This is a genomic window from Actinoplanes ianthinogenes (assembly GCF_018324205.1).
Taxonomy (GTDB): domain Bacteria; phylum Actinomycetota; class Actinomycetes; order Mycobacteriales; family Micromonosporaceae; genus Actinoplanes; species Actinoplanes ianthinogenes.
In genome coordinates this window covers 8,884,056-8,939,367 of record NZ_AP023356.1, presented here as the reverse complement: position 1 = coordinate 8,939,367, position 55,312 = coordinate 8,884,056, and the positions used below count along the sequence as shown (strand labels likewise).

The following is a 55,312-nucleotide window of genomic DNA, read 5'->3' as shown; positions in this document are numbered from 1 at the left end:
GGACGCGACGGCGCCGCGGGCGCCGCGGCCGTGCGCGCGGCAGGCGGGCGGGTGATCGCGCAGAGCGAGGACACGGCGGAGCAGCCCTCGATGCCCGCCGCGGCGGTGGCGGCGGGCGCGGTGGATCTGGTGCTGCCGCTGTTCGAGATCGGGCCGGTGTTGGTGGACGTCGCTCTCGGCCGGCGGCTGCCGCTTGCGCGCAGTGAGGCGGAGGCGATTCGAGCCACCTTCGGTAACGAGGGCGTGATGGCCGGCCAGGCAGCTGTGCTGGACTGGAGCCGCACGCGCCTCGGACCGGTCAGTGGGTGGTCACCGACGCTGAGATCCGTTCTCCGCGTGATGATGGCCAGCCCCGATCCCGGTTACGTGCTGTGGGGGAAGGACTTCCTGTGGTTCAACAACGACCACGCGCTTCCCTTCCTGCCGGGGCGTGAGGCCGAGGTGCTCGGGCGACCGACGCGCGAGCTGTTCCCGGAGGTCTTCGAGCAGTCTCGCGTCGTTTACGACCAGGTGCTGGCGGGCGCGTCGGCCCGCCACCCGCAGGCCAGCTACACCTACCTCGTCAACGGCCGGATGCGGCAGATCTGGTTCAACCTGACCGACGTCCCCATCTATGAGTTCGATGGGACGGTCGGCGGCATCCTGCGCACGATCACCGACGGCACGGCGGAAGTGCTGTCGGCCCGGCGGCTGGCGGTGCTCGACGCGCTCGCGAGCGCGCCCCGCGCCGGGAGCCGCCGGCAAGCACTCGCCGAGGCGCTGGAGATCATGGCAGGCTCGGCCGACGTCGTCTACGCCATCGCCTATCTCCTCGATGCCCAGGCAACAGGTGCGGGTCTGGTCGGCGCGGTCGGGGTGGAGGAGGGCTCGCCGCTGGCGCCCCGCCACTTGCGGCTGGCGCCAGGTGCTGCTTGGCCACTGGGCCAGTTGACCGAGCCGGTCACGGTCGACGACTTGGCCACGCGCTTTCCTGGACACGTCGTCGCCGCCGACCGGCCGGCACCCGAGATCGCCGTGGTGCACCCCCTCCATGACGAAGCCAATGACCGGGTGGTCGGGGCGCTGGTCTTCGGGGTCGACCGCTACCTGGTCTTCGACGAGGGGTACAGCGGGTTCCTGACTCTCGTCGCTGATGCCGTGGCGGCCCGGATGGCGGACGCGCACGCGCGGCAGCGGGAGCGAGAACGCCTGCAGCGCCTGGCGGACCTGGATCGGGCCAAGACGGAGTTCTTCTCGAACGTCTCGCACGAGTTCCGGACGCCGTTGACGCTGATGCTGGGCCCGCTGGAGGAGCTCGGCCGGGACGGCGACGGTCTCAAGCCGGAGCAGCGGGCCGATATCGACCTGGTGCGCCGGAACGCGCGCCGGCTGCTGCGGCTGGTCGGAACGATGCTGGACTTCTCGCAGATCGAGGCGGGACGCCTGCGGGCGACGTTCGCGCCGGTCGATCTCGCCGAGCGCACCCGGGAGATCGTCGCCCAGTTCGAGAGTGCCGCCCGCCGCGCGGGAGTGAGACTCGATGCCGAGATCGCGCCGCTGCCCGAGCCCGTCTGGGTGGACGCCGAGATGTGGGAGAAGATCGTTTCCAACCTGGTCTCGAACGCGTTGAAGTTCACCTTCGAGGGCGGGGTCCGGGTCACGTTGCGCGCGTTGCCCCAGCACGCCGAGCTCGTCGTCCGTGATACCGGGGTGGGCATTCCCCAGGAGGAGCTGCCGCACGTCTTCAAGCGCTTCCACCGGGTGCGGGACACACGTGCGCGCACGCACGAGGGGGCGGGGATCGGGCTGGCCCTCGTCGATGAGCTGGTGCGCCGCCATCACGGGCGAGTCCGGGTCACCAGCACCGTGGGAGAGGGGACGACGTTCACGATCTGGATACCCTCCAGGCGGCGGCCCGTGGCGTCGGACGCGGCGCCGTCGGCGGACCCGCCGTTGCAGGTCGCGGCCGCGATGGCCGAGGAGGCCTCGAGCTGGGGTGACGCACCCGCGGCGGAGTTGTTCGCCGACGACGGGACGGCCCGGCACGAGCTCGGCGGGTACGCCCCGGCGGCGCACATCCTGGTCGTCGACGACAACCAGGACATGCGTGACTATCTGGCGCGTCTGCTGGCGTCGCACTGGGAGCTGGCGATTGCGGCGGACGGCGCACAGGCCCTTGCCCTCGCGCGCCGCGACCCGCCGGATCTCGTCCTCGCCGACGTGATGATGCCGGGCCTGGACGGCTTCGCGCTGCTGCGCGAGCTGCGCAACGACGCGGGCCTGAGCGGGATCCCGGTCGTGCTGGTCACGGCACGGGCCGGTGAGGAGTCGGCGATCGAGGGCCTGCTGGCCGGCGCGGACGACTACATCGTCAAGCCGTTCTCGGCGCGCGAGCTCGTGGCACGTGTGGCCGGTCAGCTCGAGCTGGCGCGCACGCGGAGAGGCGCGTTCGAGCTGAACGAGTTCCTCGTCAGGTTCTCGGACACCGCCCGCGGCCTGTCCGAACCGGAAGCCGTCGCGGAGACCGCATGCAGGATGATGATCGAACGACTCCAGGCGCGCCGCGCCGCCTGGGTGGAGATCGACCACGAGACACAGGAGTACGTCGCCGACTGCATCGTTCTCGCCGACGGCACACGCGCCGAGCCTTCGCGTTGGCCGCTCGACCCGCACGACCCGTTCGTCTCCGACCATCTCGCCGGGCGATCTGTCGTCTATACCGACAGCACGAATGACCCGCGGATCTCCGCTCGGGTCGTGGACGAGATGGCGAGGCATGGGCTGGGATCGGGCATCGCGGTCCCGATCTACCTCGAGGGCGAGTTCCACGCGGTCCTCTCGGTGAGCGACCCGCAACCGCGGCTCTGGACGACCGAGGAGCTCGCGCTCGTCGAAGCGCTGGCGGGTCGTGCGTGGGCAGAGGCGGAACGCACCCGCGCCGAGGCGGCTCTGCGCGAACGCGACCGGCAAACAGCTGCGGACCTGAAAGCGATCACCGTGCTTTACGAACTCGGCAAGCAATGCGCCGATCCCGCACTCGATTTTTCCACCGGCTTGCAGGCCATCCTCGACACCGCCGTGGCGATGATCGGCGCCGACAAAGGCAATATCCAGGTGTTGGAGCCGGCGTCCGGCACCTTGAAGATCGCGGTTCAGCACGGCTTCGAGGCGCCGTTTCTCGAGTTCTTCGCCGAGGTGAAAGCCAACGATTCCGCGGTATGCGGCCAGGCGTTCGCCACGCGCGGACGGGTCGTCGTCGAAGACGTGCAGCAGAGCGATCTGTTCGCCGGACAACCGTCGCTCGACGTCTTGCTGGCGGCGGGCGTGCGCGCGGTTCAATCCGCGCCGCTCGTCTCCCCGGACGGCCGCGTGTTCGGGATGATTTCGACGCACTTCGGGGCGCCGCACAAGCCGGCCGAACGCGGATTGCGGATGATGGATCTGGTCGTGCGGCAGGCAGCCGATTACCTGGAGCGGCGGGAGGCCGAAGCGGCGCTGCGCGAGAGCGAGGAGCGGCAGGCGTTCCTGCTGAAACTGAGTGACGCGCTCCGGCCGCTCGGCGACCCGGCGGCGGTCCGGACGACTGCTGCCCGCCTGCTCGGAGAGCAACTCGGCGCGAACCGCTGCCTCTACGCCGAGGTCGCCGGTGACGAATGGCTTGTCGAAGATGCCTTCGAGCAGGACGTTCTCCCACTCCCATCCGGCAGGTACGACATCGCGCGATTCGGTCAGTGGATCGTTGACCGCCTCCGGGCCGGCGAGCCGCACGTCTTCGACGACCTGAACTCGGACGAACGATTCGACAGCGCCCAACGCGACGCGCACGCGGCGCTCTCCATCCACGCCTGCGTCGCGGTGCCGCTGGTCAAGGACGGATCGCTCGTCGCCGTCCTGGCCGTACACAGCACGGCCCGCGTCAATGGACTGACCGCGAGATCTCGCTCACCGAGGAGGTAGCCGAGCGCACGTGGGCCGCCGTCGAGCGCGCTCGATCCGAGCGCGCGCTCAGGCAACGCGACCACCGACCCTCGAAGGAATCGCCCTGACAGCTCGGCGCGTCAGACGTCAGCGGGGGCCGGTAGCGAGGCAGGCACTCAGCCGGCAACCGTCGCCGCGCTGGCGGTGACGAATCGGGCGACTCGCTCACGGACGTCGGCGTTCACGTTGACGAAGAGCAGCCGGACGTCGCCCGGTTCGTCGCCGCCGGCGCGTACCTGGCAGGTGAGTCCGACCGGCCCGTCCGGCAGCTCGATCTGCACCTCGATCAGCGCATCACGTTCGAGGTCCTCGAGGAGCTGCATCAACGAGTCCTCGCTCATCTCCTCCAGATCGACCGTCACGTGCGCACCACCCGCGGACAGATCGACCGTCCGGCCCGGGAACAGCTGCCCGGAGGGCAAAAGCACCACGGCCGGCATCTGCACCCGCACCCGCTCGGTCCGCCGCCGCTGAATGCCGCCGGCGACGCCGTCGATGCGCAGGTAGACACCCGGCAGGCCGCCCGCCGGCGGGGCGATCACCGTGCCGTCGATGCTGCATCCGCGGTTGTTCTGGGTCCACAACAACGTGGCGTCGACCCCGACCATCGCGAAACCGGTCAGCCCGAGGTGCAACGTGCCGTCGGCCTGACGGGTGGCCCGGCACGTGCGCGCCGCACCGCCGCCGAGCGACACACTGACCAAAGGCACAGCCCACGGCTGTGGTTGTTCCACCGTCGTACCCATCACCGTGCGGCCCTTCCCTGCGAACTGTCGCGCGAGCTTCCGTAGGAATATCGGCAGCTCGCGGCAGTGGTGAAGGCCCGGACCGACACGCGTGCCGGCGCGGTGCCCGCTCCCCGGGGCCGGCCTAGGGTCGCGATAGCTGCACGTTGTCGCGCATCACCCGGATTCGGACGGTGTAGGTCCCGGCCGCCGAGCCGGCCGATCCCGCCGGCACCATCGCGATCCTCCCCTGGCCGATCGCCACGGCGTCGAAGAGGTGGCTGGACGCCGCCGCGGCGGGATCGTCGAGCCGAAGGATGCCGGAGGGGTACTCGGTGACCCGCCAGGCGCCCGGCAAGTCCGGCGGTGTCACTTCGAGGCGGTCGCCGAAGCGGAGCACGACCTCGCCGTCCGGACTCTCGGGCCCCACTCTCCGAAGATGCGACACGACCGCGGCCCCCTCGCTGGAGACGGTGCGGGGCGGTCCGGCCGTGGCGCACGCCGGCACACCCAGCAGCAAAACGATTATCAAGTACGCCATAGGCGGGCGCCGTTCACTCATACCTGTCGGACGCCCCGGCGGCGCCTGAGTTCCCGTTCAGAGAAGATCCCATTCAGAAATTGTCGGAGCAAAGAGCTGATTGATGAACGATTCTGTCCACCCGTTACCCAAAAGGTCGATGCCGATCAATGCAAAAGGCGACCTAGCCTCGCTGGTGCTGGTAGGAATCGCGATCTTCGAGCAAGGGGGCTTGATGTCATGATGCGATTGCGACGTACCATCACCTTCCTGGCGGCCGGGTCGCTGGTCGCCCTTTCGCTGAATGTGGTGACCGGCTCCACCGCGGCCGCGGCGCCGTTCGGCTACGCGCAGCTCAACACCATCCAGAAACGGCTGGTTTCCGGGTTGCTCGCCGCCGAGCTGGGCGGGGTGCCGACGGCGCGGCAGGCGGCGCCGGCCGGGGCGTTCAGGCGGACCACCGCGACCTGCACCGACCATGTCGGCACCAACGTCAAGGTCAACCAGAACTGCCTGAACATCACCGACCCCGATCTGCAGGGCCGGGCGCAGGCGCAGAACGAGACCTGGGTGGCGGTCGACCCGAACAACGCCAACCACGTGATCGCCAGCTACAACGACTACCGGCGCGGCGACGGCACCTGCGGGGTGTCGTACTCGCAGAACGCCGGCAAGACCTGGGCCGACGCCACCACGCCCAACGGCTTCACCCGCGGCACCGCGTTCGGCGGCGCCCGGCAGTACTGGCAGGCCGGCGGCGATACGTCGGTGGCCTGGGACAGCCGCGGCAACGCGTACCTCTCCTGTCAGGTGTTCCTGCGCGGGCTCGTCGCGTCGGCCAACCCCGACCAGTCGAGTGCGTTCTACGTCTATCGGTCCACCGGCACCAACGGCGCGTCCTTCAACTTCCCGGGTCGCCCGGTGGCCGAGCACAACGACGTCGCAGGCGCCGGCGACTTCCTGCTGGACAAGCAACTGCTGACCGTCGACAACAGCCGGACCAGCCCGTTCCGCGACCGGGTCTACGTGACCTGGACGACGTTCGCCGCCGACGGCACCGGCTACATCTACGAGGCCTATTCGGCCGACTACGGCGAGAGCTTCAGCGCGCCGGTCCTGGTCAGCTCCACCAGCGCGCTCTGTGACAACACGTTCGGCCTGCCGACGCCGCAGGGCACCTGCAACGAGAACCAGTTCTCCCAGCCGTTCACCGCGCCGGACGGCACCCTCTACGTGACGTACGCGAACTTCAACAACGCGGTGGTCGCGCCGGAGAACCGCAACCAGATCCTGCTGTCGAAGTCGACCGACGGCGGGGCCAGCTTCTCGCCGCCGGTACGGGTGGGCTACTACAACGACCTGCCCGACTGCGCCACGTACCAGAACGGCGCCGACCCCGGCCGCGCCTGCGTCCCGGAGAAGGGCCCGTCCGCGAACTCGATCTTCCGGGCGAGCAACTACCCGATCGGCGCGGTGGATCCGACCCACCCGAGCCGGGTCGTGGTGACCTACGGCTCGTACCTCAACCGGAACTCCAACGAGACGACCGGGTGCACCCCGGCAGGTTTCTCGGCGGCCGGGACCAACCTGTACACCGGCGTCAAGACGACCTGCAACAACGACATCGTGCTGTCCGTCTCGACCAACGGAGGGGCGAGCTTCGTGAACACCGAGCCCCGCACCGCACCCGTGGTGACCACGGCCAAGGGCCAGGCCCGCAGCGACCAGTTCTTCCAAGGCGCCGCCTACACGCCCAACGGCGCGCTGGCGGTCAGCTACTACGACCGCCAGTACGGATCGGACAGCAACACCGGCTTCTCCGACATCACCGTGTCGCAGTCACGGAACGCGTCCAGCTTCCGGCACGACCGCGCCACGACCTCCAGCATGCCGCCGCCGACCCAGTTCAACGGCACGTTCTACGGCGACTACGCGGCCGTCGCGGTCACCAACCACACCGCGTACCCGGTCTGGTCGGACACCCGGCCGGTCGACCTGTTCCTCTGCCCCGGCACCGGGACCACCACCACTCCCCCGGCCGTCTGCCAGGCCGGCGCGGCCAACGCCTCGGTCGCCAACGACCAGGACATCTACACCGTCGGCGTACCGATCAGGTAGCACCACGTCGCCAACCCGAAGAGGCGGTGCCAATCATGCAACCACAACCCTCTTTCGTACGCGTACCGTCTGTGTCGCTCACCCGCATCGCCCGGCTGACAGCCCTCGCGGTGCCGGCGGTTGCGGCACTCCTGCTGATGACCGCCGTGCCGGCCGCGGCCAACGTCGCGCTCACCACGGTCAGCACCGACCCGTACACCGATGCCCAGGCGCAGCACCAGAGCGAGGTGGAACCGGACACCTTCGCGTTCGGCACCACCATCGTCTCCGCGTTCCAGGTCGGCCGGGTCTCCGGCGGTGGCGCCTCGAACATCGGGTGGTCGCGCTCCGGCGACGGCGGCGCCACCTGGACCAGGGGTTTCCTGCCCGGTATCACCACCAGCGGCGGCGGCACCTTCGGGCAGGCCAGCGATGCCGCGGTCGCCTTCGACGCCCGGCACAACGTCTGGCTCATCTCCAGCCTGGGCATCAGCGGTTCCACCGTGAACGTGCTCACCAGCCGGTCGACCGACGGCGGGCTGACCTGGGGCAACCCGGTGACCACCGCGACCGGGTCGCTGGACAAGAACTGGATCGTCTGCGACAACACCGCGAGCAGCCCGTTCTTCGGCAACTGCTACACCGAGTACGACATCACCACCGCCGGCGACTCGATCCGGATGAAGACCTCCACCAACGGCGGCGCCACCTGGGGCGCCGCCCTCGCGCCCGGCGGCAGCCACACCGGCCTCGGCGGGCAGCCGGTCGTCCTGCCCAACGGCCACGTCATCGTGCCGTACCTGTCGCTGTCCGACACGATCCGCTCGTTCCGCAGCACCAACGGCGGCGCCTCCTGGAACTCCACGGTCCAGGTCAGCGCGATCAGCCATCACGACCCCAACGGCGGCCTGCGCGAGGAACCGCTGCCCAGCGCCGAGGCCGACGCCGCCGGCACGGTTTACGTCAGCTGGTCGGACTGCCGGTTCCGCAGCGGCTGCCCGAGCAACGACATCGTGGTCGCCAAGTCGACGAGCGAGACGACCTGGGCCGCGCCGACCCGGGTGCCGATCGACGCCACCAGCAGCACGGTCGACCACTTCACGCCGGGGATCGGCGTCGACTCCAGTACCTCGGGTACGTCCGCACGGATCGGGCTGACGTACTACTTCTATCCGACCGCGTCCTGCACCGCGTCCACGTGCGTGCTCGACGCCGGGTTCATCTCGTCCACCAACGGCGGCAGCTCGTGGAGCAGCGCGACTCAGCTGGCCGGCCCGATGAACCTCTCCTGGATCCCGAACACCTCCCAGGGACGCATGTTCGGCGATTACATCTCCACCTCGGTACGCGGCGGCGGCAACGCCTACCCGATCCTGCCGGTCGCCAGTGCGCCCACCGGCAGCACACTGCATCTCGGCATGTCGGTGCCGACCGGCGGCCTCGCGGTCACCGGCGGCACCAACACCGCCGCGGCGGACGTGGCGGCAACCACATCCACCACCCAGCACCGCACCGTTCAAGCAACTGCACGGTGATTCTGATCGAGATCGCCGGCACAGCGCGCTCTGCCGCTGTGCCGGCGATCCTCGAGGCGCCGCGGCGTGTCACAACTCGCGAGGCTGTCCGGTCAACTCGGTGACAAGGCAGTGACAGCGAAAGGTTGTGGTTCGCATGAAGATCGCAGTGCTGGGCGGGACCGGCCTCATCGGCTCCCAGGTCGTCAGGTTGCTCTCCGACCACGGGCACGAGGCGGTGCCGCTGTCGCCGTCGAGCGGCGTCGACCTGCTCAGCGGCCAGGGGCTCGATGACGGTCTGAAGGGTGCCGACGTGGTGGTGAACCTGACCAACTCGCCCACCTTCGACGACAAGTCGCCGGACTTCTTCCGTACGACGATGGACAACATGGTGGCCGCCGCCCAGCGCCAGGGCGTCGGGCACGCGGTGATCCTGTCGATCGTCGGGGTCGACCAGGTGCCCGGCCTGGACTACTACCGGGCCAAGGTGTTGCAGGAGGACATCCTCAAGGCGGGACCGGTGCCGTGGTCGATCGTGCGGGCCACGCAGTTCTTCGAGTTCGTGCCCGCGGTGCTGTCGTGGACCTCCGACGAGCACACCGTGCGCCTGCCCGCGACGCCGGTGCAGCCGCTCGCCTCGGCCGACATCGCCGCCGAGGTGGCGAAGGTCAGCGTCGGCGCGCCGCTGAACGGCTACCGCAACGTCGCCGGCCCGGAGGTGTTCACGCTCGACGAACTCGGCCGGATCGCGCTCGAGGCGAACGGGGACCACCGCCCGGTCGTGGTGGACCCCACGGCGGGCATGTTCGCCGCGGTGCCGGGCGACGCGCTGATCGCCAAGGGCGACGCCCACCTCGCCGCGACCACCTTCGGCGAGTGGCTCGCGGCCAAGAAGTAGGCGATCCAGCGACGGCCCGCACCATCCGGTGCGGGCCGTTTGCCGTCGGGTGTGATCACCCGCGGTGCCAGCCGTGCAGTTTCGCCGGGTTCAGCACCATCCACAGCGTTGTCAGGCGCGTCGCGCCGCATCGGGCGGCGGCCACCACAGCCACGGCCGTGCCGTCCCGGCGGCGCAGCACGAGCCCGGGCCGCCCGTTCACATCCTCGACGCTCAGGTCGGTGCCGGGCCGGCCCAGCACACCGATGAGCAGCAGCGCCACCTCGCCGGCGCCGCGCACCGGACCCGTGGCCGCCGGCACCAGGCCGCCGCCGTCGCAGACGGCCACCGCGTCGGCGGCCAGCAGCGCCTCGACCGTGCCGAGGTCACCGGCGACGCACGCGCCGGCCAGACGGAGCATCGTCTCCATCAGCCACCCCTCATGGCCCGCTCAGCGGACGGCCGCGATCTTGTCCGGGTTCATCAGCCACAGCAGGTGGTCGATGCCGTCCGCCGACGCGGTGAGGGTCAGCACCGCCTTGATGCCGCCGGCGTGCTCCAGCACCGCGGCGGGCCGGCCGTTGAGGGTGACGAACCGGGCCTCGACACCGTCCCACCAGAACGAGGAGAACGCCGCCACGAATTTCGCGACCGGTGTGGCGCCCTCGACCACCCGGCGGGCCGCGTGCTTGGCGCCGTTGCCGTCGGTGATGCTGGCGACGTCGGCCGCGAACAGTTTCTCCAGGCCCGCGAGGTCGCCGGCGCGGGCCGCTGTGATGAACGCGCTCAGCAGCTCGCGCTGGGCCCCGACCTCGACGGGCGCCTTGCGCTGGCTGTTCACGTGCTTGCGGGCCCGGCTCACCAACTGCCGCACGGCGGGCTCGCTGGTCTGCAGGATGACGGCGATCTGAGCGTACGGATAATCGAACGCCTCCCGCAGCACGTAGGCCGCCCGTTCGGTGGGCGTCAGTTTCTCGAGCAGGATCAGCACCGCGAATTCGAGGGCGTCGCCGGTCTCCGCACCCAGGTAGGGGTCGGCTGAGGTGTCGACCGGCTCGGGCAGCCACGGACCGATGTAGGTCTCCCGGCGTACCCGTGCCGATTGCAGGTGGTTGATCGCGAGGCGGGTGGTGGTCGTGGCCAGGAACGCCGCCGGGTTCTGCACGGTGTCACGGTCGTAGTTCTGCCAGCGCAGCCACACGTCCTGCACCAGATCCTCGGCCTCGGCGGCGCTGCCGAGCATCCGATAAGCGATCCCGAACAGGCGCGGGCGCACCTGTGTGAACACGGTCGCGGCCTCGTCCAGGTCACTCAGTTCCATCGTCGTCCCCTCCGGTCGTCCCATCCTCAGACATCGACCGCGCCGATCCTCGCGCGGGCGCCGGTGTCACGACCGATGAGCAGGTCCGTCACCCCGAACGGTGCCGCCAGGGTGGGTGTCCAGTCCGGTTCCAGACTCAGGTAACTGACCGGGTCGGCTCTGAGCAGCCCGATCAGCACCTCCGCGACGATCCGGCCGCCGACCGGGCCCAGCCGGTCACCGCCACCGCGATGCTCGGCCTCTTTGAGGATGTAGAACCACAACGGCGTGCCGTGCGGCCAGTCGTACCCGAGCTCGTCCGCGCTCAGCGGCTGCGCTCCGATGACCGCGGCGACCGCCTCGCCGCTGGACAGGCCGGTGGTCTCGCCCCGGAGCAGGTCGCGAGCCGCCAGCGAGTGGTAGGCGCCGCCGGTGACCTGCGCGGGCAGCCCGATCAGGCCGGCCGCCAGCCGGCCGTCCAGGCGTTTGGCGCGCTGCGCGGCCGGCTGCCCGGGCACGTCGAAGATCTGCGCGAGGTCCAGCCGCCGGTCCGCGGGCAGCGGACCGAAACCGACCAGGTCCGGGAAGAGCGGCACCTGCGGGCCGTTCGCGATCAGACGGTACGCGTACCGGATCTGACCGTGCCCGTATCGGAACGCCGCGTCGGCGAACTCCAGCGGGATGAAGGCCTGCGACGGCGACGACGTGTACCACCGTGCTCCCTCGCTGAGCACCTCCTCGACCAGCTGGGCCCCGACCACCCGGGGCAGGAAGTCGTGCACCACGACCCATTGGTAGTGCCAGGTCAGGCAGATCCGCGCCTGATCGAAGACGTCGGCCGCCGGGACACCTTCGCGGCGCAGCCGGTCGACGATGCGATTGTGCGCGTGCAGCAACGCGACGTGCAGGCTAAGCGAGAACAGGTGGACGTCATTGCGGGGATCACCGATGAGCGCGACACCCTGGTTGTTGCGCGGCACGTCGGCGCCGTCCGCGCTGAGCAGGAACTTGTCCGGGTCCTCGCGGTCGAACAGGAACGGCGAGCCGATCGGGCCGTCCGCATAGACGGTCTCCAGGTTGAGTCTCGGGCTCCGGGCGTTGCGCGGCGCGGCGGCATCGGTGGTCAGCGGCGAACGGTCGGCGGTGATGTCGTGTGCCACCAGCTGACCGAAGAACGGCCATCCGGCGGCCTCGCGGCCGTCGTCATGGCTGCCCGGCGCGGCGAGGACCGCCGCGGCGTCGCAGATCCCGCCGGCGTCCCCGGCCCGCGTCAACTGCTCGGAGGCGACGCCCAGCGGATCGAGCCCGGCGAACATGCGCCCGTACCGGGCCGTCCCGAGCGGGCGGTCGGCGGCGCGTACCAGGCTGAGACAGTGATCAGGTGTCGTCATACCCACTAGGACCGGGCGCCCGGCCGGTCTGTGACAGCATCCCGGGCGATTTTCCTCAGGCGGTCAACGGGCGGCTACCCGCAGCGTGACCAGCGCGACGAGAAGGGCTGCCAGCGACTCGATCGGGACCGGCAGCAGCGGCGTGACGAGCGTGAGGAGCGCCGCACCGGGAAGCAGCAGCCGGTGCCGGCCGCGCTCCTCCGGGCGGATCAGCAGCAACCACAGGGCCAGCAGATAGACCGCCACCGGCACGGCGATCGCGTACCCCGCCAGCCTGCCGGTGACGTCGGCGGGATGGGTCACCCGGTCGACGGCCACGCTCAGACCGGCGCCGGCCGCGGCTGCGGCCGCGAACACGCAGTAGTGCCCGTATCCCCAGGACAGCGATGCTCGCAAGGAGGCGAACCGGCGGCGTACCGGCCGGTCGAAGTACAGCCACCACAGGGCGAACACGATCACCACGGCGGCGACGGCGAGCCGCAGCAGTCCGGCCGGGTGCTGCGCCGTCTTGTCGAGGCCGTCGCGGAACGCGATCGTGGCAGCGGCGACCGCTTCACCCAGGACCATGAGCGTGAACAGGCCGTACCGTTCGGCGATGTGATGCGGGTGATAGGTGGTCGGCCCACCGGGAGCGAGTTCCGCCCACACCGGCACGGCGAGCTCGGCGACGACGAGCAGCAGGAACACGCCGAGCGACCACTCGTGCGGCGCGAGCAGGCTCAGCAGCCAGAGCCCTTGCGCCACGGTCACACCGGTCGCGTACCGCAGCGCCGTCCGGCGGCGGGGCGCGTCGGCCTTCGCGGCGCGCAGCCACTGCGTGACCAGGGCCAGCCGCATCACCACGTAGCCCGCGGTGACGACCTGGTAGTCGCCGTCGGTGAACGCGGGACCGACACCCGCCGCGAGCACCAGCACACCGGCGATCTGCACCATGGTGACCAGCCGGTAGAGGTCGTCGTCGGTGTCGTACGCCGACGCGAACCAGGTGAAGTTCATCCACGCCCACCAGATGGCGAAGAACACCATCAGGTAGCTCCGAAGGCCGTGCGCGACGTGGTGCCCGGCGACGCTTTGGTGCAGCAGCGCGGCCGCCTGCGCGACGGCGACCACGAAACACAGGTCGAAGAAGAGCTCCAGCGGCGTCGCGACCCGGTGCGGCTCGTCGGCGCGGCGCGCTCTCATCGGCCGCAGCCGGCCGGGAACAGTCGAGGTCATGTCATGCAGGACCGGAGAACACCCGGGTTCGTGACACCCGGCGAGCCCGCCGGCTGTCCACTTTGGTATTGACACGCCGCTCGCCACCATATTTAGCTTTCCGTGCTCGTGTCGTGCACTCGCAGTACGCCGCGAAACGGGGAGGACACGCATGCGCGCTCGTGTATCGGGCCGGGCCACCCGCACCGCCGGATTCCGGGCGCTGCCGGTCGTGCTCGCCGTCCTTGTGATGGTCGGCAGCGCCCAGGCCGCGCCCCCGGCGGCCGGGGCCGGAGCGGCCGGGTCGTCCTCGGACCTTGCCGTGGTGCTGCCGAGGATCGACTGCGCGGCCCTCGCCGGGCAGGACCTGTCGGGAACTCCCGGCGCCCCGGCGGTCATCGGGTCCGCGACCGAGACGACCTCGCCGGACGGCTCGGCGGCCTGCGAGGTCAAGGGAACCGTCGCGCCGCAGATCCAGTTCGACGTGTTCCTCCCGACCACGACGTGGCGGCAGCGCTATCTGCAACTCGGGTGCGCATCGCTCTGCGGGTCCATCGACTTCTACGCCGACGCGTCGGACGGGTGCGTGCCGCTGAGCCGTGGCGACTTCGTCCTGGCCACCAACAACCAGGGGCACGTCGGCGTCTCCGGCTTCGACGCGACGTTCGGCGCCGACCCGCAGCTACGGGTCGACTTCGGCTACCGGGCCGACCACGTCGTCGCCCTGGTCACCAAACGGATCATCGCGCTCTACTACGGGCGGGGCCCGCGATACTCCTACTTCGACGGCTGCTCGCAGGGCGGCCACGAGGGGCTGACCGAGGCGCAGCGCTACCCGCACGACTTCGACGGCATCGTCGCCGGCGCCCCGGCGTCGCTGCTCACCTCGCTCATCGTCTGGTCCACGGGCTGGCACGCCACGGCGAACACCGACGCGCGGGGGCGGCCCATCCTGACCGCCGCCAAGCTTCCCGCGCTGCACGCCGCCGTCCTGCGCGAGTGCGACGCGCGGGACGGGCTGGCCGACGGCCAGATCGACGACCCTCGTGCCTGCGCGTTCGATCCGCGGAGTCTGCGCTGCCCGGCGGGCACCGACCGGGCGGACTGCCTCACCGACGTGCAGGCTGAGGCCGTACGCAAGCTTTATGACGGGCCGCGCGATGAGCGGGGCCGGCGGATGTATCCGGGCGGTGAGCCCGTGGGCTCGGAAGCGAACTGGGCCCACTGGGTGACCCCGACCGCCGGCGGTGACCCGGCCGTGGCCGAGCGCAACGCGACGAACGCGCTGAAGTACCTCGCCTACCCGTCCGCCCGGCCGGCGATGACGCTGCACGACCTGCACTTCGACTCGGCGACATTCGCCGAGATCTACCAGCGGGCCGGCATCTACGACGCGAGCGATCCCGACCTGACGGCCTTCCGCGCCGCCGGCGGGAAACTGCTGCTCTGGCACGGCTGGGCCGATCCGGCGATCTCGCCCTACGGGACGATCGCCTACTACCATGCCCTCGTCGAGCGGATGGGCGGGACGGACGCCACGCAGAAGTTCGCCCGCCTGTTCATGCTGCCGGGCGTCGCCCACTGCGGTGACGGCCAGGGACCGGACGCGATCGACGCGCTCACCCCGGCCATGGCCTGGGTCGAGGACGGCGTCGCACCCGACCGGCTCGTCGCCACGAAGCGCCAGGACGACACCGTCGTGCGGACCCGGCCGGTCTACCCCTATCCGGCCGTCGCCCGCTACGACGGGAGCGGCAGCATCGACGACGCGGCCAACTTCGCCCGGACGGCGCCGCCCACGCGGTACCGGGACGACATCGCCTGGCTCGGGTCGTTCCGCTCCGGTTACGAGCAGACCTGCGGCTGGCGCAACGGCCGCTGGATCTGCACCCCAGGACGGTAGGACGGCCGGAAATACGTTTCTCCGATTGCTTGCGCTCCCTAGGATCTCCGGTGTTCAAAGGGGATGACACGTGAGCGATTTCCAGCAGTTCGTAGCGGATGTGACGACCCGTCTGTCCACGATGTCCAAGGGCGAGTTGTACGTGGCCGGCGACGGCCTCGACCGGGACTCCCTCTGGCTCACCTTTCTCGATTCCTTCCCCGCCGGCACCAATCTCCGATTCCGTGAGCGGTCCGAGTACGACTGCTCGACCTGCCGCGGTTTCATCAAGAACTTCGGCACCGTCGTCGAGATTCACGACGGACAGATCCGCACCCTATGGTCCGGGGTGTCCGCAGCCGACCCGGTCTTCTCCGTGGTCGCCGCCGCAATGGACGCATTCGTCAGGACGCTGCCGTTGTCCACCGTCTTCCGGTCCACCCAGACCCAGTACGGCACGAGGACGACCCGGACGCTGCGTGACGGCCAGGTCGAGGTGTGGCACCACCTGCACGGCCCGGTGGCCAAGCGGCACCGCACCGAGGACGTCGGCGCGGCACAGGGCAGCTTCGACACCACGGTGCAGGTCTTCCAGCGCGGCCTGGCCGAGCTGACCCGGGACGCCCTGGACACCGTCGTCGACCTCATCGACGACAACGCCCTCTACCGCGGCGCGGAACATCGCCGGGCGGTGACCGAGTTCCGGTCGCTGCAGAACCGGTGGGCGCAGGCGAGCGACGCACGAGCCTTCGTGTTCGCCAACGCCATGAACCCGGCGGCCCGGTTCCGCAACACGGTGATCGGCACCCTCGTCCAGGATCTCTCCGCGGGCGTCGACCTGGAGCAGGCGGTCCGGTCGTTCGAGACGAAGGTGGCACCGCACAACTACCAGCGGCCCAAGGCGCTGATCACCCCGGCGATGGTCAAGGCCGCCATGAAGACCATCGACGAACTGGGCATCGAGGAGTCGTTGCAGCGACGGTTCGCCCGGCTGTCCGACGTGTCGGTCACCAACGTGCTGTGGGTCGACAACGACACCCAGTCGCGCATGAAGGACGGCATCGAAGGGCTGCTCATGCAGGCCGCCACCACCGGGTCCTCGGGTGCGCGCCTGCGTGAGGCGAAGCCGGAGGAGATTCCGGTGGTCACCTTCATGAAGGACGTCCTGCCGGCCGCCACGAGTATCGACCTGTGGGTCGCCAACAGCCACGAACCGCACTTCGTCAGTCTCACCACCGGCCGGCACCCGGCCGCACCACGACTGTTCCTCTGGGACAACGAATTCGCCTGGTCCTACGGCGGCAACGTCACCGACTCGATCAAGGAGAAGGTCAAGCGGGCCGGCGGCAACGTCACCGGCAAGCTGCGGGTGAGCCTGTCCTGGTTCAACCACGACGACCTCGACCTGCACGTGTTCGAGCCCAACGGCGACCACATCTGGTACCGGGAAAAGCGCAACAAGCTGGACGTCGACATGAACGCGGGCGGGGCGTTCTCCCGGGAGCCGGTGGAGAACGTCACCTGGGCCGGCAAGGTCCCCGACGGCGAGTACCGGATCGAGGTGAACCAGTACAACAAGCGGGAGAGCAGCGGGGTCGGCTTCGTGATCGAGACCGAGAGCAACGGGAGGATCGAGCACTACCGCTACGAGCAGGCGGTCGGCCACCAGCAGACCGTCGAGGTGGGCCGGATGACGGTCACCGGCGAGGTGATCACCGCTTTCCGGCCGGGCAAGGACATGCGGCGGGGCAACGCGGCCAAGGACGTGTGGGGCATCACCACCGAACAGTTCGTGCCGGTGTCGACCATCATGTACTCGCCGAACTACTTCGACGACAACGAGGTCGGCAACCGCCACTACTTCTTCATGCTGAAAGGGTGCGTGAACGACCAGCCGACCCGGGGGATCTACAACGAGTTCCTCCGCCGCGACCTGCAACCGCACCGCAAGGTGTTCGAGGTTCTCGGCGACCGCACCAAGTGCGAGCCGTCGGCGGATCAGCTGTCCGGCCTCGGCTTCAGCTCCACGGTCCGCAACGCGGTGACCGCCAAGGTGACCATGACCGGCGGCCGGCGCCGCCTCATCAGCATTCAGTTCTGATTTCCTGCCCGACATCCGAGAGGGGCCACCGTGACCATTTTCGAGAAGGCCACGCGGGAGAAGTTCCGCTACCCGTCGACCAAGGGCCTGCTGACCACGGAACAGCTGTGGGATCTCCCTCTGACGGCCAAGTCCGGCTTCAGCCTCGACGACGTGGCCAAGGCCGTGAACGCCGAGCTCAAGGCCATCGACACCGAGTCGTTCGTGGCCACCGAGACCAATCCGGCCAAGGCGACCCTGGAGACCAAGCTGGAGGTCGTCAAGCACGTCATCGCCTTCCGCCTCGCGCAGGACGAGGCGGCGAAGGCGGCGGCCGCCAAGAAGCTGGAGAAGGAGAAGCTGCTGGAGATCCTCGGCCGCAAGCAGGACGCGGTCCTGGAGAACCTGACCGAGGCGGAGCTGCTGGCCCGCATCAACAACCTGTAGCCCCGCCGACCAGCACCTCGCCGGGAAGTGCGCCGGCACCACGGCCACTTCTCGGCGAAGCCGCCTTCCCTGCTAATTTGTACACGTGAACAAATTGTTGTCCACCGCCCGAGCCGTCTCGCGCGAACCGCAGGGCAGGGTGGCCTTCGTGCTACAGGTCCTGGCCGGGGCCATGCTTCTCGGTGCCGGCATCACCCACCTCACCATTGCCCGGGCCGAGTTCCAGGCTCAGGTCCCGCACTGGTTCCCCGCCGATCCGGACGTCGTGGTGCTGATCTCCGGGGTCCTCGAGATCCTGATCGGCGCGAGCGTGATCTTCCTGCGCCGCTGGCGCGCGCTGACGGGCCTGGTGATGACGCTCTTCCTGATCGCGGTCTTCCCGGGCAACATCTGGCAGTACCTCGACCACGTCGACGGCTTCGGCCTGAACACGGACCAGGCCCGCCTGGGGCGCCTCATCGTCGAGCCTCTGCTGTGGGCGTGGGCCCTGTTCCCGTCCGGCGGCTGGCGGCTGCTGGTGCGGCTCGTGCGCGGGTCGCCGGCAGATGCCGCTGCGCCGCAGGCCACGGCCTGACCCGGTCCGCGTCGGCGGCTCAGCCTCGGATGCCGGCCGCCGCGAAACGCACCAGGTGGGCCACGAACGCATCGTCGAGGGCCTCGGCCCCGGGCGCCGCTCCCACCAGTTGATCGGCGCCCACCAGCAGGGCGAAGACGGAGAAGACGGCGATGCCCACCCGGGTCAGCACCTCGGCCCGGTCGAGGCCGGGCAGCACGCGGGCCGCCACCTCGATGAGGATTTCGTCGAGCCGGGGGCCGCCGCTGACGGCCTCGACCCAGAGGGGGTCCTCGGCCAGCCGGAGCCGGGCGATGATGCGCATCCAGCGCAAGCCGCCGGCCGGGTCGCTGCGGAGCAGGTCCACCGTGGGCATCAGCACGGCCTCGACGAGTTCGGCCGGGGTCACCTCGCCGCCGCGCTCCAGCAGCGCGAGCAGCCGCACTCGCATGGCCTCGCCGACCAGGTCCATCCGGCGGTCCACCACGGCACGCACGAGCGCGGGCTTGCCGGCCGGGAAATGATAGGCCAGGGCGGTGGGTGCCACGCCGGCCTCGCGGGCCACGGCGCGGGCCGACACCAGGTCGAGTCCCTGCTCGCCGAACATGCGCTCGGCGACCGACACCAGGTGGGCGCGCACGTCGAGGTCGGTGCGCGGACCCCGGCGCCGGCCCTTGCCGGTCATCACCCGGCCAGCTTACGCGAGCCGGTGACCTGCGGCGTTCGGTGACCGGGTCGCGTTGCGCGACCACGCCTGCCCGGTCAGGGCATGCGGAAGAACAGCATCGGATCGTCGCGGCCGTGGTGCACCCGCTCGCTCAGGTCGAGGCCGGCCTTCAGCGTGGTGAGCGCTTCGTTGACCGCCGGTGCCGCGGCCCGCGACGCGGTGAAGTACGCCGTCTCCCGCCGCGCCAGCCAGGACAGCACGACCCTCCCCTCGCTCAGCGGCCAGGGCCGGCGCCCGTGGAACACGTCGTGCACGCTGACCGGCACCCCGGAGCCGACCGTGGGGAACAGCTCGCCGACGAACCACCGGGCGAACGCGGCGGTGTGCGCGGCGTCGATGAACAGGTAGTCGATGTCGTGGCCATGGTCGCGCAGGCTCTGCCGGGCGTCCCCCCGCACGAACGTCCACCGGCCGGCGGCGAGCTCGGGCGCGACGTTGCGACGGGCGTTGTCGATCAGGTCGTGAGTGAACAGCCGGCCGGTGCCGTTGTCGCGCAGGGCCCGCAGCAGCCAGTTCGTCGACCAGCCGTGCAGCGACCCGATCTCCACGATCACGCCCGGCCGGGTGTCCCGCACCAGGAGATAGGTGATCTCCGCCTCCAGATCGTCGAGCTGCGCCTTCAGTGTCGGGTTGCGGTGGCGCAGGGCGCGCTGCTCGGCACGGACCCGGCGCAGGTCGTTCTCGTATTTGCGGTAAAGGTCCGTCACGTGCGTAAGCGTGATACCGGTCGGCGTGGCGCGTGACTCGATCGACGGGTGGGACACTTGACCTCCGTTTTTCCGAACTGATTCGAAGCGACGTGGGCGTCGTTTCTGATCTTCGAATCTAAATGCCGGAAAACGGCCTGTAATCACACCCCAATATCATTTGGCAATACTGCTTCGAACTGCGGAAACGCGACCGGCAACAGATTTCTTCGACGGTCGCGTAGCTCTCCGGTACTACACGCTTTTCCACTGCGGAACGTCTCGGGAGCCCGTGCCGGGCAACCACAACCGGGCGGCCCGGCACCGGGCTCCACATCGGGTCGGTCAGAGGTGTTGCGTCTCCGTGGTGGAGGAGTGCAGGTCTGCTGTCGTCTCGGTGACGAACCGGCCGGTGCGGGCGCTGCGGTTGACCTCACTGTCCTGGTCGCCGTGCTCGCCGCCGACATGCTCGGTGACCGTGTGCTCGGGGTCGCGCTGCGCGGTGCTGTCTTTGACGAACCGCCCACTGCGGGTACTCCGGTTCACCTCGTGCTCATCGTTGGCCATCGCGGAACTCCTCCCGATATCGATGTGCTGACCTTTCTCCTATCCCCTGGTCGTGGATCGCGGAAACAGGCCCTGCGGTACACCCCACTCGTCACCTCCTTGTCGGACTGAGCCGGCGGGCCGGCGCGGTGAACGCCCGCTCGGTCGCGGCAGCCGCCGGCGTACGGGCACTGACCGACCCGGACTCGGTGTAGAAGACATCGGTACGGTTGTCCGGCCGACCACTGTTCGCGGTGACGAACAGCGCGCGGAACTGGTCGCCGACCGTGGCCAGCCCCTGATAGTCGCCGAGGAAGTAGCCGTTGGCCTGCGGCGCCTGCAGCATGTCGAAGACCGGCGCGATCTGCCGTTCCCGGTCGAAGTGGCGCCCGCCGCGCGGGGAGACGGTGAACCAGGTGCTGGTCGGCAGCGTCGTGACATTGCCGGGACGCAGCGTGCGCAGGTCGTAGTAGGTGACGCCCACGTCGCCGTTGTCAGCCACCGCGATGCTCGGAGTGAACGCCTGCACCGCCGGGTCGCCGTTCACCCGCGTCGGCGCGCTCCACGTCCGGCCGCGGTCGGTGCTGCGAACCAGCTGGATCTGGTTGTACGCGCCGCCGGTGAAATCGGATCCCTCGTACGCCAGGTACAGCTCACCGGTGCGCGGGTCGATGGCCGGGAACGGGATGCCGACGCCGGTCCGCAGCACGGCGCCCGTGTTCGGGTCGATGTCCTGCACGCCGGTGTCGTCGGCGACCACGACCGGCCGGCTCCAGGTACGCCCGCCGTCGGTCGAGCGCACCATCTCGTACCGAATGAATTGGATCGCGGTCGCGGTGGCGTCGGTGAACTGAATGCTGTCGTAGAAGTTGTACAGCGCACCGCTGCGCGGATCAGCCACGATCACGTTGCCGATGGTTTGCTGGAACTGCGCCGTCTCCACGATCACCCGCGGCCGGCTCCACGTGCGCCCGAAGTCCCGGGTGATCGACAGCAGCGACGGCCCGGCGAACAGCTGCGTGCCGTCGGCCGACAGCTCCAGCCGGTCCCACACCTGGTACGCCGAGCCCGGCCGGGCCGGGTCGGCCGTCACCGAGTTCTTGTCGTTGAACCTGCTCAGCTCGGTGTCGACGATCACCTCGGTCACGTTGCGCCACGTCCGGCCTCCGTCGTATGAGGTGAGCGCGACAACGCTGTTGCGCGGCGAGTTGGCGTCGAAGGCGAGCGCGCTGCCGTAAACCACACCGCCCGGTCCGGCGCTCACCCACGGATCGGAGGCCCGCTCGTAGTTCAGGCCGCCCGGGGCGCAGCGCGAGACCGGCCACGGCACCTCGGTGAACGTCTTACCGCCGTTGCGGGAGTAGGCGGAGACGAGGCCGTGCGCCCCGCCGTCACTCCACCGGTCCTGCTGCCAGACGCCGACCACCTCGCCCGGCCGGGACCGATGGGCGGTCACCGACGGCTCGACCTCCGCGCCGGGATAGAGCACCGAGCCCGGCGCGGCGCCCACCGCGCAGGCAGCGAACGGGCTCCCGTGCGAGACCTGTACCGGATCCCGGGTTCCGGCCCAGGCCACGGTGCCGGACGTGAGACCCAGCACCACAATGGACGAAACCGTAGCGAACCTTCCCCAGTTACGCATGATGACACCTCCCTATTTACGAGCCTCGATTAAGAGCTACTCCGGGAAGGTGCGCCGGCCCATCATCGGTCCGCCCGGACCCGGCTCCTCCGATCAACCGAGCCGACCGGTCACGCCACCGGGGTGATCACTGCCAGACTTGGGCGGGTGACCGGACAACCACCCCTCGAGCTGCTGCTGCGGCTGGCACTGCGGGAGATCCAGGACGACGACGGCGTCATGGCGTTGCCGTCCCTGGCCGCCCTGCACCGGCGCCCGACCCGGCAGCTGTTCGACCGCGCCGCCGCACTCGCCACCGACGGCGATCCCGAGCACCGCGAGCTGGGCGTACGGATCCTGCGGGAACTCGGCGACGAGCAGCCCGACGGACGCCGGCCCTTCCGCGAACCGACCGTCGCGCTGTTGCGGTCCCGCCTCCGTGACGAGACCGACCCGTCAGTGACGTACTGGATCGTCTCCGCGCTCGGTTACCACCGCGACCGGGAGTCGTTGCCGCAGGTCGTGGCACTCGCCGCGCACCCGGACGACCGGGTGCGCTTCCACGTGGCGGCAAACCTGCCCGGCCTGGTCGACCCCGATCGGGTGCAGCCGGAAGCTGCCGAGGCGCTGCTCCGGCTCTGCCACGACGAGGACCCCGAGACCCGCTACTACGCCCTGTACGCGGCCACCCGGGAGATCCCGGGCCTGGACGTCGAGGCGGTCACCCGGCTGACGGAGCAGCTCGTCGACGACCCCGACACGCAGATCAGCGCGATGGCCGCCGCCCACCACGAGGCGATCCGCGAGGTACGGAACCGGCTCGGCGATGCTCTCCCGCCGGGGACCCACGACCACCTGATCGGACCGGTCCTGGTCAACCTCGCCTGCGCCGGCGAGACCGCCGACGCGCAGTGGCTGGACGAGGAACTGCGCCGCAGGCTAGGCCCGGAAGCAGCCGGCTTGCCCACCGCACGCCTCGCCGCCGAACTCGCCGCGTGGTGGGCAGACCGGGAGAGCCGCGTCTGGAGCTGATCCCCATCAAGCGGTCGGCACCCAATACCGCCACTTGTTCCCGCGCCGGTCCTCCAGCACGCCGCCGTTGCGCTCGATGACCCGGCGCGACACCTCGTTGTCGATTTCGCAGGTCAACAGCGCCGAATCGATGCCGAGGCCACGCGCGACCGCCAGCGCCTCCCGCAGCATCCTGGTGGCATGTCCCCGGCGCCGGGCCGACGGTCTGACCTCGTAACCGATGTGCCCACCCGCCTCACGCAGCTGATCGGTCAACCGGTGCCGGATCGCGATACGCCCGAGGTATTCGGTCTCGTCGGTCAGCCACAGGTTCGTCACCGGGACGTATCCCTCCGGCCGTGGAGCGTCCTCGCGCGCCTGGTCGACGAGCCACCGCACGTACGCGTCGAACCCCTCGGGCGTGGTCCAGGACGCGCCGAACGTACGGATCTCGCGCCCGATCTCGGTCCGATCGGCGGCCGCTCCGCGCCCCTCGGCGCGGAACTCGGCCATGGCCGCGAGGAAAGAAGCGTGAACCGACACAATCGGAGCGCCGAGCCGAGCCATGGTGGCAATCCTCTCCCCGAACGATGACATGATTCCATTCTCGACACGAGGGGAGCACATGAGCGGGGACGGCATGGGGCTGTACCGGATCGGCTGGGCAGCGGTCAGCCGCCTCCCGGTCCGCCCGGCACGGGCACTGTTCTACCTCATCGCCGAGGCCGTCTGGCGACGACAACCTTCTGGCGTACGGCAACTGCGCGCCAACCTCGCCCAGGTCACCGGCGCCGCCCCGGACAGCGCCGAGGTCACCCGGCTGGCGCGCCTCGGCGTGCACTCCTACCTGCGGTACTGGCGCGAGTTCTTCCAGCTGTCGCGTACCCGCCCGCCGGTGAGCTTCGAGGGGCTGGACCGGCTGCCGGCCCCCGGCTCCGGCCGCGGCGCGATCCTCGCGCTGCCGCACAGCGGAAACTGGGATCTCGCGGGCGCCGCGGTCGCCGAGCTCGGCCGCCCGCTCACCACGGTCGGTGAGCGGCTCCGCCCGGAGGCGCTGTACCAGCGGTTCGTAGCGGCCCGGGCCGCCGTCGGCATCGAGGTGCTACCGGTCGACGAGCCGCGCCGCACGGTGCCCGCCCTCACCCGGCGGCTGGCCGAGGGCGGCACGGTCTGCCTGCTCGCCGACCGGGACCTCACCGGATCCGGGTTGCCGGTGCGGCTGCACGGCCGGGCCACCACCATGCCGGCCGGACCGGCCCGGCTCGCGCTGTCCACCGGCGCGGCCCTGATCCCGACCAGCCTCTGGTACAGCGGCCGGGAGCTACGCGTGCACTTTCACGAGGAGATCGTCCCGCCGGCCGTTACGAGCCGGCGGGCGCAGGCGAGCGCCATGACGCAGGCGCTGGCCGACGTGTTCACCGACGCCATCCGCCGGCATCCGCAGGACTGGCATCTGCTGCAACCCGTCTGGCCGCCGGACCGACGGCCCCGTGAGGAGACTGACGATGCTCGAAGGCCTGGACGGTTGGCTGGCCGACACCCGGACGTCGTATGACACGGTCGCCGGCAGCTACGCCGACCTCGTCCGCGATTCGCTGGCCGGCCAGCCCTACCTGCGCGCCGCTCTGACGCTCTTCGCCGACCTGGTCCACGCGGCCGGCGGCGGCCCGGTTGCCGATGTGGGCTGCGGCCCCGGACACGTCACCGCCCACCTCCACGAGCTCGGGGTGGACGCCTTCGGCGTGGATCTGTCGCCTGCCATGGTGGACATCGCCCGGCGGGACCACCCGGGCCTGCGCTTCGAGGTCGGCTCGATGACGGACCTGCACCTCGCGGACGCGTCACTCGCCGCCCTGCTCGCGTTCTGGTCGCTGATCCACATCCCGGACGAGGCGATCCCGGCGGTCCTCGGCCACTTCCGGCGGGTGTTGCGCCCCGGCGGGACGGTCCTGATCGGCTTCCACGCCGGCGATCAGTCCCGGTTGAAGACGCAGGGCTACGGCGGCCATCCGATGAAGGTCTACGTGCATCGCCGCCGGCCCCACCAGGTCGCCACGTGGTTGCGCGCCGCCGGCTTCACGGTCGACGCGCAGCTGGTCTTCGACCTCGACGAAAGCCTCCCCGGCGCGGTCATCATCGCGCGCCGGTCATCCGGGCCGGCGTGAGCGGCCGGCAGCACGATCACCCGGACTACGCGCAGGTGCCCGGCGGCGGGACCGGCTCCCCCAGCTGCGCCAGCGACTGGTTGACCTCGGTCTGCGTGGCCAGCTGCCGATACCGCGTGCCGATCTCCACGTCGACCACGTCGGTGGTCCGCGCCGCACTGAACCGGGCGTCGGCCTCGCCCAGGAAGAACGCCCGGATCCACTGCGCGGCCCCGACCGACTTCGGCCCGTACTCGATCACCGCGACCTGGTCCACCTTGCTCTTGCTCTTGGCCGGCGACTGCGTCACGAAGCCCCGGTTCTCGAAGTCCGCGCTGACCCGCTCGGCCAGTCCCGCGGTCCGGGTCCCGTTGGACACCCGCAGCTTGACCTGCGCCGGACGCTGCGGAAGCGCCACGTTCACCTTGACGTCGCACCCTTCATCGGCCGTCGCGGCCTGCTTCGTGTCGTGCACGACCGCGACCGCCGCGGTGACAACCATGGCCCCGGCCAGGGCGCTGACAATGCGGTAGGCCCGCATACGCGTGTCCGTCATGCGGCTCTTGGTGCCCACCGACCGTACGTATTGAACCTCCGGGTCGCCAGAACATCGACGCCTGGTCTCACCGGCCTCAGTTGAGGTGTTGCAGCACCTGGGTACGCGGACGCCGGGAGGTGGCCGTCACCCGGAGCCGGTCGGCCGGGCGCAGCCGGATGACGGCGTCGATGCCACCGCCCGGGGCCCGGTCGAGCCGGATCTGCCCGCCGCCGGCCCGCACCAGGCGTTCGACGATGGCCAGGCCGAGCCCGGACCCGTCGTCACCGGCCTGCGGAGAGCGCCAGAACCGGTCGAAGGCGCGCTTGCGGTCCTCGGCAGCCATTCCGGGCCCTTCGTCGATCACGTGGATCGTCGTCGCACCGGGGCTGGTCACTCGGGTGGCGATGGTCAGCCTGCTGCCGATCGGGGCGACCCGCAGCGCGTTCGCGAGCAGGTTGTCCAGGATCTGTTCCAGCGCCCCCGGCACCGCCAGCACCTTCCCCGCCGGCGGCCCGGCGACGACCAGGGTCACGTGCTGCTCGTGGGCGAACGCCGCCCAGCCCGCCGCGCGGTCGGCGATCACCGCGTCCGCGTCGACGGCGACCGGCGCGACGGCCGCGTCGTCGAGGCGGGCCAGGGCGAGCAGGCCCTGCACCATCCGGGCCAGGCGGTCCGTCTCGGCGACCGCCTCCTCGAGACTGCCCAGGGCCGCCGGGTCCACCGCCGGCTCCAGGTTCTCCAGGCGTAGCCGCAAGGCGGTCAACGGCGTCTTCAGCTGATGTGAGGCGTCGGCGGCGAACGCCCGCTGCCCCGCGATCAGCCGCTGCAACCGGTCCGCGGTGACGGCGAAGGTCGCGGCCAGCCGGCGCACCTCCGGCGGCCCCTGATCGAGGCGCTTCGCGTTGGGGACCGCCCCGTCGGCGAGCTGCGCGGTCGCCTGTTCCAGATCGCGCAGCGGCCGGGTCATCCACCGGGCCAGCCCGGCCGCGACCGCGGCCGCGATCAGCAGCACGGCGAGCCCCGCGCCGCTGAGCACCCACCACACGTGACGTGCCTGCTCGGTGCCGGCCGAGGCGGGGAAGCTCACCTGCACGGCGCCGCGGATCGTGGTGCCGGACGCCGCGGGAAGGGTGACCACCCACTCGCCGGTCGCCGCGTGGAACCCGGCCGAGCGCTGCTCGCGCAACGCCGCCGTGAGCGCCGGCGGGTCGGCGGGGCTCGACCGGCCGGGCGCGCTGTCGGCGACCAGCAGGCCGTCGTCGTCGACCACCACGACCCGCCCGCCCATGCCGCGGGTGTACTCGCTGAGCAGGCCGGGAACGCGGTCCCGTTCGCCCTCCTCGATCGCCTCCTCGGAGCGTTCGGCGAGCACGACCGCGTCGCGTTCCATGGCGGCGAGGAAGCGTTCGGCGGTGCCGCGGGTGTAGAGGATCCCGAGCGGGATCTCCAGCGCCAGCAGCACCAGCAGGACCAGCGACAGATAGCTGAGCAGCAGGCGGCGGGTCATGCCGTCACCTGCTCGCCGGTCCAGGTGAGCCGGAACCCGACCCGGCGGATCGTCTCGATCGCCTCCGGGTCGCCGAGCTTGCGGCGCACCGCCGCCACGTGCACGTCCAGGGTCTTGGTCGGCCCGAAGTAGTGCGGGTCCCACACCGTGTCCAGGATCTGCTGCCGCGAGTACACCGCGCCGGGATCCTCGGCCAGCAGCGCCAGCAGGTCGAACTCCTTCGGCGCGAACGCCACCGGCGTCCCGGCGACCCGCACCTGCCGGGTCCGCCGGTCCAGCGTCAGCGGGCCGAGCTCCTGCACCCCGGCCGGCAGCGGCCCGGCGGCCACCGGCGTCGCGGCCGCGACGACAGGAACGGGCTCCGCGTGCGCGCGCCGCAGCACCGCCCGGATGCGGGCGATCAGCTCCCGCATGCTGAACGGCTTCGCCAGATAGTCGTCGGCGCCCAGTTCCAGACCCACCACCCGGTCACTCTCGGCGTCCCGGGCGGTCAGCATGATCACCGGAGCCGGCCACCCGAGCAGTTCAGCCCCGATCAGTCCTTGTCGCCGTCCTCGTCCTTGGTGCCCACCACCTTGAACTCGGTGTCCAGATACACCTCGACCTCACCACCGGACTTCTTCTCGATCTCCACCGCGTACAGGCCCGGCCTCTCCGCGTCGTGCTCGCTCTTCTTCACCGTGCCCGGGAACTCGGCCAGCGCCGCCGCCTCGGCCTTCTCCTTCAGCTCACCGGTCAGCGGCTCCTCCTTCGTCTCGCCGGCGCCGTCGTTGTCGTCGTCCGCCGCGGTCGCCTGCTGGTTGGCGGCCGGCGTCGTGGCCGCCTCGGGTGAGGTCGAGCAGGCCGACAGGCCGGCGACAACGAGCAGGGCAGCGGGGATGATCAGCTTCAGCTTCACGGCAGGGGCCTCTTCCGTTACCGCCGACCGAGTCGGCGTCCGTTTCCGGGGGACGTCGAGAACGCTAGGCAGTCCCGTCCCAGGAGACGGCCAGCAAGCGGTAAGGCTGCGGCCAAGGTTCGGCCAAGAACTGGCACGGCTCGCCACATTCATCGATATAACATGACGAGACGGTCCGCTCCCCAAGCTTGGAGAGCCCCATCATGAAGATCGACTTCTCGTCATCGCAGAGATCACGCCTAGGGATCGAGTGGGAGATCGCCTGCGTCGACCGGCGCAGCGGCGAGCTGGCTCCCGCGGCTCCGGAGCTGATCGCCCGGATCGGCGCCACCGACGGCTTCCCGCACGTCACGACCGAACTGCTGACCAACACCATCGAGGTGGTCAGCGCCCCGCACCGCCGGGTCCGCGACGCCGTCGAGGACCTCTCCCGCCTGGTCGAACGCGCCGGCGCCGTCGCCGAGCCGCGCGGCATCGACCTGCTCTCGGCCGGCACGCATCCGTTCAGCCAGTGGTTCCAGCAACAGGTCACGCCGGGCAAGCCACGTTACGACACGCTGATCGACCGCACCCGCTGGTGGGGCCGGCAGATGATGATCTGGGGCGTGCACGTGCACGTCGCGGTCGAGAACCGCAACAAGGTCTTCCCGATCATCGACGGGCTGCTCACCTATCTGCCGCACTTCCAGGCGCTCAGCGCGTCGAGCCCGTTCTGGGCGGGCGAGACCACCGGGTACGCCTCCAACCGGGCGCTGATGTTCCAGCAGTTGCCCACGGCCGGGCTGCCACCGCAGTTCGCCCGGTGGAAACAGTTCGAGGCGATGGTCGCCGACCTCAAGCACACCGGCGTGATCGAGGAGCTCAACGAGCTGCGCTGGGACATCCGGCCCTCCCCCAGGTGGGGCACGATCGAGGTGCGCACCTTCGACGGCATCTCGACCGTGGACGAGATCGCCGCGCTCGCCGCGCTGACCCAGTGCCTGGTCGAGCACTTCTCCCGCGAGCTGGACGCGGGCCGCACCGTGCCCCGGCTGCAACCCTGGTTCACCCGGGAGAACAAATGGCGGGCCGCCCGCTACGGCCTGGACGCGATCATCATCCAGAACCCCGCCGGCGACGAACGCCTGGTCACCAAGGATCTCGATCAGCTGCTGCCCACTCTGGAGCCGGTCGCCGAGGCGCTCGGTTGCCCCACGGAGCTGAACGCGGTGCGTGACATCGTCGACCGCGGCGCCAGCTACCAGCGGCAGTTGCAGGTCGCCGCGGCCAACGACGGCAGCCTCAAGGCCGTGGTCGCCGCCCTGGTTCGCGAACTACGCGAGGGCCTGCACTCTTCGCAACCGTGACAATCATCGACAAAGGTCGTTGCCAAGCCCCTTATAAATCGTTGATCGTCTATCAAAAGTTTGCTCCTAACGTCTTCGCCAGGCGCCCGACCGGGGCGCCGAGACGATGGAGGAAACCATGCGCCCCGCCACCCGCAGTGCCGCGATCCTCGCCGGCACCGCCCTCGCGCTGTCCGTCACGACACCGGCCTTCGCCGCCCCCGCCACCGGAACAGTGCTCTACGCCGACAGCGCCACCGCGATCGGCGGCTCCTACGTCGTCGTGCTCAAGAGCGGCGAGGCCGACCGGTCCCGCGCCGACACCATCACCAAACGGTACGGCGGGACCGTCTCGCGGGTCTTCGGCCACGCCGTCGAGGGCTGGACCGCCAAGCTCAGCGCCGCGCAGGCGGCCCGGCTCGCCGCCGACCCGGCGGTCGCCTCCGTCGAGGCGGACCAGACGGTCCGGATCGCCGACACCCAGACCGGCGCGCCGTGGGGCCTGGACCGCATCGACCAGCGGGCCCTGCCGCTCAGCGGGACCTATGCGTACGGCCCGAGCAGTGGCGTGACGGTGTACGTCGTCGACACCGGCATCACCGTCGGCCATCAGGACTTCGGCGGCCGGGCTTCGTACGGCTACGACGCCGTCGACGGTGACACCGTCGCGCAGGACGGCAACGGGCACGGCACCTTCGTCGCCGGGGTCGCGGCCGGCGCCACGTACGGTGTCGCCAAGAACGCGAACATCGTCGGCGTGCGCGTCCTGGACAACAACGGCTCCGGCACCACCGCCGGGGTGATCGCCGGCATCGACTGGGTCACCGCCAACGCCACGCCCGGCCGCTCGGTCGCCAACCTCAGCCTCGGCGGCGGCACCAGCAGCACCCTCGACGCGGCGGTGCGACGCTCGATCAGCGCCGGGATCCCGTACACCATCGCGGCCGGCAACTCGGGCGTCAACGCCGGCACCAGCTCACCGGCCCGGGTCACCGAGGCGCTCACCGTCGGCGCGACCGACCGCGCCGACGCCAAGGCCTCCTGGTCGAACTACGGCTCGGTGCTGGACCTGTTCGCCCCCGGCGTCTCCATCACCTCCGACTGGCGTACCAGCAACACCGCCACCTACACCGGCAGCGGCACCTCGTTCTCCGCCCCGCACGTGGCCGGAGCGGTCGCCCTCTACCTCGCCGCCCACCCGGGAGCCTCGGTCACCACCGTCAACGCCGCGATCGTCAACGCCGCCACCACCGGCGTGGTCACCAGCCGCGGCACCGGCTCTCCGAACCGCCTGCTCTACACCGGCTCCTGACCCCACGCCCCAGCAGAAGGCCGCCCCACCGGGGCGGCCTTCCCGCCTCCATGGCACTCGTCCCAGCGCTCCCGGCTCAGATACCGAACCGGCTTGCCGAGCGACTCCGCATAGGCGATCTCTCGCCGGGTCGACTCACCCAGATAGCCACCCGGATCCACGATGAACACCTCGTCAGCCATGCGAATCTTCTGAAAGTGCACGCTTCCGAGCCGCCCCTTCAGATCCGCACTGTCGACCGCCCAGTCGTAGCCCGGCAGATCGGGGAGCCGGAACATCCCGAGGCTGATCACGACGCAACCTTCCATCGTGAGCCGCTGGTTGACCTGCGCGAACTCCGCCTCGAACCTGGTCGAGCCACAGAGCGTGATGACCTTCGCCGCCATGGGGTTCATGATCGGCCGACGGGCCGGACAAGTCCATCGCCGGCATGCGTCAGAGGAGCGCGGCCACAAACCCGTCCAGGTTGTCCCACATCAGCACGTGTCCGGCGGCAGGCACCACGACCACCTCACACCCCGCGTCCCGCAGCGGCGCGAGATCCTCCCCCGACAGCGCGCCACTGACATAACGACGCGGACCGGCGAAGGCGCCGAGCTGCTCCCGGAACGTCGCCGGCCGCTCGGCCAGCAAAGAGACCGCGGTCCGGTGCAGACCGCGCGACGACCAACGATTGACGGTACGCCCGAACTGCCGGTCGACAGCCGCCTCCTGGCGCAGCAGGTGCTCGACCATCCGACGGTGCCCACTCGTCGCGAACGCGTCCTCGTCGTAGCCGGCGACCACCGCGGAGAACGTACCCACCCCCGGATCCAGGTTCGGCTCCGCCACGATCAACCGACCCACCAGGTCGGGGCGCTGAGCGGCCAGGCTGATCGCCACCGACCCGCCCAGCGAGTGCCCGATCAGGATCACCTCCCGCAGCCCGAGCGAGTCGATCGCCGCCGCCACGGTGGCGGCATGCTCGTCGATCGTGTGACCGAACGTGTCGTCGTGATCGCTCCACCCGCTGCCGATCAGGTCGACGAGCACGTGCCGGCCCGCACCGGCCACCGAGGGATGCCCGGCCACCGTGGCGAAGGCGACCGTGGTGGCGGACCCGAGCCCGCCGACATACACCCGGACCGGGCCACCGGCGCCGAGATCGAGGACAGCGACGGACGCTCCGGACGGGGTGACGGTGACGTGCTGGATGGGAATCACTCCTGACAGTCGGCGGCGCGGCTCGCACCGATCATGACGGACGGTCGTCCACCGCCGAACAGCGCGGCCAGCGCGGCGTCCGAGGCACGCAACGCGTCCCGGTGGAACGTGCTGCCCGAGGCGACCAACTCCGCCGCCCCGGTCCGGTCGAACAGCTCGGCCAACTGCCGCTCCACCCGGGCCGGCGTGCCGGTGACCGCCGCCGCCGCGGTCCGCTCGAGATGGTCCTGCTGGCGCGCGGTCCGGCTGGCGGCCCGAACCGCGGCGACCGGCTCCAGAGGTGAGAACGTCCCGGTGGTACGGCTCTGGGCCATCGCCCACGCCTCCGGCAACAACAGCTCGGCGGCCTCGCCGTCGGTGTCGGCGACCAGCACGTCGAGGCTGATCGCCACCCACGGCTGCGGCTGCTGCGCGGACGGCCGGAAGGCACGCCGATACTCGGCCAGCGCCTGCTCGCCGCCGGCCCTGAGCAGCGGGCCACCGACGATCACCGGCAGTCCCAGCTCCGCCGCGACGGTCAGCCCGGTCCCGGTGGCCAGCACGTACATCGGAATCATGTGGTCCGGCCGCGGATGCAGGGTGATCTCCGCCGTACCGGTGAGAAAGTCCCGCAGCTCGGCCAGGTCGGCGCTGAAGTCGCGTTCGGTCTGCCGCAGCGCCCGGCGAACCGGCGCCGTGAACCCGGGCGAGCGCCCCAGCCCCAGATCGACCCGGCCCGGCGCGAACGCCGACAGCGTGGCGAACTGCTCGGCGACGACCAGCGGCTGATGATGCGGCACCATCACCCCGGCCGAGCCGACCCGGATGCTCGTGGTGGCGCCGGCGACCGCGGCCAGCAGCACAGCCGGGGCAGCCCCCGCGATCCCTGGAACCCCATGGTGCTCGGCCACCCAGAACCGGTGATATCCGAACCGCTCCGCATCGGCCGCCCGGCCGACAGTGCCCAGCAGCGCCGCCGACTCCGGCTCACCCACCCGGGTACGGGACCGGTCCAGCAGCGAAAGCCGAACTCCACCGTTGATCACAACGGTGTCAGCACCCACCCGCCGGCCCCTTGTTCCCGATCGTCAGACCGGTCACAAACGGCCACACCGGGGAACGCACCGGCTCCGCCGCGCTCAGACTTCCTCGAGCGCGATCACGAGGTCTCGCGGCGCCGACGGGTTCTTCAGCGCCCACGCCCAGCCGGCCAGTCCGGCAGCCTGGGCGAAGAAGTCGTCGAGCGTCCGGCCGAAGGACCACAGATGCCCCGCACCGAGTTCCTCGGTCTCCACGCTCGAAGGCCAGTAGAGCGTGCAGCTCAGCTGCCAGATCGACGCGTCGTCGCCCGGCTCGATCAATTGCCGGGTGAGCACGGTGGCGAACTCCCGGCGCCCCCGGAAGTCAACGGTGCCGAACTCGGCCAGGACACCGTCGCCCTCCTCCTCCGGTCGTTCCACGTCATCGACCGGCAGCGCGGCGAAGCGCTGAAACACGTCGACGACCGTCCGCACCGCGGCCGCGGTCATCGCACCCGGACTCACCCCAGCCTCGCCGAGCATCGACACCAGGCGCTCCTCGACCGCACGGATCATCATGGGCCGATTCTCTCCCGCGCCGGCGGCATCGGTGCCCGCCTTAATCAAGGCATAAGATCACATCGAGGCCCTGAGCCGCGGCCGCGCGGTAGTGCACGGCCAAAGCACGCAGATCACCCACGATTACGTCTGGCCGGACACGCGCCGGATGTCAGCTGGTCGACTGCCTGCGTGAGCCGTCGCGGGCCCGTCCTGTCAGCTCGAACACGACCGCTAGCACTACACCGACCGTAAGGCACATGTCGGCGACGTTGAAGACCGGGAAATACTGAGCGTCCGGCCCGAAGAGGCTGATCATGTCGACCACGTGCCCCCGCAGCACGCCCGGATCGCGGAACAGCCGGTCGCCGAGATTGCCCAGTGCCCCGCCGAGCACCAGACCGAGCGCGACTGCCCACGGCTTCGAGCGAAGGCGCGCCGCAATCCAGCCGATCCAGCCGGCGACCGCAACGGCCACCACGGTAAACACCCAGGTGTGCCGGCTTCCGACACTCCACGCCGCACCGCTGTTGCGCCACAGGCACAGATAGACCAAGCCGCCGAGGGCACGGACCGGCTCGTTCTCGGTCAACCTGGCGGTCGACAGCTCCTTGACGACCTGATCCAGCGTGACCGCCAATGCCGCCACGACGCCGAGCATGGTGACGGCTGCGGCCGAGACACCGGTTGCCGCCGGTCCGCCATCCCGCAGAGCCGAGCCTGCGCCGGGCCGACCGGTATTCGACATCGACAGTCCTTTACTCACAGGCGGCACGGCGAACGCGAGCCGCAGGGGCCATGGATACCACAGGGTGATTCCACGGTCAGCAGGAGGCTCAGTCGGACGGCCGCGGAGGGCCGGAAGGATCGGCGGACTGCGGTTGTGGACCGGCCCGGTCGACGACGCTCAACCCTGCGTGGAGATGCAGAACGGGTGACCTGCCGGGTCGAGCAGGACTCGCCGCTGTTCGGGGTGTGGTTGAACCAAGGGCTCCACGGCGCCCAGTTCGAGGTGGGCCAGGACAGCTCCGGTCCTGATCATCGGGGACACTTCGGGATGTGATCAGCGCCTCCGCCCGCCTGCTGCAACTGGTGTCGCTGCTGTCCACGCGATCGACGTGGACCAGCCGCGAGCTGGCCGAGCGGATGGCGATCACCGACCGCACGGTCCGGCGAGACATCGCCCGGCTGCGGGAACTCGGCTATGGCATCGAGTCCGACCCGGGGCCGTGGGGCGGCTACCGCCTCAGCGGCGGCACCCGGGTGCCGCCGCTGATCCTCGACGACGAGGAGGCGCTCGCGGTGGCCGTCGCACTGCGCGAGGCCGCGCTCAGCGGCGTGCTGGGCAGCGACCAGGCCGCGCTGTCGGCGCTGTTGAAACTGCGACAGGTCCTGCCGTCCCCCATCGCGGGCCGGCTGGCCGACATGGACGCCACCTTCGTTCACGCTCCCCGGCCCGGAGGAGGCCAGATCTCACCCGGTGTGCTGCTGGAACTGGCCCTCGCGTGCCGCCGTGGCGAGTGCACCCGTCTGTCGTATCGCGACCAGGCGGGGAACGACACGGTCCGGGACGTCGACCCGTACCGCCTGGTGCGCACCGGCCGCCGCTGGTACTTCGTCGCCCGGGACGTGGCCCGCGACCAATGGCGGACGTTCCGGGCCGACCGAGTCGTACGCGTGGAGCCGACCGGGCACATCGTCGACATCGTCGACCCACCCGACCCGGCCCTGCTCGTCTCCCAAGGCATCACGGGCGTCGTGTACCCGGTCTATGTGACGATCCGGCTGCCGCACCCCCTGGACCAGGCGCTGCGCCTGGTCCCGCCGACGATCGGCACCCACCGCCCGGACGGCCCCGACGCCACCATCGTCGAGATCGGCGGCAACGACGCCGACAGGCTGGCCACCTACCTCCTCGGCCTGGGCACCACCCTCCGGGTCCTGTCACCCGACCGCGTGCGGGAAGCAATTCTGCGCCGTACCCGAGACCTGTTCGAGCAGAATGAGCGTGCTCTGCCCTGAGCTCGCCGCCATGTGCCACTGTGGTCGCCGTGTCGACGATCCATGCCACCGCAAAACCATTTCGCAGCAAAGTCGGACGTCGGCTCCGCTCGCTGACCATCGGGGAACTCGTCAATATCCCCCTCCAGCCCTGGATCTGGTTCCGAGTGATCGACCTCCCCCTGACGACGGTGAACCTCATCGGCTTCAGCGCATTCGCCGCGCTGCTGGCGACAGGCGCCGCCTACTGGTCGATGAAACTACGTCAATTGCGCCGCAAGCAGCCGCGGCTACCCGCCCGCCGCTACTTCGCAGCCGCCCGCATCCTGCTGCCGATCGCCACAGCCGCCGCCCTGATCGTCTGCGCCGTTTCCGTCGCCCGACTCCCCGGCGCCTCATCATGGCCAGGATTGGCGTTCGCCGTCTTCGCCGCCCTCGAATACGTCAACTATTTCCACGTCCAGCTCATGCACGACAACCGAGCCGACCTGCGACGCCTTTTCACATCCGGTTTCCGCCGCTCCCACCTGGCCCGTGACCTCAATTCCCGATCAAACCCCCCTTTGGGTACGCGATGAGCGCGGCGCCGTCTTCGCGTACCGAAAATGTGTCGTTCGATCTGTCGTCGGCCGCTACCGTGCACCGATGCCGCCTGTCCGCCCGCCATCCGCCGTGCTGCGCGCCTTCGGCGTCAATGGGGAGGCCCTACCGCTCACCGGCGGGCAAGGCACCTCGTGGATCGCGGGCGACCTGGTCCTCAAGCCGGACGCCGGTCCCCTTCAGGAATGGCTGGCCCGCGCACTCGCCGACGTGACGGGTGACGGTTTCCGGCTCGCATCACCGGTTCCCGCTCTCGACGGCGCGTGGATCGTGCACGGGTGGTCGGCCACCCGATGGGTCCAGGGCGCCGAACCGGACTATTCAACGGTGTCGACGTGGCAGCAGATCCTCGCCGCCGGCCGGGCCTTTCACCGGGCGCTCGCCCAGGTTGACCGGCCGGTTTTCCTCGACCTGCGACAGGACTGGTGGGCGCAGGCGGACAGAGCGGCCTGGCGAGAACGAACCACCCGATTCCTCCCGGAGTTCGCCGCCCTGGCCGACCGGCTGCAAGAGGTACTCGAGCCGCTCGGCCACCCGCAAATCGTGCACGGCGACCTGACGGGGAACGTCCTGGTCGCTCCCGGCCTCCCGCCGGCCGTCATCGACGTCTCCCCCTATTGGCGCCCACCCGCCTATGCCGAAGGCGTCGTGGTGGCCGACGCCCTGTGCTGGCACGACGCACCACCGTCCCTGTGGCGAACCCTGAACGTGTCGCCGGCGGCGGTGGCGCGCGCGCTGCTGTTCCGGATGGCCACCACCAACGAACGCGTCCTGTCCGGAGACACCGGGGTCAACGTGCGCACCGAAGCTCGGCAATACGGCCTCGCGATGGAGGCCATCGGTCTGTGATCCGCCGACGCCTATCGACTATTGCTCACTTGACGCGGCCGAACAGGAAATAGGCGGCGGGTAACAGGCCGGCCGAGTTCACCAGGGCGGTCGAGGCCCACAGCCACTTGGGCCCACGCACCTCACTCGCCTGCCGACGCTTGAGGTCGATCAACATGACGGCCTTGAAGGCCGTCTCGGCCACCGCGAGCCCGACGATCATCCGGCGCTGCCCCTGGCTGAGGTCCTGCCAATGTCCAGCCATTGTGCTCCCTCCCCGACCAAACTACCGCTGAACCGAGCCGACCGACACGGCGTCAGCACTACGCTGTCCGGGAGACATATGTCGGCGAAAGCCGCGACCTGGGCCGGCGAATCACGTAGCGATCCGCGAGCGGGCTTCGGGTTTCAGGGCCGGCAGCGACGAGCGAAGACGGGGTCGAACAGGGTCCAGCCGTCGAGCTCGACGGGGCTGGGATCGTCGGGCCGCCATCCGTTCGCCAGCGCCTCGTCCAGCAAGGCCCGCGCGGTGCCTGGCTCGTGCAGGTTCAACGCCCGGCCGTCGCCCCACATGACCGCACCGCTCTCCAGGACGCCGTCGGGAATGATGCGACCGTCGCCCGCCCGGAAGACCACTTCGAGCAGCCCGCGTGCCTTGTGGCGGCGGACCCTGACGATCTCCCGGCAATCGCGGTAGACCGGCGGGACGCCCGGGGTGTCGACACGCTCGTGCAGGTGCCCGACAGACCACAGAAACCGGTCACCTCCAACGAGCAGGATCCGCGAGGCGCGACGGCGTGGCACCCCACGATCCTACGGGCGCGCCCACCCAAGCGGGGCGAGCCGAAACGCTCCGATGTGGACGCTTCTGGCGTACCGTAATCGCTCCTGCGCAAATTCCCGCAGGCCTGACTATGGCCTTTTATTCGACGTCCGATACCTGGAACGGGGTCGCGTCACCCCAATCCCACTCCAGTTGCCCCGCTTCCGCGCCGGCCTGGAGCGCTTGTTCCAGGGCGGTGGACGGAGCGCCGGGCTCGACGTCGAATGCCATGAACCGATCGCCGTGGTGCTCATGAGCAGCACCGATTTCCTGCGCCAACGCGCTGAGCCCGTCGCGAACGACGGCCAACTCCGGCTCCGCCGCCGGGCGAAGGAGTGTCCGCAGAACCCGGTGACCGGACCGTTCGTGGATCGCGGCCACACGGCGGCCGGCGGCGTCGAGGGTGACGATGTCGTTCAAGGCCAGGCCGAGGGCGCAGAAAGGGATGCAGCACACGCGGAACCGACCGTCGCCCAGTTCCGGCGGCGGCTGATCAGGAACCACCCCGGGAGGCTGATGCCGTGGCGATCTGAGCTTCCACCTGCTCCAGGTCAGGGTCACGCAGACCGACCGTGTCGGTGGCCCAGAACGCCTCGGGATAGATCAACCGGCCGACCATCCACGGCTGGTGCGACGAAAGAAGCGCCACCTGGAACCCCGGGTCCGGGATGCGCGTCGAGGGCCGGTCGAACCCGAGGGCGGAGCCGGAACTGAACCCGCGGCGGCCGTAGTAGCCCGGGCTGCCCTCGAGGAAGACGGCCGGCGCGCCACGATCTTCGGCCGCCGCCAGCGCCGCCGCGACCAACGCGGTGCCGACGCCCTGGCCCTGGAGGTCGGGGCGTACCGACAGCGGGGAGAGCACCAGTACGTCGACCAGCTCGCGGCGAGCGTCCACCCAGCCGCGGGAGAGGCCGACGTGCCCGGCCAGTTCGCCGTCGACCACCGCCACCAGGCCGGCCCGAGCCGCTCCGCCGGCTTGCAGGGCTCGCATCATCTGCACGACGCGGCCGTCCGCCGGCTCGCCGAATGCCGCGGCGACGACCGCCTCGGCGGCCGGCTCGTCGGCCGGCGTCACATCACGGATCTCCATGGCGCGACCTTAGTTTCGGTGACCGGCCGGCGCACCGGAGTTTTCCGGCCCATCAAATGTCATAGGCGGTGAACGAGTAGTGCGCCGGCGGTGACCAGGACTGCGGCTGGCTGTTGACCTTGCCGAGGAGCGCCCCCTACTGTGTGCTCGTTCACACGGACATCGACACTTCGCAGTGGGGCGGCGCTTCCTTCAGATGGCGGGTTCCAAGTTCCAGCAGGGCGGCTTCCGCGACGGCATACGGGACCTCCTGCCCTGGGCACCCACCGTCATAGCGGTCGGCGCCCTGCTGTTCATGCTGCTGGTGACCATGGTCCGGCTGTACCCCGGCAAGCGCCCCGACGACATCGCACTCGACCCGGTCCCACCACTACCCCCACCGCCGCAGACCGCTGTGGTCGAGCCATCGCCGATCAAAACCAGCTTTTCGTACGCCGTTCCGCCGTCCCCCACCACCCGCCCGCCCTACTCCCGGAAGCCGGTCAGCTGGTCCCCGTCCAGCCCGCCGCCGACCCACCGGCCGGCCACCACGCGACCACCGGCCCCGACGGTGACCGGCCGCTACGGCATCGTCGGCACCTACGACGCGGAGTTCATCGGTGAGGTGGCCATCAGCAACGTCACCGACGTGCCCCGGGACTGGGTGGTCAGCCTGCGCTTCCCGGACAACGTCGGCGACCTGCGCACCTCCTGGGTCGAATCCGCCCCGCAGGCCACCCTGACCCGCTCCGGCGACAGCTATGTCTGGCACTCCGGCGTCCCTGTCAACGCCCGCTCCAGCGTCCTGCTGCGCTTCCAGTTCGCCCGCACCGGCACCGGAGACCGCCCCACCACCTGCACGGTCAACGCCACCCGTTGCGGCTGACCGCCCCGCGCCTACGATCACCGTCGTGCCCACCGACGACGACGCCGCCCTCGCCCGCCTGCTGGACCAGCACGTGGACGACCTGCTCACCTTGCTGGGCGACTGGCCGGAGGACCAGGTGAAAAGCAGCGTCGTGGCGTCCATGCGGCAGAGCGTCGACCGGGTGCTCGCCAGCGCGGACGACACCGCTCTGAGGACCGCCGCCGGCCTGCTGGTCGACGTCGTGTGGTGGATGCACACGTCCTCCGACGAGGACCTCGACGAGTGGGGCGTCGGCAACCTCCTGGAGAGCTCAGCAGCCTTCCTGCAGGAGCTGCCCGACGACCGGCGCCACCGGTTGATCGAAACCCTCGACGCGCTCGCCGCAGCCGAGCCACACGACACCCGCCGATACGAGCTGCGCTCCTTCGCCTACGCGATGGGCTTGCGCGACACCGAACCCGCCGAGCCGGAACCGCTCGCCCGCGCGTACGTCAAACCGGAGGACCGGTAGGCGGCGCCGTAAGCGACAGGCGCGGGAAACGGCCCAGCAGGCTCGAATTCCTGTTGACGGGATCATGACCGAGAACGCCGTACAGGCTCATGATCGTCTCGCTGCACGACGAGATCTATGATCGCCGCGTGTCATGGCAGAAAGGGCTCGCGCGGCTCGGTTCGCTTGTTCCACCTCCGGCCCACAAACCCGTCCGTCCCGACTGGGCTGGTGTCGAGACACGACTGGGGCTGCGACTCCCCCGCGACTATCGAGCGCTGGTGGAGACATATGGCGCTGGAAAGTTCGACGATTACCTGGTCGTCTACACCCCGGACGGTCCCCGCGACACCATTGACCTCGAACGTCAACTAGCCAGTGGCGCCGAGCGCCTGGCCGCCTATCAAGCTCACGACGAGCAACTGCCCCATCGGCCCGAGGACCTGCTGGAGATCGCCGGGACCGACAACGGCGAGTCGATCTATTGGGTTCGCACGCCAAGGTCTGGGCCAGACGACTGGACCATCGTCGTCAACGCGGCCCGGGATTGGGAGGACTGGCCGGCCTTCAACGGCGGCTTGGTCGAGTTCCTCGTAGCGGTGTTCGCATCGGAGTACCAGTGCAGTGCCTTCCCCGAGGACTTCCCGAGTACTTCGCTGCCGCTGTCATTCGTCTCGTACGCCTAGAAGTCGTCCGCCCGCGCTTTCACCGGGCAGCCGGGCCGGTTGGACCACTGGTCAATCGGCGCGCTCGAGCGGCTTCCGGCAACCTCCCGCTGCACCACAGCTCGTCCAGTTCGGTGAGACGGCGGCGAAACTCGCGGGCGTCGCGGTGCGGCAGGGCGTCGGCCCGGCCGGCTCGCTCAGCGCAGGAGCAGATCCTCGAGCTCCGCCAGCCGCCCGAACAGCTCGGGCAGGCCGCGCACCCCGTTACGCACCGACTCGTGTGACAACGCAAGCTCAGGACCGGTACTCCCCTGCACCCCACCGAGGCAGCGCACGATGTTCCACCTCGTGAACCCCAGCCAGCCGCCGATCAGGAACACGAACCAGCTCGGGCCCCACGGCGGCAGCTTCCCGCCCCCGGCGACATAACCGTCGAGGACCGAACGGAAGACGGCCGGCCGAATGTCGTCGAAGCCCGGCCCTTTCGCCAGGCTCAGCGCCGTCGAACCGAGCTCCGCCGACAGGTCGAGCATCCCCGACAGCTCCCAGTCGAGCACCACCGGCCGCCCCTCCCGAGCCAGCAGGTTCCACGGCTGGATGTCCCGATGGGTCAACACGACCGGACCCGGCCGCTCACAGGTGTCGACGAACCGGGCGATCGCCAGGAACGTGTCGACCTGAGACGCGAGTTCGCCGGCCCACGGCTGCCCGGTATCCGTCGCCCGCGCGGCAAGCTCGGGCCAGTCCCGGGACACCGGTTCCTCGGTCGACGTGTGGCTCCACGCCACGTCGAGCGCGTGCAGGCGCGCGAGAATCTCACCGATCTCGAACGCGTACGCTGCCGGCACCGGCTCCTCCGGCACCCTCTCGCCCTCGACCCACCGATGCACGAGGGTGTCGCGACTGACCGCCATCGGCTCCGGCATCGGAACGCCCGCCGCGAACGCCGCCTTCTCGAACCGGAACACGTCTTCGGCCCGGTAGACCTCGCGCCGATCGAGCAGGTTCAACTCCTTGACCGCGAACGACCCCTGGTCGGTGTCGAGCCGATACATCCGGTTGGCGAACCCGCCGTGGACCCGCGCCATCGGACCGACCGGCACGCCGAGAGGTGACAGATCCACCCACGCACCCTACGTCACCGGCGCCGGCGTACCGAAGCGGCGAAGTATCGCCAGCCGACCGTCGTGACCTCCGCCTCCCAGCCCAGCTCGCCGAGGCGCTCCCGCAGCTCGTCAGGCGCGTAGAGAACCTTGACCGCGCGAAACACCGCCCCGCCACCGACCTCCCGTTGCACGGCCGGCGCGGGCTGCCCGGGAGCCGGACGCTCCACCGCACCCACCGCCGGCAGCTCGTCGATCACGAACACCCGGCCGCCGGGCGCCAGGCAGTCCGCGACCAGCGTCCAGAATGCCGCGAAGCGCTGCGGTGGCACGTGCGACAACCACGCCGAGAAGAACACCAGGTCATACCGCTCCCGCGGCCGCCACGTGAACAGGTCCGCTTCGACCAGGCGTACCTCCGCCGAACCGGCCCGCCGTCGGCAGATCGCCAGCGCCTCGGGCGCCGCGTCGACCGCGGTCACCGTCGCGGCCAGGCGAGCGAGTTCCACCGTCCACTGCCCGGTCCCGCACGCCAGCTCCAGCACCGTTCCGAACGGCGCCTGCGCCTCCAGCAGCGCCAGGAGCTGCTCCCGGCCCTGTGAATCAGCACGAACGTCGAGTGGGTACGTCGCGTCGTACTCATCGGCACGGGTGCGGTAGTAGGCGACCTGCTCGGCCAGCAGGCCCTCCAACGCGTCGTCCGTCATAGCTCCCCACCGTGCCCGCCCACGCCGCGGCCGTCCACCCGCCGCCGGATTGACGCCGCCACGACGTGGGTAGTGATCCGAGCCGGTGATCTGAAGCCTGGCAAGGAGACCGATGTTCGAAGGTTTTGACCTGGAGCACCTCGACGCCGGACCCGTCACGATCCGGCTGCGGCACGGGGGTTCCGGCCCGCCGGTCGTCCTGCTGCACGGTCACCCGCGCACCCACACGACCTGGCACGCGGTCGCCCCGCGACTCGCCGCACAGCACACGGTGGTCGTACCCGACCTGCGCGGCTACGGCGCCTCGACGCTGCCCCCGGACGAGCCCGGCCACGCCCAGTCCAGCAAGCGCGCGATGGCGCAGGACGTGGTCCGGGTGATGGCCGCTCTCGGCCATGACCGTTTCGCGGTTGTCGGTCACGACCGTGGCGCGCTGGTCGCCTTCCGCACCGCGATGGACCATCCGGACACGGTGACCCACCTGGTCGTCATGGACGGCCTGCCGGTGATCGAACACCTGGAACGCACCGACGCCGCGTTCGCCCGTGCCTGGTGGCACTGGTGGTTCCTCGGGCAGACCGACAAGCCCGCCGAGCGGGTGATCTGCGCCGACCCGCAGGCGTGGTACCGCACTCCGGAGCCGGCGGCGATGGGCGAGGGCAATCACGCCGACGTGTGGGCGGCGCTGCGCAACCCGGACGTCGTGCACGGCATGTGCGAGGACTATCGGGCCGGTCTCGGCATCGACCGGGACCATGACGCGGCGGACCGGGCCGCGGGTCGCCGGGTCCGCTGCCCGACCATGGTGCTGGAGTCGGCCGACGACGATCTGGACATCCACGGGGGTCCGGCCGCGATCTGGGCGCCCTGGCTGGACCTGCCGCTGCGGCACCGCGTCATCGAGTCCGGCCATCACCAGGCCGAGCAGGCACCCGACGCGGTCGCCGAGGAGTTGCTCGCGTTCCTGTCCACGAGCCGCTGACAGCCATGAGCGCGCCGGGACGCACCGGATGCTACCGAGCAGCCGGCCGGAAGACCTGGATCACCACCCCCTTGGTGTCGGCCCGGGACTCGACCAGGTCCAGCGCCAGTTCCGGCCCCGCCTCCGGGAACAATCGCCGGCCCTGCCCGAGGATCACCGGGACGACGATCAGGGTCAACTCGTCGACCAGCCCGTTGGCCAGCAGCCACCGCACCAGGGTGCCGCTGCCGTGGACCTGCAACTCACCACCCGGCCGGTTCTTGAGATCCGCGAGTTCGCCGGACCGCACGGCGCTGTCCGCCCACCCCGGATCGACCAGCGCCGACGACGCGACATACTTCGGCCGGTCGTTCAACGCCTGCCAGGTCGGTTCCCAGCCCGGAAAGCTCTCGACCGGCAGGCTCCCCCACGAGCCGGCGAACAGTTCATGGGTCCGCCGCCCGAACAGGAACGCGTCGGCCCGCTGGTAGGCCTGGTTGATGAACGCGACGGTGCCGGCGTCCCCCTTGCCCAGCGCCCAGCCGCCCCGCTCGAACCCCTCCTCGCGGTCCTGCTCCGACGCGCCACCGTTGCCCTGCACAACGCCGTCGACGGTGATCTGTGTGATGGTCGTCAGCCTCATGTCGCGGTCCTCCAGCTCGATCGGCCTCCCCCGCTGGGTGGCCTCACTGCTGCAACGAACACCGGCTCCGCGATCCGACAGCGACGTAGACGGTATTCGCCGACCGGCCCCCGGTCAGCGGATTGGCGAAGCTGACCACGTGCGCGGCGACCGTACCGAAGCATTGTCGAAGCACCGCCAGGAACTCTTCCTCCGGCGCGTCGTCCGACCACAATCCGAACACTCCACCCGGCCGGAGCCGACCGGCAAGCCGTTCCAGCCCCGCGGGTGTGTAAAGGTCGGCATGGCTCGCATCGAGAACGTTGACCGGAGAATGGTCGATGTCGACCAGAATCGCGTCGAAACACCGCCCCGGATCCGCCGGGTCAAAACCCGCCCCGTCGCGCACCAGCGCAAAGAAGTCGCCGTGCAGCATCGTGGCCCGCGAATCCGCGGTCAGCGCCCGGCCCCCGGGAATCAGATCGCCCCGATGCCAGTCGATCACCGGCTCCAGCGCCTCCACCACGGTCAGCGACCGGACGCGCGGGTCCGCGAGGACCGCATGCGCGGTGTACCCGAGCCCCAGACCCCCGACCACCACATCACACGGCCCGTCCGGCAGAACTGCCAGAGCGAGCCGTGCCAACTCCTCCTCGGCGACGGTGAACAGGCTCGACATGAGGTACTCGTCGTCGAGCTTGACCTCGTACACCTCGGTTTGGGTCGTCGGTTCCAGGCGCCGGCGCAAACTGATCTCGCCGATGCGGGTCGAAGCCCAGCCGAGTTCGGCGAAATGCGGCCGCAAGGCGATCCTCCCAAGGACGGTGACCACCGACCCTAGTCCCGCCGGACCGCCTGGAACCAGCATCTGCTCGTTGATCGTCCGTTTCAGTGACGGATGCGAGCCCGGCAGATCTCGGTACGCAGAGCCGGCGCCCCGTCGACGGGAGCCGGATCCTCCGCGGTGGGCGCGATCCCGCCGGCCGCGACCCGGTCGAGCGTCGTCAGGCCACGCGGCGTCACCTGCCCGAAAATCGTGTAGTTCGGCCGCAGCGCGGAATCCCCGTACACCAGGAAGAACTGACTGCCGTTGGTGTCCGGACCCGCATTGGCCATCGCCAGCACGCCCCGCGCATAAAGCCGCCGCACCCCGGTCGGATCGGTCGGCGCCGGCGGCAGATCCGTCGGCAGTTCGTCGCGATACCGATATCCCGGACCGCCCTCACCGGTTCCGCTCGGGTCACCGCACTGCAACACCTTCAGCGTCGGATAGGCGGTCAGCCGGTGGCAGATGGTCTTGTCATAGAACCGGTGCCGGGTCAGGTGCAGAAAGCTCTGCACCGTGCACGGCGCTTCGGCCCGGTCGAGCACCAGCGGAATCTGCCCGAGATTCGTGTGCAGCACCACGGTGGCCGTCCCCCGCGACGGCGTCCGCCGCGGGTCCGGCGGCAACGGCACCGGCCGGGCGGCCGGCTCGTCGGGCGTCGGCGTGTACTGACATGGCCCGGTGGTCGGACCCCGGTCGTGGGCCGAGGCGGGCGCGGCAACCGCGGCGAGCGCCACCACGGCCGCGGCGACAACCGCCAAAGATCGATGAAGCTGGACCACTCTGTCCTCCATAAATCGACTTACGCCAATCTATCGGACGAGACTGATTCGGATCGTCCCGGCCGGGTACCTGTCGATCGTGCAGATTCACGCAGCGGGCACGCTGCTCCACGGGGACCTGACCATCCCGCCGGCCGCCACGGCGACGGTGCTGTTCACCCAGAACCGCCCTCTGGACCGGGCCGTCGCGCACGCCCTCCGGCACCGCAACCTGGCGACCCTGCTGATCGAGCCGCTGACCGCCGGGGAGCGGGCCGACGAGACGCTGCTGTTCGACATCGATCTGCTCGCCGACCGCCTGATCGGCGTCCTGCGCTGGGTGCGCACCCAGCCGGTCACCGCGCACCTGCCGACCGGGGTGCTGGCCGCGGGGGCCAACGCCGGCGCCGCCCTCGTCGCGGCCGCGTCCCGCCCCGGCCACGTGCAGGCCGTCGTCACCCGCGGCGGCCGGGCCGACCTGGCCGGCGGCGCGCTGGCCCGCGTGCAGTGCCCGGTCCTGCTCGTCGTCGGCGAGCGCGACCAGCGGCTGCGCACCGCCAACGAACAGGCCCGCCAGGCCGTCAACTCCGCCGCCGACCTGTGCGTCATCCCCGGCACCGACCGCCGTTTCCGCGGCGAGCAGGCGCAGCGACTGCTCGCCGTCCAGGCGGCCGACTGGTTCGGCATGCATCTCACGGCGCCGCCGCCCGAGCACGAGCCGGCGATCGACTCGGCGCTGCCGGCCGAGCAGACGAGGCTGCTCGGCTGATAGCGTCGCGCCCATGAGGGTCGCGGTGATCGGCGGCGGCGTCGTCGGGCTGTCCACGACCGCCGCGCTGCTCCGTCAGGGCGCCGACGCCTGGTGCTTCGAGCCCGGCGAGCCGATGGGCGAGCGGTCCGCCGGCGACACCCGGATCTTCCGCCTCGCGCACACCTACCCGGACATGGTCGAGCTCGCCGCCCGCTCCCGCGCCCTGTTCACCGCCTGGAGCGAGCAGGCCGGCACCGCACTCGTCGACAACGTCGGCACCGTGATCAGCGGCGCCGGCGCCGGGACCTGGGCCGCCGCGATGGCCACCGCCGGCGCACCCCACGAGCTGGTCGAGCCGGGCTCCCCGCTGCTGCGCCTGCCCGCCCGCACCTTCGCCGGCCCGGCGCTGATCGACCCGGCCGGCGGCGTGATCCGCGTCGACCGCCTCAAGACCTTCCTGCTCGCAGCCGTCGGCGATCGCCTACGGCCCGCCTCGGTCACGACCGTCGAAGAAACCCCTGCTTGCGTACGCGTGGAGCACGGCACCGAGGCCGACACCTTCGACGCCGCCCTGATCTGCGCGGGCGCCGCCACCTCCGCGCTGGCCGCCGGCGCCGGCATCGACACGCCGTCCGCCCTGGAGCACCACCTGCGCGTCACCTTCCCGGTCCGCCCCGGCGCACCCCAGCCGTTGCAGTGCTGGATCACCGAGGCGGCCGACGGCGTCCTGAGCACCTACCAGCACCTGGCCGCCGCCGGCGCCTGGGCGGTCGGCGGCGACGTCGACCCGGCCCTGGTCGCCTGGCAGCGCGGGCGCCGCGCCGCGGAGCAGGCCGCGCTCGACGCGCTCACCGCCTATGCCGCCGAGCACCTGCCCTTCGTCGAGCCCCGCCCGATCGGCCGGGTCTACTGCACCCACAACCCGGACCTCGGCGACGGCCTCCAGTTCGCCCGCAACGGCCGGGTCCTCGCCGTCCACGGTGAAAACCTGATGAAGTTCGCCCCGCTGCTCGGCGAGATGCTGGCCCGCGCCTGCCTCGACGGCTCCACCCCGCCCGACGCCGGCCCCGGCGCGCTCAGGTAGTCACATTCAGCCAGCCGCCGTCGACGTAATAGGTGGACCCCACCGAGTAGGCCGCCCGCGGCGAACAGAGGAACACGAAGAAGTCGGCGACCTCCTCCGGCGTGGCGAACCGCCCGATCGGCGCCTTCTCCTCCGCGATCCGCCGCAGATAGTCCTCCCAGCCCTGCTCGGTGCCCGCGGTCAGCTGCTTGGCCGTCTTCACCCAGTCCCCGGTCATCACCAGTCCCGGATTCACCGCGTTGACCCGGATGTTGTCCCCGATCAGCTCGTTGGCCAGGCACTTCGAGAACATCACCAGCGCCGCCTTGGTCACGTTGTAGATCGGCTCGTACCCGAGCGGCTGCGTCGCACAGATCGACGCGTTGTGCAGGATCACCCCACCGCCACGCTCCTTCATCCCCGGCGCGAGCGCCCGGGCCAGCCGCACCGCCGCCATCACGTGCAGTTCCCAGTACGCCTGCCACTTCTCGTCCGGCGCGGCGAGGATCGTCTCCTCACTCCCCGTCCCGGCGTTGTTGATCAGAAGGTCGGCCCCGCCGTATTCGCCCGCCACGGCAGCGGCGAGCTGCGCCGCACCGTCCGGGGCGGCCAGGTCGGCGGGGACGGCGATGGCGCGTACCCCGAACTCGGTTTTGATCTCATCGGCCGCGGCCGTCAGCCGCGCCGCGTCCCGGGCGCACAGCGCGACATGCGCGCCCTCCGCCGCAAGACCGCGCGCGATCGCCAGCCCGATGCCGGCACTTCCCCCGGTGACGACAGCCACCTTGCCACTGAGCTGCAGGTCCATCCGGCGGGTATACCACGCCGGGCGCGTAGCCTGCTGTCGAGAGCAGCTGGGATCGGGCCTTCCGGAGAGCCCGGACGAGCTGCGGGCGGCCGCCGCGGGCGCCACCGCGATGCTAGTCTCGCACCCCGGCCTGCGTCATCACCACGACGAGATCGCCGCCTACCACGCCGACCAGGCTCGCCACGGCCCGCCGCATCACCGGGCGTCCATGGTGATCGGCCTCGGTGAGTTGGGTGTGCCCACGAACGCATGGCTCACCGATCCCGAGCTCGCGGTCCGGGTCTGCGCCGCACTCGCCCCCGGACTTGCCGGAGAAGAGACGGCCACCGAGGTGCTTCGCGCCGCCTCCCTGGACCCCGCGGCGCTCGACAGCAGCCTCGCCGGTGTCCACCTGCCGCCCACGATCGACCCTGGCGAGGCGACGAAAAGTGGGCTCAGGCCCTTGCCCGGGCCGGCTTGCCGCTCGAACGGGCAGCCTGGCTGGCGTTCACCCGGACTGCAGCACGGTGAAGGGTGGTCGCACGCCCTCGGTGAGGTCGGCCGCCGCGTCGAGGGCCATCTCCGCCCGTTGCCGGCTGTCGACCGGTGTCCTGGCGGTGGAGTGCAGCGATCCCAGCGCGACCAGATAGCCGGATCCCACCGCGGCATAACCCGAGATCGTGTGCCCGATCTGGTAGTCGTCACCGACGACGTAGAGGCGGCCGTGAATGCCGACCAGGAACTGTCCACCCTGTTCCCGGCCGTTCTCGTTCCTGGCGTAGCCGCCCGTGGAGAGACACTCGCGGACGGCCTCGATGAACGTGGTCACCATGAACCGGTCGACGTCCCAGGTGTCGGGCTCGCCGACGGTGAGGGAATACCGCAGGAGCTGACCCATCCGGTAGCTGGTCGTGAACCCCATCAGATAGGGCCCCACCTGGAACACCTTGGAATCCGACCGCACCGCGACGTGCCAGCCGTCGCTGCCCGCGGAATCCCCGCCGATGGTGACGGTCCGGCCGTCCGTGATCCCGACGATGCACGTCATGAGGCCACTCTCCACGGCCGGCGAGCCCGTGCCAATCAGCCGTGGCACGTTTCCGTGATTCGCCGGCCGGGCCGGCTCGGCATGATGATGACCATCCAGCGCATCACGGGATGCGGGGCAGGTCCTCCGGGGGAGAAAAAGATCGTGAACGCTCGTATGCCGCTCATCGTCGCCGCTGTGGCTGCCGCCGCCCTCACGGGCTGTTCGAGCGGCAAGACCACCAGCAGCGCGACCCCGGCCGGCACCGTTCCCGCGACGGCAGCAACCACCACCGCACCCGCCCCGACGGCCAGCGCCACCGCGACGAAGTCCCCGGCCCCGGGCGGCACCCGGACCTCGACCGTGAAGCCGGCCGCCGGCGCCGGCTGCACCCCGTCGGAGGCGACCCTGCTCAAGGCGCTGAACTCCAGCGACGTCGGTGACGCGCTCGCACCGACCGACACGCTGACCGACATCACCTGCTACCAGGGGTACGCGCTCGCCCAGACCCACCCGAAGCAGGCCGACAACGCCGAGGTGGTGTTCCACTACACCGGCGGCGCGTGGAAGGCGGTCAGCGGCGGCACCTCCGACTACTGCGACGGCTTCGTCCCGAAGGCCGTCCGCCCGCACCTCAAGCACTGCTGACCCAGTCCCGCGACGTTCGACCCCGTGTCCGAAGTGGATCCGGCCCAGGCGGAACTTCTCGTCGAGGCCGCGCGGTGGGCACCGTCCGCCGGAAATTCACAGCCTTGGGCGTTCATCATGGGCCGCCGCGGTGACGACACCCACCAGCGGCTCGTGCGTCACCTCGCTGCCAGTTCCCGCCGCTGGGCGCCGTCGGCCAGCGTCCTCGTCGCGAATCTCGCCCACCGGCTCGTCGACGGCACCGACTGGGAGTATTCCGAATTCTCGCTCTACGACCTGGGCCAGGCGGTTGCTCACATGACGATCCAGGCGCAGTCACTCGGGCTGTTCGCCCGGCAGTTCCGCGCCTTCGACCGCGATGCCCTGGCGGCCGAGTTCGGTGTGCCCGCCCACTGGGAGGTCACCACCATGTCGGCGTTCGGCCGGGTTCCGGCCGGCACCGCCTCGGCGGCACGCCAGGCGCCCGCGCCGGTCCGCGAGCGGCGAACAGTCGGCGAGTTGCTGTGGACGGGCCGCTGATCCCTGCTTGCCGGCGGCCGTTCCCACGCCCCGTTCACCAGCGCACCGGCAGCGCTAACCGGCTGGTGTGCGGTTCTCGCGGCGGATGACCAGTCGCAGGCCCGACCAGATCCCGTCGATCGCACACACCTTGTTGTCGACCAGCCCGGTCGGCAACGCGACCTCACGGATGACGTCCTCGGTGACGTCCGTGGGCACCTTCGACGCTCGTTTCGGCCAGGCGACCCAGAAGCCACCGTTCTGCGCCATGCCGCGTCTGACCTCGTCGACGCGGGACTGCAACTCCAGGCGTTCGGTCACGAACAGCACGGTCACGTCGGTCGGCGCATCGGCGGCCAGACCGGTCAGGAGGACGACCCCGTCCGGCAGACCTTCAAGAGTGGCGGCGAATCCGGCCGGCGCGTCGAGCAGTGCGACTCGATGACCCGGCTTGACGCCGAGTTTGCGGTGCAGCGGCGTGCCCGAGTAGCCAGCCATGTCAGCCTCCACCGCGCGCGATCGTCGGATACCTGTCGGGATCGTAGCCGTGCGATCGAGGCCGGCGCTCATGCCCTGCTCCCGGCGGGACTCGGGACAACTTGCGGAAACGCGGAGTCACAGATCCAGCCGAAGGTGATGATGGGTGCATGTCCGGTGTCCCGACGGCGAGCCGCGGGCCTACGGCCCCCACCGCACCACCTGAGGGACGAGACCACGCGCGGTGGATGGGGGGATCTGACGATGTTGAACAGCATTGGGCGACGCCTCGCTGCGGGGTTCGCCACACCATTGATATTGATGGCGATCGTCGGGGCCATATCCTTTCTCAAGGTGCGTACGGTCAATGAGAACCAGAGAATGGTCGCGCACACCTATCAGGTGCTGGAGGCATTGAACACGGTGCTGTCCACGCTGAAGGACGCCGAGACCGGCCAGCGCGGCTTTCTGATCACCGGAACGGACGATTACCTGCAGCCGTACACCGACGCGAAGAACAATGTCACCGGCACCATCGATGCGGTGGCCACCCTGACCGCCGACAATCCCCGGCAGCAGGAGCGGATCGGCAAGCTCCGGCCGCTGGTGACGGCGAAGTTCACCGAGATGCAGGACACGATCGACCTGCGCGGTTCCGCGGGCTTCGCGGCCGCCCGCGCCGTGGTGCTGCAGAACAAGGGCAAAGCGGTCATGGATCAGATCCGCACACTGGTCGCCGAGATGGACCAGGAGGAGCGTTCGCTGCTCGGGGTCCGCACCCAGGCGAGCGAGTCGGCCACCCGGACGACCCAGATCGTCGTCGTCGTGGGCGTGCTTGCCGGACTGGTGCTGCTGTCGGTGATCGGGCTGCTGCTGACCCGTAGCATCACCCGGCCGGTGGGACGGGTCCGGGACGCCTTGCGTGCTCTGGCGGCCCGGGACCTGACCGCGCCGGTCGAGGTGCACAGCCGGGATGAGATCGGCCAGATGTCCGACGACCTCAAACTGGCCCAGCAGGCACTGCGTGAGTCCATGCGCAGCCTCGCCGCATCCTCCACCACCCTGGCCTCCAGCGCCGAGGAATTCACCGCCGTGAGCGATCAGGTGTCGCACAGCGCCCTCGCGACCTCGGAGCGGTCGACCAGCGCGGCCGCGACCGCCCAGGAGGTGTCCCGCAACGTGCAGACGGTGGCCGCCGCCGCCGAACAGATGGGTGCCAGCATCCGGGAGATCGCGTCGAACTCCACCGAGGCGGCCCGGATCACGCAGACCGCCACCGATGAGGCCGCCGCTGCCCAGCAGACGGTGGCCAAGCTCGGCGACTCCAGCCGCGAGATCGGCGAGGTGCTGAAGGTGATCACCTCGATCGCGGAGCAGACGAACCTCCTGGCCCTCAACGCCACGATCGAGGCCGCGCGCGCCGGTGAAATGGGCAAGGGCTTCGCCGTGGTGGCCAGTGAGGTCAAGGACCTGGCGCAGGAGACCGGCCGGGCCACCGAGGACATCTCGCATCGGGTGCTCGCCATTCAGGACGACACCGAGGCCGCCGTGGGTGCGATCGAAAAGATCTCCGACATCATTTCCGGCATCAACTCGTACCAGGCCACCATCGCGGCGGCGGTGGAGCAGCAGACGGCGACCACCGCCGAAATCGCCCGCAACGTCAACGAGGCCGCGGTGGGCTCGTCCGGCATCGCCGAGAACATCTCCAGCGTGGCCGCCGAGTCGCAGACGACCACGGCCGGCGCCGATGAGACGCAGAAAGCCGCGGCCCAGCTTGCCCGGATGTCCGCCGAACTGAAACAGCTCGTCGACGCCTACCGCTACTGAAAGTCGACCGGTCAGGTGACGGGTCGAGCTGCCGTGACCCGCCTGCTGAGCACGGCGTATCGCAGCAAGGCGAGGTAGATCCGCGCCGAGTCGGCCAGGCCGCTGAAATGCGAGCCCGCGTTGCCGCCGAGATAGGTGGCCGGGATCGGCACCTCGTCGATGGGGTGGCCGGTCGACGAGGCGTGCAGCAACACGTTCATCTCGTACTCGAATCGCTCCCCCGGCACCTCGCACAGCTGGCCGAGCAGGTCGGCGGGGTAGGCGCGCAGGCCGGTCTGGGTGTCGGTGACCGCCCGGCCGGTCGCCGCCCGGAACACCGCCTGGGTGACGGTGTTGCCGAACCGGCTGCGCGGCGGCATCCCGTCGAACCGGCGCACGCCCAGGACGATGCGTCCGGGTCCGCCACGCTCGGCGACCGCGCGGATGTCGGCGACGCTGTGCTGGCCGTCACCGTCGGCGCAGACCACGGCGAACCCGGGATGCCGGGACAGGACGTGCCGGAACCCGGTCTTGAGCGCGACGCCTTTACCCCGGTTCGCCGCGAGCCGCAGCACCGTGCAACCCAGCGCTTCGATCTCCGCCAGCCGGGCGTCGGCCGCCGGACCGGTGCCGTCGTCGACGATCACCACGCGGTCGGGCTGCGGAAGCTCCGGGAGCAGCGCGGTGACCAGTTCGGACAGATGCGGGCCGGGCTTGAACACCGGGAGCAGGACGATCGTCTTCTCGAGGCGGGGCACCGGCTCTCCTTCACTGCTGTTCGACGGTGCGGCGTCTATACCCAGACCGGCCGTTGATCACCCGTCGGGCCAGATGACCGACCGCGACCATCCCCCGTTCGCGGCGCAGCAGCTGATCGGTACGCGCGCCGAAGAAGCCCAGCCGCGACACGAGCAACGCACCACGGTCGTCGTGCACCTCGCCGCCGTACGCCGGCACGTCCCGCAGCGCCGCCCCGGTCAGTCCCAGCACCCGGCCGGCCAGGAACCGGACCCGCGGCAGGTGCCAGGCGTGCGTCACCAGGCCGAGCGGGGCGCCCGCGTCGAACGCGTACCCGCTGAGCAGGCCGTCCTCCACCGTGTGCAGCAGATTCTCCAGGGTGCTGCGCGAGCGGGTCTCGGCGTACAGGTCGGCGTGCTCGTCCAGGCCGGCCGCGCACGCGGCCCGCAGCATGAGGTCTCCCTCGCGCGCGCCCACCGGCGGCGCGGCGGCGCCGGCGCTGGCCTCCGGCCAGCCACCGGTGAAGACGATCCGGATCCGCTCGCCGCCGGCGAGGACCGCGCGGTGAGCCGCCACGTAACCGATGGCCGCGCGCACCCGCGCCGCTCCACCCGGGGTGAGGGCAAACCCGTCTCCGGTACGCACGACGCCGCGCCCGAACACCACCAGCGCCCTGGCCGGTGCCGGCCCGGGTCGCCCTCCCTGCTGATCCATCGCATCAGCGTATCCACCTCACGGCGCACTACAGTCTGATCGATCCCATGATGCGCAGCGGACAGGAGTCGGGATGCCGGCCTTGAGCGAACACCTGAATGTCTTCACGACAGCGATCGCCGTCCTGGAGAACAAAGGGTTCTCCGTCTGGTACGACAGGGAGAAGGACACCTTTTGCGCCGAGCGCGACGGCTGGGACTTCTGGGCGTACAGTCCGATCTCCCTGCTCGGGCTGGTGGCGATTTTCGAATTCAAGGATCCGAGCGAATTCGCCGTGCGCTGGTGGGAGACCGAGGGCAGCATTCGTTACCCGGACGTTCCGGAGACCGCCCCCGAGTACACCCCGATCTACCACAGACCCCGGCCCGAATAGGGCGTGCCGCGTTATCGACTGGCTTCCCGGTCCGGGCCTCTGGTTCGCTGTCCGGCATGACGGACGAGATCGGTGGCGAGGCGGTGTTCACCGGCGGGCTGACATACCGGGTGGATGGCCACCGCCGCCTCATGCTGGACGTGTTGCGGCCCATGGCGGCCGCGGCACCCAGGCCCCTCGTGGTGTTCGTGCACGGCGGCGGCTGGCACGAGGGAGATCGCGGGGCCGGCATGCATCCGTGGATCAACCCGCTGCTGGTCGCCCAGGGATTCGTCACCGCGAGTGTGACGTACCGGCTCAGTGGCGAAGCGCACTGGCCGACTCCCCTGCACGACGTGCACGCGGCGCTGCGCTGGTTGCGGGCCCACGCGCGCGAGTTCGGAGCGGACCCCGGCCGGGTGGGCCTCTGGGGCCACTCCGCGGGAGCCCATCTCGCCGCGATGGTCGCGCTGACCGCGACCGGCCGGGACCGCCCCCGAGCGGTCGCGCTGA

62 protein-coding genes and 1 pseudogene (2 of these 63 only partly in view) are annotated in these 55,312 nt (G+C 70.4%); 27 read left to right on the top strand and 36 right to left on the bottom strand.

Annotated features, from left to right (window positions below; all coding sequences use genetic code 11):
- Nucleotides 1-3,936: the 3' portion of a chemotaxis protein CheB gene (locus Aiant_RS40385; RefSeq protein ID WP_212846725.1), read on the top strand. 429 nt of this gene lie to the left of the window's left edge; the window shows 3,936 of its 4,365 coding nt (coding positions 430-4,365); the start codon falls outside the window, past its left edge; the stop codon is at nt 3,934-3,936.
- Between the two features lie 137 nt (nt 3,937-4,073).
- Here Aiant_RS40385 and Aiant_RS40380 read toward each other — a convergent pair whose 3' ends face one another.
- Nucleotides 4,074-4,667: a PilZ domain-containing protein gene (locus Aiant_RS40380; RefSeq protein WP_229829954.1), complete on the bottom strand. Its 594-nt coding sequence runs from the start codon at nt 4,665-4,667 to the stop codon at nt 4,074-4,076.
- A 160-nt stretch (nt 4,668-4,827) separates the two neighbouring features.
- A complete protein-coding gene (locus tag Aiant_RS40375) occupies nt 4,828-5,112 on the bottom strand; it encodes a hypothetical protein (protein WP_189329923.1) in 285 nt (94 codons plus the stop codon).
- Between the two features lie 339 nt (nt 5,113-5,451).
- Between Aiant_RS40375 and Aiant_RS40370 the strand changes: the two genes are divergently transcribed.
- The 3 genes from Aiant_RS40370 to Aiant_RS40360 all read left to right on the top strand — a co-directional run bounded on the left by Aiant_RS40370 (nt 5,452) and on the right by Aiant_RS40360 (nt 9,711).
- Nucleotides 5,452-7,320, top strand: a complete 1,869-nt coding sequence (locus Aiant_RS40370; protein WP_212846718.1) for a sialidase family protein — start codon at nt 5,452-5,454, stop codon at nt 7,318-7,320.
- Nucleotides 7,321-7,391: 71 nt separating this feature from the next.
- Nucleotides 7,392-8,834: a sialidase family protein gene (locus Aiant_RS40365; RefSeq protein ID WP_189329921.1), complete on the top strand. Its 1,443-nt coding sequence runs from the start codon at nt 7,392-7,394 to the stop codon at nt 8,832-8,834.
- Between the two features lie 136 nt (nt 8,835-8,970).
- A complete protein-coding gene (locus Aiant_RS40360; protein ID WP_189329920.1) occupies nt 8,971-9,711 on the top strand; it encodes an SDR family oxidoreductase in 741 nt (246 codons plus the stop codon).
- Nucleotides 9,712-9,766: 55 nt separating this feature from the next.
- Here Aiant_RS40360 and Aiant_RS40355 read toward each other — a convergent pair whose 3' ends face one another.
- The 4 genes from Aiant_RS40355 to Aiant_RS40340 form a co-directional block, all read right to left on the bottom strand.
- Nucleotides 9,767-10,120, bottom strand: coding sequence for a sigma-70 family RNA polymerase sigma factor family protein (locus Aiant_RS40355; protein WP_189329919.1), 354 nt, complete (start codon nt 10,118-10,120; stop codon nt 9,767-9,769).
- A gap of 21 nt (nt 10,121-10,141) precedes the next feature.
- Entirely contained in the window at nt 10,142-11,011 is an 870-nt protein-coding gene (locus Aiant_RS40350; RefSeq protein WP_189329918.1) for an RNA polymerase sigma-70 factor, read from the bottom strand.
- A 26-nt stretch (nt 11,012-11,037) separates the two neighbouring features.
- Nucleotides 11,038-12,381, bottom strand: a complete 1,344-nt coding sequence (locus tag Aiant_RS40345; RefSeq protein WP_189329917.1) for a peroxidase family protein — start codon at nt 12,379-12,381, stop codon at nt 11,038-11,040.
- Nucleotides 12,382-12,444: 63 nt separating this feature from the next.
- The gene (locus Aiant_RS40340; protein ID WP_229829953.1) at nt 12,445-13,563 is read right to left on the bottom strand and encodes a low temperature requirement protein A; all 1,119 of its coding nucleotides are present in this window, start codon (nt 13,561-13,563) and stop codon (nt 12,445-12,447) included.
- A 184-nt stretch (nt 13,564-13,747) separates the two neighbouring features.
- Here Aiant_RS40340 and Aiant_RS40335 point away from each other — a divergent pair, with 184 nt between their 5' ends.
- The 4 genes from Aiant_RS40335 (at nt 13,748) to Aiant_RS40320 (ending at nt 18,558) form a co-directional block, all read left to right on the top strand.
- Entirely contained in the window at nt 13,748-15,478 is a 1,731-nt protein-coding gene (locus Aiant_RS40335; RefSeq protein ID WP_189329915.1) for a tannase/feruloyl esterase family alpha/beta hydrolase, read from the top strand.
- 70 nt (nt 15,479-15,548) lie between these two features.
- Complete coding sequence (locus tag Aiant_RS40330) at nt 15,549-17,558, top strand: hypothetical protein (protein WP_189329914.1); 2,010 nt, start codon at nt 15,549-15,551, stop codon at nt 17,556-17,558.
- A 30-nt stretch (nt 17,559-17,588) separates the two neighbouring features.
- Nucleotides 17,589-17,984 (top strand): hypothetical protein, encoded by a 396-nt coding sequence (locus Aiant_RS40325; RefSeq protein WP_189329913.1) that lies wholly within the window; start codon nt 17,589-17,591, stop codon nt 17,982-17,984.
- Nucleotides 17,985-18,132: 148 nt separating this feature from the next.
- On the top strand, nt 18,133-18,558 hold the full coding sequence (locus Aiant_RS40320) for a DoxX family protein (RefSeq protein ID WP_212846716.1): 426 nt from the start codon (nt 18,133-18,135) through the stop codon (nt 18,556-18,558).
- A gap of 19 nt (nt 18,559-18,577) precedes the next feature.
- On the opposite strand, the gene Aiant_RS40315 is transcribed toward Aiant_RS40320, so the two are convergent.
- The 4 genes from Aiant_RS40315 to Aiant_RS40300 all read right to left on the bottom strand — a co-directional run bounded on the left by Aiant_RS40315 (nt 18,578) and on the right by Aiant_RS40300 (nt 22,096).
- Nucleotides 18,578-19,222: a TetR/AcrR family transcriptional regulator gene (locus tag Aiant_RS40315; protein ID WP_229830017.1), complete on the bottom strand. Its 645-nt coding sequence runs from the start codon at nt 19,220-19,222 to the stop codon at nt 18,578-18,580.
- 77 nt (nt 19,223-19,299) lie between these two features.
- Nucleotides 19,300-19,971 carry a class I SAM-dependent methyltransferase gene (locus Aiant_RS40310; RefSeq protein WP_229829951.1) on the bottom strand — a complete coding sequence of 224 codons (672 nt, stop codon included), beginning with the start codon at nt 19,969-19,971 and terminating at the stop codon, nt 19,300-19,302.
- A 324-nt stretch (nt 19,972-20,295) separates the two neighbouring features.
- A complete protein-coding gene (locus tag Aiant_RS40305; RefSeq protein ID WP_189329911.1) occupies nt 20,296-20,517 on the bottom strand; it encodes a hypothetical protein in 222 nt (73 codons plus the stop codon).
- Nucleotides 20,518-20,608: 91 nt separating this feature from the next.
- Nucleotides 20,609-22,096, bottom strand: coding sequence for a sialidase family protein (locus Aiant_RS40300; protein WP_212846715.1), 1,488 nt, complete (start codon nt 22,094-22,096; stop codon nt 20,609-20,611).
- A 189-nt stretch (nt 22,097-22,285) separates the two neighbouring features.
- Between Aiant_RS40300 and Aiant_RS40295 the strand changes: the two genes are divergently transcribed.
- Nucleotides 22,286-23,149 carry a HEAT repeat domain-containing protein gene (locus Aiant_RS40295; protein WP_189329909.1) on the top strand — a complete coding sequence of 288 codons (864 nt, stop codon included), beginning with the start codon at nt 22,286-22,288 and terminating at the stop codon, nt 23,147-23,149.
- A gap of 6 nt (nt 23,150-23,155) precedes the next feature.
- Here Aiant_RS40295 and Aiant_RS40290 read toward each other — a convergent pair whose 3' ends face one another.
- Entirely contained in the window at nt 23,156-23,695 is a 540-nt protein-coding gene (locus Aiant_RS40290; protein ID WP_189330618.1) for a GNAT family N-acetyltransferase, read from the bottom strand.
- Between the two features lie 58 nt (nt 23,696-23,753).
- On the opposite strand from Aiant_RS40290, the gene Aiant_RS40285 reads away from it, so the two are divergent.
- Entirely contained in the window at nt 23,754-24,683 is a 930-nt protein-coding gene (locus Aiant_RS40285) for a phosphatidylinositol mannoside acyltransferase (protein ID WP_212846713.1), read from the top strand.
- The gene (locus tag Aiant_RS40280; RefSeq protein WP_189329907.1) at nt 24,634-25,293 is read left to right on the top strand and encodes a class I SAM-dependent DNA methyltransferase; all 660 of its coding nucleotides are present in this window, start codon (nt 24,634-24,636) and stop codon (nt 25,291-25,293) included. Before Aiant_RS40285 ends, Aiant_RS40280 begins: the two co-directional genes overlap by 50 nt.
- Nucleotides 25,294-25,318: 25 nt before the next feature.
- On the opposite strand, the gene Aiant_RS40275 is transcribed toward Aiant_RS40280, so the two are convergent.
- From Aiant_RS40275 to Aiant_RS40260, 4 genes are all read right to left on the bottom strand, one after another.
- Nucleotides 25,319-25,828, bottom strand: coding sequence for a LytR C-terminal domain-containing protein (locus tag Aiant_RS40275; RefSeq protein WP_189329906.1), 510 nt, complete (start codon nt 25,826-25,828; stop codon nt 25,319-25,321).
- A 76-nt stretch (nt 25,829-25,904) separates the two neighbouring features.
- Entirely contained in the window at nt 25,905-27,317 is a 1,413-nt protein-coding gene (locus Aiant_RS40270) for a sensor histidine kinase (RefSeq protein ID WP_189329905.1), read from the bottom strand.
- Entirely contained in the window at nt 27,314-27,814 is a 501-nt protein-coding gene (locus Aiant_RS40265; RefSeq protein WP_189330617.1) for a response regulator transcription factor, read from the bottom strand. The genes Aiant_RS40270 and Aiant_RS40265 overlap by 4 nt, the downstream gene beginning before the upstream one ends.
- A gap of 38 nt (nt 27,815-27,852) precedes the next feature.
- The gene (locus tag Aiant_RS40260) at nt 27,853-28,215 is read right to left on the bottom strand and encodes a peptidase (protein ID WP_189329904.1); all 363 of its coding nucleotides are present in this window, start codon (nt 28,213-28,215) and stop codon (nt 27,853-27,855) included.
- 203 nt (nt 28,216-28,418) lie between these two features.
- On the opposite strand from Aiant_RS40260, the gene Aiant_RS40255 reads away from it, so the two are divergent.
- Both Aiant_RS40255 and Aiant_RS40250 read left to right on the top strand, forming a co-directional pair.
- Entirely contained in the window at nt 28,419-29,561 is a 1,143-nt protein-coding gene (locus tag Aiant_RS40255) for a glutamate--cysteine ligase (protein ID WP_189329903.1), read from the top strand.
- Nucleotides 29,562-29,679: 118 nt separating this feature from the next.
- Nucleotides 29,680-30,852 (top strand): S8 family peptidase, encoded by a 1,173-nt coding sequence (locus tag Aiant_RS40250; protein WP_229829950.1) that lies wholly within the window; start codon nt 29,680-29,682, stop codon nt 30,850-30,852.
- Here Aiant_RS40250 and Aiant_RS40245 read toward each other — a convergent pair.
- The 6 genes and pseudogenes from Aiant_RS40245 to Aiant_RS40220 all read right to left on the bottom strand — a co-directional run.
- A complete protein-coding gene (locus Aiant_RS40245) occupies nt 30,837-31,238 on the bottom strand; it encodes a hypothetical protein (protein ID WP_189329901.1) in 402 nt (133 codons plus the stop codon). The two genes, Aiant_RS40250 and Aiant_RS40245, sit on opposite strands and share 16 nt — an antisense overlap.
- Nucleotides 31,239-31,287: 49 nt before the next feature.
- Nucleotides 31,288-32,055, bottom strand: coding sequence for an alpha/beta fold hydrolase (locus tag Aiant_RS40240; RefSeq protein ID WP_189329900.1), 768 nt, complete (start codon nt 32,053-32,055; stop codon nt 31,288-31,290).
- Nucleotides 32,052-33,029: an MsnO8 family LLM class oxidoreductase gene (locus Aiant_RS40235; protein WP_229829949.1), complete on the bottom strand. Its 978-nt coding sequence runs from the start codon at nt 33,027-33,029 to the stop codon at nt 32,052-32,054. The genes Aiant_RS40240 and Aiant_RS40235 overlap by 4 nt, the downstream gene beginning before the upstream one ends.
- Before the next feature lie 144 nt (nt 33,030-33,173).
- Nucleotides 33,174-33,632 carry a hypothetical protein gene (locus Aiant_RS40230; RefSeq protein WP_189329899.1) on the bottom strand — a complete coding sequence of 153 codons (459 nt, stop codon included), beginning with the start codon at nt 33,630-33,632 and terminating at the stop codon, nt 33,174-33,176.
- Between the two features lie 151 nt (nt 33,633-33,783).
- Complete coding sequence (gene lspA, locus Aiant_RS40225; RefSeq protein WP_425322732.1) at nt 33,784-34,404, bottom strand: signal peptidase II; 621 nt, start codon at nt 34,402-34,404, stop codon at nt 33,784-33,786.
- A 114-nt stretch (nt 34,405-34,518) separates the two neighbouring features.
- Nucleotides 34,519-34,623: pseudogene (locus Aiant_RS40220) on the bottom strand (VOC family protein); the annotation flags it as partial.
- Nucleotides 34,624-34,670: 47 nt separating this feature from the next.
- On the opposite strand from Aiant_RS40220, the gene Aiant_RS40215 reads away from it, so the two are divergent.
- From Aiant_RS40215 to Aiant_RS40205, 3 genes are all read left to right on the top strand, one after another.
- Nucleotides 34,671-35,633 (top strand): helix-turn-helix transcriptional regulator, encoded by a 963-nt coding sequence (locus tag Aiant_RS40215; RefSeq protein ID WP_189329897.1) that lies wholly within the window; start codon nt 34,671-34,673, stop codon nt 35,631-35,633.
- 29 nt (nt 35,634-35,662) lie between these two features.
- Complete coding sequence (locus Aiant_RS40210; protein WP_229829948.1) at nt 35,663-36,190, top strand: hypothetical protein; 528 nt, start codon at nt 35,663-35,665, stop codon at nt 36,188-36,190.
- 67 nt (nt 36,191-36,257) lie between these two features.
- Nucleotides 36,258-37,061, top strand: coding sequence for a phosphotransferase (locus Aiant_RS40205; protein WP_189329896.1), 804 nt, complete (start codon nt 36,258-36,260; stop codon nt 37,059-37,061).
- Nucleotides 37,062-37,086: 25 nt separating this feature from the next.
- Here Aiant_RS40205 and Aiant_RS40200 read toward each other — a convergent pair whose 3' ends face one another.
- The 4 genes from Aiant_RS40200 to Aiant_RS40185 all read right to left on the bottom strand — a co-directional run bounded on the left by Aiant_RS40200 (nt 37,087) and on the right by Aiant_RS40185 (nt 38,953).
- Nucleotides 37,087-37,305 carry a hypothetical protein gene (locus tag Aiant_RS40200; protein ID WP_189329895.1) on the bottom strand — a complete coding sequence of 73 codons (219 nt, stop codon included), beginning with the start codon at nt 37,303-37,305 and terminating at the stop codon, nt 37,087-37,089.
- A gap of 143 nt (nt 37,306-37,448) precedes the next feature.
- Nucleotides 37,449-37,844: a hypothetical protein gene (locus Aiant_RS40195; RefSeq protein WP_189329894.1), complete on the bottom strand. Its 396-nt coding sequence runs from the start codon at nt 37,842-37,844 to the stop codon at nt 37,449-37,451.
- A gap of 118 nt (nt 37,845-37,962) precedes the next feature.
- Complete coding sequence (locus Aiant_RS40190) at nt 37,963-38,367, bottom strand: DUF4265 domain-containing protein (protein WP_189329893.1); 405 nt, start codon at nt 38,365-38,367, stop codon at nt 37,963-37,965.
- Nucleotides 38,357-38,953, bottom strand: a complete 597-nt coding sequence (locus Aiant_RS40185; RefSeq protein ID WP_189329892.1) for a GNAT family N-acetyltransferase — start codon at nt 38,951-38,953, stop codon at nt 38,357-38,359. Before Aiant_RS40185 ends, Aiant_RS40190 begins: the two co-directional genes overlap by 11 nt.
- Before the next feature lie 196 nt (nt 38,954-39,149).
- Here Aiant_RS40185 and Aiant_RS40180 point away from each other — a divergent pair, with 196 nt between their 5' ends.
- The 3 genes from Aiant_RS40180 to Aiant_RS40170 all read left to right on the top strand — a co-directional run bounded on the left by Aiant_RS40180 (nt 39,150) and on the right by Aiant_RS40170 (nt 40,976).
- On the top strand, nt 39,150-39,818 hold the full coding sequence (locus Aiant_RS40180; protein WP_189329891.1) for a hypothetical protein: 669 nt from the start codon (nt 39,150-39,152) through the stop codon (nt 39,816-39,818).
- Nucleotides 39,819-39,843: 25 nt separating this feature from the next.
- Nucleotides 39,844-40,311, top strand: a complete 468-nt coding sequence (locus Aiant_RS40175; protein WP_189329890.1) for a hypothetical protein — start codon at nt 39,844-39,846, stop codon at nt 40,309-40,311.
- 89 nt (nt 40,312-40,400) lie between these two features.
- Entirely contained in the window at nt 40,401-40,976 is a 576-nt protein-coding gene (locus Aiant_RS40170; RefSeq protein ID WP_189329889.1) for an SMI1/KNR4 family protein, read from the top strand.
- Nucleotides 40,977-41,152: 176 nt separating this feature from the next.
- Here the strand turns inward: Aiant_RS40170 and Aiant_RS40165 are convergent, their stop codons facing one another.
- Entirely contained in the window at nt 41,153-42,079 is a 927-nt protein-coding gene (locus Aiant_RS40165; protein ID WP_189329888.1) for a phosphotransferase family protein, read from the bottom strand.
- Nucleotides 42,080-42,093: 14 nt separating this feature from the next.
- The gene (locus tag Aiant_RS40160; protein WP_189329887.1) at nt 42,094-42,765 is read right to left on the bottom strand and encodes a class I SAM-dependent methyltransferase; all 672 of its coding nucleotides are present in this window, start codon (nt 42,763-42,765) and stop codon (nt 42,094-42,096) included.
- A 112-nt stretch (nt 42,766-42,877) separates the two neighbouring features.
- Between Aiant_RS40160 and Aiant_RS40155 the strand changes: the two genes are divergently transcribed.
- On the top strand, nt 42,878-43,747 hold the full coding sequence (locus Aiant_RS40155; protein WP_189329886.1) for an alpha/beta fold hydrolase: 870 nt from the start codon (nt 42,878-42,880) through the stop codon (nt 43,745-43,747).
- A gap of 31 nt (nt 43,748-43,778) precedes the next feature.
- Here the strand turns inward: Aiant_RS40155 and Aiant_RS40150 are convergent, their stop codons facing one another.
- From Aiant_RS40150 to Aiant_RS40140, 3 genes are read right to left on the bottom strand one after another with little or no spacing between them, the layout of a single operon-like run.
- Complete coding sequence (locus Aiant_RS40150; RefSeq protein WP_189329885.1) at nt 43,779-44,369, bottom strand: dihydrofolate reductase family protein; 591 nt, start codon at nt 44,367-44,369, stop codon at nt 43,779-43,781.
- 43 nt (nt 44,370-44,412) lie between these two features.
- Nucleotides 44,413-45,180, bottom strand: a complete 768-nt coding sequence (locus Aiant_RS40145) for a spermidine synthase (protein WP_229829947.1) — start codon at nt 45,178-45,180, stop codon at nt 44,413-44,415.
- 56 nt (nt 45,181-45,236) lie between these two features.
- Nucleotides 45,237-45,935, bottom strand: coding sequence for a peptidylprolyl isomerase (locus Aiant_RS40140; RefSeq protein WP_229829946.1), 699 nt, complete (start codon nt 45,933-45,935; stop codon nt 45,237-45,239).
- A gap of 100 nt (nt 45,936-46,035) precedes the next feature.
- On the opposite strand from Aiant_RS40140, the gene Aiant_RS40135 reads away from it, so the two are divergent.
- Nucleotides 46,036-46,704, top strand: coding sequence for a dienelactone hydrolase family protein (locus tag Aiant_RS40135; RefSeq protein WP_189329883.1), 669 nt, complete (start codon nt 46,036-46,038; stop codon nt 46,702-46,704).
- A 13-nt stretch (nt 46,705-46,717) separates the two neighbouring features.
- Complete coding sequence (locus tag Aiant_RS40130) at nt 46,718-47,770, top strand: FAD-dependent oxidoreductase (protein ID WP_189329882.1); 1,053 nt, start codon at nt 46,718-46,720, stop codon at nt 47,768-47,770.
- Here Aiant_RS40130 and Aiant_RS40125 read toward each other — a convergent pair.
- The 3 genes from Aiant_RS40125 to Aiant_RS40115 all read right to left on the bottom strand — a co-directional run bounded on the left by Aiant_RS40125 (nt 47,763) and on the right by Aiant_RS40115 (nt 49,584).
- Nucleotides 47,763-48,557 carry an SDR family NAD(P)-dependent oxidoreductase gene (locus tag Aiant_RS40125; protein ID WP_189329881.1) on the bottom strand — a complete coding sequence of 265 codons (795 nt, stop codon included), beginning with the start codon at nt 48,555-48,557 and terminating at the stop codon, nt 47,763-47,765. The two genes, Aiant_RS40130 and Aiant_RS40125, sit on opposite strands and share 8 nt — an antisense overlap.
- Nucleotides 48,558-48,669: 112 nt before the next feature.
- Nucleotides 48,670-48,948, bottom strand: coding sequence for a hypothetical protein (locus Aiant_RS40120; RefSeq protein ID WP_189329880.1), 279 nt, complete (start codon nt 48,946-48,948; stop codon nt 48,670-48,672).
- 96 nt (nt 48,949-49,044) lie between these two features.
- Nucleotides 49,045-49,584: a hypothetical protein gene (locus tag Aiant_RS40115; protein ID WP_189329879.1), complete on the bottom strand. Its 540-nt coding sequence runs from the start codon at nt 49,582-49,584 to the stop codon at nt 49,045-49,047.
- A gap of 144 nt (nt 49,585-49,728) precedes the next feature.
- Here Aiant_RS40115 and Aiant_RS40110 point away from each other — a divergent pair, with 144 nt between their 5' ends.
- Nucleotides 49,729-50,211, top strand: a complete 483-nt coding sequence (locus tag Aiant_RS40110) for a hypothetical protein (RefSeq protein ID WP_189329878.1) — start codon at nt 49,729-49,731, stop codon at nt 50,209-50,211.
- Nucleotides 50,212-50,244: 33 nt separating this feature from the next.
- Complete coding sequence (locus Aiant_RS40105; RefSeq protein WP_245006637.1) at nt 50,245-50,730, top strand: nitroreductase family protein; 486 nt, start codon at nt 50,245-50,247, stop codon at nt 50,728-50,730.
- A gap of 54 nt (nt 50,731-50,784) precedes the next feature.
- Here the strand turns inward: Aiant_RS40105 and Aiant_RS40100 are convergent, their stop codons facing one another.
- Nucleotides 50,785-51,207, bottom strand: a complete 423-nt coding sequence (locus Aiant_RS40100; RefSeq protein WP_189329876.1) for a DUF3052 family protein — start codon at nt 51,205-51,207, stop codon at nt 50,785-50,787.
- Between Aiant_RS40100 and Aiant_RS40095 the strand changes: the two genes are divergently transcribed.
- Nucleotides 51,151-53,016, top strand: coding sequence for a methyl-accepting chemotaxis protein (locus Aiant_RS40095; protein ID WP_212846710.1), 1,866 nt, complete (start codon nt 51,151-51,153; stop codon nt 53,014-53,016). The two genes, Aiant_RS40100 and Aiant_RS40095, sit on opposite strands and share 57 nt — an antisense overlap.
- Nucleotides 53,017-53,027: 11 nt before the next feature.
- On the opposite strand, the gene Aiant_RS40090 is transcribed toward Aiant_RS40095, so the two are convergent.
- Both Aiant_RS40090 and Aiant_RS40085 read right to left on the bottom strand, forming a co-directional pair.
- Entirely contained in the window at nt 53,028-53,753 is a 726-nt protein-coding gene (locus tag Aiant_RS40090; RefSeq protein ID WP_189329874.1) for a glycosyltransferase family 2 protein, read from the bottom strand.
- A 10-nt stretch (nt 53,754-53,763) separates the two neighbouring features.
- Nucleotides 53,764-54,447: a YdcF family protein gene (locus Aiant_RS40085; RefSeq protein ID WP_189329873.1), complete on the bottom strand. Its 684-nt coding sequence runs from the start codon at nt 54,445-54,447 to the stop codon at nt 53,764-53,766.
- A 73-nt stretch (nt 54,448-54,520) separates the two neighbouring features.
- Between Aiant_RS40085 and Aiant_RS40080 the strand changes: the two genes are divergently transcribed.
- Nucleotides 54,521-54,820, top strand: coding sequence for a hypothetical protein (locus Aiant_RS40080; protein WP_189329872.1), 300 nt, complete (start codon nt 54,521-54,523; stop codon nt 54,818-54,820).
- Nucleotides 54,821-54,876: 56 nt separating this feature from the next.
- Nucleotides 54,877-55,312: the 5' portion of an alpha/beta hydrolase gene (locus tag Aiant_RS40075; RefSeq protein WP_189329871.1), read on the top strand. 353 nt of this gene lie beyond the right edge of the window; 436 of the gene's 789 nt are visible here — the first part of the coding sequence; it begins with the start codon at nt 54,877-54,879; the stop codon falls past the right edge of the window.

Coding starts and splice junctions, on each gene's coding strand:
- Aiant_RS40360 (WP_189329920.1), top strand. CDS start 8,971: ATGAAGATCGCAGTGCTGGGCGGGACCGGCCTCATCGGCTCCCAGGTC.
- Aiant_RS40355 (WP_189329919.1), bottom strand. CDS start 10,120: ATGGAGACGATGCTCCGTCTGGCCGGCGCGTGCGTCGCCGGTGACCTC.
- Aiant_RS40350 (WP_189329918.1), bottom strand. CDS start 11,011: ATGGAACTGAGTGACCTGGACGAGGCCGCGACCGTGTTCACACAGGTG.
- Aiant_RS40345 (WP_189329917.1), bottom strand. CDS start 12,381: ATGACGACACCTGATCACTGTCTCAGCCTGGTACGCGCCGCCGACCGC.
- Aiant_RS40340 (WP_229829953.1), bottom strand. CDS start 13,563: ATGAGAGCGCGCCGCGCCGACGAGCCGCACCGGGTCGCGACGCCGCTG.
- Aiant_RS40335 (WP_189329915.1), top strand. CDS start 13,748: ATGCGCGCTCGTGTATCGGGCCGGGCCACCCGCACCGCCGGATTCCGG.
- Aiant_RS40315 (WP_229830017.1), bottom strand. CDS start 19,222: ATGACCGGCAAGGGCCGGCGCCGGGGTCCGCGCACCGACCTCGACGTG.
- Aiant_RS40305 (WP_189329911.1), bottom strand. CDS start 20,517: ATGGCCAACGATGAGCACGAGGTGAACCGGAGTACCCGCAGTGGGCGG.
- Aiant_RS40290 (WP_189330618.1), bottom strand. CDS start 23,695: ATGGCTCGGCTCGGCGCTCCGATTGTGTCGGTTCACGCTTCTTTCCTC.
- Aiant_RS40285 (WP_212846713.1), top strand. CDS start 23,754: ATGAGCGGGGACGGCATGGGGCTGTACCGGATCGGCTGGGCAGCGGTC.
- Aiant_RS40280 (WP_189329907.1), top strand. CDS start 24,634: ATGCTCGAAGGCCTGGACGGTTGGCTGGCCGACACCCGGACGTCGTAT.
- Aiant_RS40275 (WP_189329906.1), bottom strand. CDS start 25,828: ATGACGGACACGCGTATGCGGGCCTACCGCATTGTCAGCGCCCTGGCC.
- Aiant_RS40270 (WP_189329905.1), bottom strand. CDS start 27,317: ATGACCCGCCGCCTGCTGCTCAGCTATCTGTCGCTGGTCCTGCTGGTG.
- Aiant_RS40265 (WP_189330617.1), bottom strand. CDS start 27,814: ATGCTGACCGCCCGGGACGCCGAGAGTGACCGGGTGGTGGGTCTGGAA.
- Aiant_RS40255 (WP_189329903.1), top strand. CDS start 28,419: ATGAAGATCGACTTCTCGTCATCGCAGAGATCACGCCTAGGGATCGAG.
- Aiant_RS40250 (WP_229829950.1), top strand. CDS start 29,680: ATGCGCCCCGCCACCCGCAGTGCCGCGATCCTCGCCGGCACCGCCCTC.
- Aiant_RS40245 (WP_189329901.1), bottom strand. CDS start 31,238: ATGGCGGCGAAGGTCATCACGCTCTGTGGCTCGACCAGGTTCGAGGCG.
- Aiant_RS40230 (WP_189329899.1), bottom strand. CDS start 33,632: ATGATGATCCGTGCGGTCGAGGAGCGCCTGGTGTCGATGCTCGGCGAG.
- Aiant_RS40205 (WP_189329896.1), top strand. CDS start 36,258: ATGCCGCCTGTCCGCCCGCCATCCGCCGTGCTGCGCGCCTTCGGCGTC.
- Aiant_RS40200 (WP_189329895.1), bottom strand. CDS start 37,305: ATGGCTGGACATTGGCAGGACCTCAGCCAGGGGCAGCGCCGGATGATC.
- Aiant_RS40185 (WP_189329892.1), bottom strand. CDS start 38,953: ATGGAGATCCGTGATGTGACGCCGGCCGACGAGCCGGCCGCCGAGGCG.
- Aiant_RS40180 (WP_189329891.1), top strand. CDS start 39,150: ATGGCGGGTTCCAAGTTCCAGCAGGGCGGCTTCCGCGACGGCATACGG.
- Aiant_RS40170 (WP_189329889.1), top strand. CDS start 40,401: ATGATCGTCTCGCTGCACGACGAGATCTATGATCGCCGCGTGTCATGG.
- Aiant_RS40160 (WP_189329887.1), bottom strand. CDS start 42,765: ATGACGGACGACGCGTTGGAGGGCCTGCTGGCCGAGCAGGTCGCCTAC.
- Aiant_RS40155 (WP_189329886.1), top strand. CDS start 42,878: ATGTTCGAAGGTTTTGACCTGGAGCACCTCGACGCCGGACCCGTCACG.
- Aiant_RS40150 (WP_189329885.1), bottom strand. CDS start 44,369: ATGAGGCTGACGACCATCACACAGATCACCGTCGACGGCGTTGTGCAG.
- Aiant_RS40130 (WP_189329882.1), top strand. CDS start 46,718: ATGAGGGTCGCGGTGATCGGCGGCGGCGTCGTCGGGCTGTCCACGACC.
- Aiant_RS40125 (WP_189329881.1), bottom strand. CDS start 48,557: ATGGACCTGCAGCTCAGTGGCAAGGTGGCTGTCGTCACCGGGGGAAGT.
- Aiant_RS40115 (WP_189329879.1), bottom strand. CDS start 49,584: ATGACGTGCATCGTCGGGATCACGGACGGCCGGACCGTCACCATCGGC.
- Aiant_RS40095 (WP_212846710.1), top strand. CDS start 51,151: ATGACCCGGCTTGACGCCGAGTTTGCGGTGCAGCGGCGTGCCCGAGTA.
- Aiant_RS40100 (WP_189329876.1), bottom strand. CDS start 51,207: ATGGCTGGCTACTCGGGCACGCCGCTGCACCGCAAACTCGGCGTCAAG.
- Aiant_RS40085 (WP_189329873.1), bottom strand. CDS start 54,447: ATGGATCAGCAGGGAGGGCGACCCGGGCCGGCACCGGCCAGGGCGCTG.
- Aiant_RS40080 (WP_189329872.1), top strand. CDS start 54,521: ATGCCGGCCTTGAGCGAACACCTGAATGTCTTCACGACAGCGATCGCC.